Source organism: Sphaerisporangium krabiense (assembly GCF_014200435.1).
Taxonomy (GTDB): Bacteria; Actinomycetota; Actinomycetes; order Streptosporangiales; family Streptosporangiaceae; genus Sphaerisporangium; species Sphaerisporangium krabiense.
In genome coordinates, this window is record NZ_JACHBR010000001.1 from 4,444,059 (window position 1) to 4,501,729 (window position 57,671).

Sequence of the window (57,671 nt, forward strand, 5' to 3'; positions counted from 1 at the left end):
GGCGAGGTTCACCAGCAGGACGCCCGAGTCCTTCAGCACGCGCGCGACGTCGCCCATGTACTCGGCCGTCGCCAGGTCCAGCGGCATGGTCGCCCCGGTGAAGGCGTCCAGCACGAACAGGTCCGCCGAGGCGTCCCGCAGCCCCGCGGCGCCGGAGCGGCCGTCGGCGACGCGCACCTTCAGCGACGGCACCGACCTCAGCCGCAGGTGGTCCCGGACCAGCCGCACCAGCGCGGCGTCCGGCTCGATCACGATGTGCCGGGAGCCCGGCCGGGTCGCGGCCACGTACCGGGGCAGCGTGCAGGCGCCCGCGCCCACGTGGACGACGTCGAGCGGCCCCTCCTCGATCACGTCGATGACGTCGGCCATCAGCCGGACGTACTCGAACTCCAGGTACGTCGGGTCGTCCAGGTCCACGTACGACTGCGGCACGCCGCCCATGCTCAGCAGCCACCCGCTCGGCCGGTCGAGGTCGCGCAGCAGCTCGACCTCGCCGGAGTCCACCGCATGGCGGCCGGAGACGGGGCTCGGCTCGGACTTGCGCTTGCCCACACGGTCTCCCACGGGTTCTGGTATATCCGGATGTGCCATGCCCGGCACCCATGGGAGAACCGTATGCGCCGCCGAGGACTGCTCGCTCTCGTCGCGCTCTGCGCGGTGCTCCTGGTCGCCGGGGTCACCGCCGTCATCGCCGACGCCCGCCGCGTCACCGGGAGCCCCGAGGCGACCGGCAGGGCCTACCTCGACGCCTGGACCACCGGGAACCCGGTCGCGATGCGCGAGCTCGTCGCCTCCCCGCCCGCGGACTTCCTGGAGGCGCACCGGCGGTTCAGCACCGACCTCCAGGTCCTGTCGGTCAAGCTGACGCCCGGGGCCGTCGTGGCCCGCGGCGCGCAGGCCGCCGACCTGCCCTTCACGGGGGTGCGGCAGATCGGGGAGCTCGGCGAGTGGAGGTTCTCCTCGGTGCTGCACCTGGCGGTCAGGAACGGCGCCTGGAAGGTCCTCTGGACGCCCGCGACGCTCCTGCCCGGCGTCGCCGCCGACGAGCGCCTGCGCCTGGCGAGGATCTCCCTGCCGGGCACCGAGCTGCTGACCCGGCAGGGCAGGCCGCTGCCGCACGACAGCGGCGCCAAGGCGTACTTCGACGGCCTGGCGCACCGGGTGGACCTGGCCGAGGAGGACCCGGCGTCGGGCTGGGCCGTCGAGGCGGTCTCCACGCGGACCGGGACGTCCCGCAGCCTGGTGGTGTTCCGCCCGCCCATGGACCGCACCCTGCGCACGACCGTGGACTGGTGGACGCAGGCCGCGGCGGCCCGCGCCCTGGACGGCCTCGCCACCCCGGCCGCGATCGTCGCGGTGCGCCCGTCCACGGGCGAGGTGCTGGCCGTGGCCGACCGCCTGCCGGGCCTCGGCGCCTTCTACACGGCCTACCCCGCGACGTTCGCCCGTCTGGTGGTCGAGCGGCTCAAGGACGGCGGGCTGCGGCGCGCGGCGGCGGGCCTCGGGTTCGGCGGCGCCCTGACGTCCGGCTTCGGCGGGGTCTGCGGCACCGTGCGCGCGGCCGGGACCGCCGGCGCGCCGGCCGTGGACGCCGCCGGCCGCGACGCGGTGACCGCCACCCCCGTCTGCATGGCGCTGATGGCGGCGGCCGTGCGGAACGGCGCCTGGCGCCCGCCGCGGCTGATGTCCGAGCGCGCGGTCGGGCGGCTGGAGACGGCGCGCCGTCCCGCGCCGCGGCGGCTGCCCGCCAAGCCGGCGGCGTGGCTGCGGCGGATGATGGCGGCGGCCGGGACCGCGGCCGGCCTGCCCCCGGGCGTGGCGGGCGCCGCGGGCACGGCTCCGGCCGAGTCGGGCGCCGGCCACGCCTGGTGCGTGGGCTACCGGGGCGATCTGGCGTTCGCGGTGTTCGTCGAGAACGGCGGCACGGGCGCGGCGAGCGCCGTCCCCGCCGCCGTACGCTTCCTGGACGCCCTCTGAGGGCTCAGCCGGTCTCGGCCTCCCGCGAGAGGCGGCGCTCGGCCAGCTCGGCGTACAGGGCCGCGCCGTCGGCGAGCACGGCGTCGTCGAACGCCGCCTCGGGGGCGTGGTTGTAGGCGGCGCGTGCCGGGTCGATCCCGGTGGGGCAGGCGCCGAGGGCGACGAACGCCGACGGCACCTGGTCGCAGACGAACGAGAAGTCCTCCGCGCCGGTGAAGGGCTGCGGGGCCGTGACGTAGCGGTGCTCGTCGAAGACCTCGCGCACGGTGTCGCCGACGAAGGCCGCCTCGCCCCGGTCGTTGACGGTCACCGGGTAGCTGACGTCGTAGTGGGCGTCCACGGTGAGGCCGTGCGCGGCGCCGATGCCGTGCAGCAGCGTCAGGATGCGCTCCTGGACGCGGGTGTGCGCCTCGGCGGAGAACGAGCGCACCGTCGCCTCGAACCTGGCCTCCTCGGGGATGATGTTGTCGGCCGTCCCGGCGTGGAAGCTGCCCACCGTGACGACCACGGGGTCGAAGACGTCGAAGCCGCGGGTCACCATCGTCTGCAGCGCGGTGACCATCTCGCACGCGGCCGGGATGGGGTCGCTCGCGCGGTGCGGCGTGGAGCCGTGCCCGCCCGCGCCGCGCACGGTGACGAGGAGACGGTCGGCCGCGGCCATGATGGGGCCGGCGCGGCTGACGAACGTGCCCTGCGGGATCACCGAGCTGATGACGTGCAGCGCGTAGGCGGCGACGGGACGGCGCCCGGCGGCGTCCAGCACGCCCTCGTCGATCATGATCTTGGCGCCGCCCGCGCCCTCCTCGCCCGGCTGGAACATGAACACCACGTCTCCGGCGAGGCGGTCGCGCCGGGCGGCGAGCAGGTGGGCCGCGCCGGCGAGCATCGTGGTGTGCAGGTCGTGGCCGCAGGCGTGCATGCGCCCGTGGACCTCGGAGACCACGGGGGAGCCGCCGCGCTCGGTCACCGGCAGGGCGTCCATGTCCCCGCGCAGCAGGACCGCCGGACCCGGTCGCGCGCCGCGCAGCACGGCCGTGACCGAGCTGAGGCCCTTGCCCGTGGAGACGGTGAGGGGAAGACCCGCGAGCGCGGCGAGCACCTTCTCCTGCGTCCTCGGCAGGTTCAGCCCGAGCTCCGGCTCGCGGTGCAGCGCGTGGCGCAGGCGGACCAGCTCGTCGCCGATGTCGTGGGCGGCTTCGCGAAGTGACAACGCGTCTCCTCCTCGGGTCTTGTGCCAGACATGTCCCCGCATCGCCCCCGCGGGTAAACGATCCTCAAACGATATGCCGTTACTTGACGCGCGCCGAGGTGCTTTTGACCATCCCTTGGGCTGGTTTCGCCACCTTTCCGGATAGTACGGAAACGTGGTGATGGAGGGGAACATCTCCGGATTAGCGATATCGAACGATGCGCGTCCTTCTCACCATGGCCCAAGCCTGCGGGCGCTGTGACTGTGGTTCGAGGAGGACGAGATGCGTGACATCGGCGACCACACGGTCGTGGGGACGAGGGGCCGCCTCGCCTGGTGGATGCTCGTCGTGCGCGGGATCTGCGCGGTGGTGTTCGGCGTCCTGGCCATCATCTGGCCGTTGATCACGCTGCTGACGCTGGTGGTGCTCTTCGGCGCCTTCGCGGTCATCAGCGGCGCCCTCACCCTCGGTCACGCCTTCCGCGGCGACCATCCCCGCGAGTCGCGGACGTGGATGGTCGTCTCCGGCGTGCTCAGCATCCTCGCGGGCCTCATCGCCTGGTTCTGGCCCGCCATCACGGCGCTGGCGCTGCTCCTGCTGATCGCCGTCTACGCGGTCGTCATCGGCGTGGCCGAGATCGTCGCCGCGGTCCGGCGCCGCAGGGCGGGCGACGCCGAGTGGTCGTACCTGGCGAGCGGCGTGCTGGCGGTGATCTTCGGAATCCTGCTCTTCATCTGGCCCGCCACGGGCGCGCTGGCGGTGACCTGGCTGATCGGCCTGTTCGCGATCGTGTACGGCGTCGCGCTGCTGGTGCTCGCCTACCGGATCAGGGACGTCGGCCCCCGCGGGGCCGAGGGCAGCACGGCCGCTCACGCGATGTAGCTCACGCCGAAAATCTTTCTGAATTCATCGATTACGCCGGAAACTATTCACATATTCATGAACTCCTGCGGGAATAGTGGAATCACAGCCACCTTCGACCCAGGAGAGCACATGAGCGTCCTCGAACGTCTCTCGCGGCACCTGCTCATCGACGGCTATCGGCTGGAGCTGGATCTGGAGCGCAGCGGCGGGTCCTGGATCGTGGACGGCGGCACCGGCCGCCGGTACCTCGACTTCTACACCTTCTTCGCCTCGGCCCCGCTCGGCGTGAACCCGTTCGACGACGACCCCGCGTTCCTGGCCCTGCTCGGCAGGATCGCCTCCAACAAACCGGCCAACTCCGACCTCTACAGCGTCCACCTCGCCGACTTCGCCGAGACCTTCGCCCGCGTGCTCGGCGATCCCGACCTCCCCCACCTGTTCTTCGTCGAGGGCGGCGCGCTGGCCGTCGAGAACGCGCTCAAGTGCGCCTTCGACTGGAAGAGCCGCAGGAACGAGTCCCTCGGCCGTCCCCGCGAGCTCGGCGGCAAGGTGCTGCACCTCACCCGGGCCTTCCACGGCCGCAGCGGCTACACCCTCTCCCTCACCAACACCGAACCGGTCAAGACCGACCGCTTCCCCCTCTTCGATTGGCCGCGGATCGACGTGCCCGCCGTCCACTTCGGGGACGTCGAGGCGGCCGAGCGCAGGGCGCTGGACCAGGCCGGGGCCGCCTTCGAGGCGCACCCGCACGACATCGCCTGCTTCATCGCCGAGCCGATCCAGGGCGAGGGCGGCGACAACCACATGCGCCCGGAGTTCCTCCAGGCCATGCAGCGCCTCTGCCACGAGCACGACGCCCTGTTCGTCCTGGACGAGGTGCAGACCGGCGCGGGGCTCACCGGCACGCCGTGGGCCTACCAGCAGCTCGGCCTCGCGCCCGACGTCGTGGCCTTCGCCAAGAAGGTGCAGGTCGGCGGGATCATGGCGGGCCGCAGGGTGGACGAGGTGCCCGGCAACGTCTTCCTGACGAGCGGCCGCATCAACTCCACCTGGGGAGGCGGCCTCGTCGACATGGTGCGCTCCCGGCGCATGCTGGAGATCGTCGAGCGGGACGGGCTCATCCCGCGCGCCGGGGAGCTCGGTCAGCGCCTGCTGGCCGGCCTGCGCGACCTGGAGAAGGAGTTCCCCGAGCTGGTGAGCAACGCCAGGGGCAGGGGTCTCATGTGCGCGTTCGACGTCTCCACCGGCAGGGACCGCCTGGTGGCCGCGCTGCGCGAGGACCAAGGGGTGCTCGTCCTGCCGTGCGGCGAGCGCTCGGTGCGGCTCCGCCCGGCGCTGTCGGTGCGCGAGGAGGAGATCGACCTGGGCCTCGCGGCGTTCGGGCGCGCGCTGACGGCGGCCCGGGACGCCATGGCGGTGCCGGCCTGAGGCAGCCCGCCCCGGCCCGCCTGGCATCCGTCCGGCGCCCCTCGCGTCGTCACGACGTGCGGGGCGTCAGGTGCGGGACTGTCCCGGGGTCAGGCTCCGCCACAGGCCGATGGCCGTCACCCGGGAATCGGCGCCGAGCTTCGAGTAGATGCGATTGACGTGGTTCTTCACGGTCTTCTCGCTGAGGAAGAGCCGCTGTGCGATCTCCCCGTTCGAATGTCCGGTCGCGATCAGCTCCATCACCTCGGCCTCGCGTTTGCTCAACCCTGTGTGCGCGTGCTCGTTGTACGTGGCGTCATCGACACTCATCCGGCCTCCGGTGGCGCGAACATTGTCAGATCGCCGAGCCCCCCGCGCTGGCGGTGTAGCGGTTCTGTGCGAGCATAGCCCGCCGTCCCATTCTTTGGGCCCCTGCGGCGGGAGAAAGACTACTTTTGCCGGGAGAGGGTGGGGTTGTCCAGTAAAAGCGTGATGGCCGGTCCGTTTGGACCGGCCATCTTCCGCGGGTGAGTGATGGGACTTGAACCCACGACATCCAGGACCACAACCTGGCGCTCTGCCAACTGAGCTACACCCACCATGACCGCGATCGCGTCGCGGCACAGGAAAAGTGTAGCGGGCTTCCGGGGGTTCTCGCGCCCCGGCACGGTCAAGATCCGGTGATCGCCTCCGCGACCTCGCGCGCGGTCGCGGAATCGGGGCCGGGCTGGGGGACGAAAACGGCGGCGCGGTAGTACCGCATCTCCTGCACGCTCTCGGTGATGTCGGCCAGCGCGCGGTGCCCCCCCTGCTTGGCCGGGGAGGCGAAGTAGACCCGCGGGTACCAGCGGCGGACCAGCTCCTTGACCGAGGAGACGTCCACCATGCGGTAGTGCAGGTAGGCGTCGACCGCGGGCATGTCGCGCGCGATGAAGGAGCGGTCGGTGGAGATGGAGTTGCCGCAGAGCGGCGCCTTCTTGGGCTCGGAGACGTGCCGCCGGATGTACTCCAGGATCGTCGACTCGGCCTCGGCGAGGGTGACGCCCTCGCCGAGGGCGGAGAGCAGGCCCGAGGAGGTGTGCATCTGGCGCACGACCTCCGACATCTGCTCCAGAGCCTCCCGCGGGGGCTTGATGATGACGTCCACACCCTCGTCGAGCTGATTCAACTCGCCGTCGGTCACGACGCACGCGACCTCGACGAGCGCGTCACGGCCGAGGTCGAGCCCGGTCATCTCGCAGTCGATCCAGACCAGCAGGTCACTCATAATGCTCAGCGTAGTGCCCGGTCAGGAGGCTTTGAGAGAGTCCAGTACGCGATCTATCACCGCGGTGTCCAAATTGTCCGGAATCGAGGCGTACATCAGCGTAGGTCGCCGCCCCTGCCCCTGGTCGACCAGCAGGTAGAACGCCTGCTCCTTGCGGAACTTCCAGCCGCTCTTCTTGGCCGCTTCCGTGAAGTCCATCTCCAGCCGGATCAGCCACGCCTTCTTGCCGCTCACCTCCATGGCCGTCTCCTTGACGACCTTGCGCTTGTGCGGCGGCGCGTAGAAGACCCGGTCATATGTGATCATGACCTGGCCGACCGTGTTGCGCAGGTCGTCCGGGCCCGTGTACTCGAAGATCTCCGGGAGCGGCGCGGTCGACACCTGGCCCACCCAGTCGTGGTCCTCGCCGTCGTAGTTCTTCTGGGAGGTGATCTCATAGCCGCTGGTCCACTGCGGGAACCGTTTGTCGGCCGGCCCGCTGCCGTTCCATTCCTGCCAGCTCGGCACCCGCCAGTCGTCACCCGGGTAGGTGTACGACAGCCCGGTGCGCGGGTCGGAGATCACGCCGTCCTTGGGCGTGGGCAGGACGGTGGGGAAGTCGGTGGTGCTGGGACTCGGCTCAGGCGTGGGCGTCGTCTCCAGCGGAGGCGTGATCTGCGGGTCCGAGGGCTCGATCGTCTCGCTCGGGGCAGGGGTGTTCACGGCCACCGGGGTCTCGTCGCCCCGCCGGACGAGGGTGACGCCGATCACCAGGGCCACCACCAGGAGGATCACCAGCGCGCCGCCGCCGAGCACCCACGGCAGCGTGTTCTTCTTCGCGGGAGGCGGCGGGCCGCCGAACTCCGGCGCGGAGAACTGCGCGGTCGCGCCCGGGGCCTGCCCGCCCCACTGCTGCTGCCCCGGCCCGCCGTACGGCGCTCCCGGCCGGGCGAACTGGTCAGGCTGCGCGTACGGACCCGGCTGGCCCGGCTGTCCGGGTTGTCCGTACTGGCCGGTCCCGGGAGGGGGGAACTGCCCTGTTCCTGCCCCGGGAGGGGCGTACTGAGCGGTGCCCTGCGGGCCCTGGCCGTCCCCCGGTCCCTGCTGCCCCCCGTACGGCGACCCCTGCGGCAGGAACTGCGGCCCCGTCCCGCCCTGGGGCCCCGCGCCCTGCGGTCCCTGGCCGCCCGGCGGCGGCGGTGGAGGCGCCTGGTGCGGCCCCGTCTGGGGCTGCGGGCCTCCGGGCGGGGTCTGCGGCCCTGTGCCGGGTTGCCCCTGCGGCCCCGTGCCGGATTGTCCGGGCTGTCCGTGCGGCCCCGTGCCGGGCGAGCCCTGCGGTCCCGTGCCGGGACCTGGCTGGGGTGACGCGCCGGGTCCCGACTGTGCCGCCTGGCCCGGCTGCGCCCACTGGCCGGTGGACACCGGCCCGCTCTGCCCCGGGGAACTCTCCAGCGGGTGGGTGGCATCGGTCCACTGCGTGCCATCCCACCAACGCAGTTGGGGGGTTCCGTACGGGTCGGGGTACCAGCCGGCGGGGGTCTGCGTCATGCCCGCCAGAATAGTGACAAACGGAGTTATCGCGCATTTGCCTGCGCAAGGTGGTCCCCCCGGTCGCCCGGCAGGACCACCCGCTTCAGCACTTGTAGGTGAAGGACGCCTGGTCGCGCAGCGGGGTGCCCGACCCCGTCGGCGACAGGACGACCAGCCGCGCCGTGTACTTCTGGGTGCCCTCGCCCTTGACCCGCCAGGGGAAGTTCAGCTCGTAGGTCGTGGCGCCCGAGGGGACCGTGTCGGTCTGCTCGATGGGAGCCTTCCTGTCGCTGCGCCACCACTGGTACTTGATCTGCCCGGCCCCGCCGTTGGTGGTGACCTTGCCCACGATGTTCACCGTGACGTCGCAGCCCTTCGGCTTCGGCGCGGTGACCTCCACCGCCTCCACCGACAGCGGCGCGGCGCGCTGCGACCACAGGTACAGGGCCAAGGCCAGGATGGCGAGGAACAGCACGCCCGTGCCGAGCAGGCCGCCGCGCCGCCGCCGCTTGGGCGGCTTGGCGCCCAGCCGGTCCTTGGCCGCGACGGTGAGCTGCTGCTGCCCGGCCCGCCAGATCTGCGCGGCCGTCGTGTCCGAGGGCACGCCAGGGCCGAAGCGCATCTCGCCGCCGGTCGTGCCCGCGGCCCCGGCGGGCGTGGTGTCGGGAATCCCGGAGGCCGCCGCCGCCGCGCCGATCGCGGCCGCGTGACCCGGCAGACCCGGAGGCGGAGCCTGGCCCGACCCGGTGTCCCGGTAGAGCAGGGTCACGATCTCGCCCTCGTCGGCCTGCGGGCCGGTGGCGACCGGCGGCGCGGGCCTGCCGGTCGGGACGTCCGACGCCGACCACCACTGGAGCGTCCGCACCAGCCGCTCCCGGGTCGTGAACCCGGCGGGCAGCAGCTCGCGGCCGCTCAGCAGGGCGTCGCGCGCGGCGCTCAGCCCGCGCGACTCCGCCGTGGCCGCCGCGTGCTCCAGCAGGCGGACCGCGTCGGCGGAACCCGCGGCCCAGCCGGACGCGAGGCCCCTGGCCAGGGCCGCCCACGCCGCGACGTCCCGCTCCGGCGAGGCGTCGCCGCCGTACAGGGCCGTGGCGAGGCCGCGCTCGGCCAGCAGGGCCGTGCCGTCCTCGCCGACCACCACCGTGCCGGCGTGCAGGGCGCCGTGCGCGAGGCCCGCCGCGTGCACGGCGAGCAGCGTCTGCGCGGTCTCGACCAGGACGGTGGCCGCGCTGCCCGCGTCGGGCGCGTCCCCGGGCGGGCGTCCCCGCGCGAGGTCGTCCAGCGACGGGATGGCCGGGCGCGCGGTCAGCACCCACACCTCGCCGCCCGCGGCCACCAGGTCGGAGACCGGCAGCAGGCCGGTGACGCCGTTCTGGGTGAGGTGGCGGTCGGCGACGACCGCCGCCACCACCCGGTCCCGGGCCCCCGGCCCCGACAGCGCGCGCGGATCGAGCCGCAGCGCGCCGCTGCGGGCGCCGTCGGGGGCCACGGCGTCCACCCAGACGCCCACATCGGAGGCGCGCGAACGGTCGGCGAGCCGATAACCCGCGATGTTGCCGCCCTCTGGCATCTACCGCCGCCTCCGGTGCCGTCCCGCCATCCGCTTCCTCACGAACAGTGTGGCGGGAACGGCGCCCGTCGTCACCAGGCCGACGGCGAGAAGACCGGCCGGCACGTCGTCACCGCGGCCGGGCGGCGGGTCCGTGGGGCCGGTGCCCTCGCCGGACTCGCCCCGTGGCGTCTCGCCGCCGTCGCTCGGGGTCTCGCCCGTCCCCTCGCCGTCGCCGCCCGACCTGGTGGGGGTGGGCGTGGGGGTCGGTGTGGGAGTGGGGCGGGTGCGGGTCGGCTCCGGCGACGGGGGAGCGGAGGTGGGGGTCGGCGTCGGGGTCGGCTTGGGCCTCGGGGTGGGCTTGGTGCTCACCTTGGGGTCCTGCGGCTCGTCCTCGGTCGCCGACGGCTTCGGCTTGGGCTTGCCGGTCGGCGAGGCGGGCGCCCCCGGCTTGTCCGGCTTCTTGCTCGGCGAGGGGGCCTTCGCGGTGGGAGACGGAGCCCCGGTGGGGGCGGCGGCCGTCTGCCGCGGCGTGGTCGGCTGCGGAGAGGCCTCCTCGGACGGCTCCTGCGTGGGCTCCTCGGAGGGGACCTCGGTGGGGGAGTCGTCGATGGCGGGCTCGGGGCTGCCGTCGGAGGTGACGGTCTCGGCGGGCGCGGGCGTCGGAGTGAGCACGGAGGTCTGCGCCTGCAGCGAGGTGTCGCCGAGCGAACCGACCAGCACCGCGGTGACGGCGGACACGACCGCCAGCCCGAGCGCGCCGACCGCGATCTTGACGCTGAGCTTCTTCAGACCGCGCCGGGCGCCGAGGTCGGACTCGGCCAGCGCGGCCCCGCCCTGCGGCGCCGCCTCGCCGAGCGGGAACAGCAGAACGAGCAGGCCGGCGAGCGCGGCGAGGCGGCGGCGCCCGCGCTCCTCCCAGTCCTGGCCGTACGCCTCGACGGCCACGGCCTCCAGCTCGGCGAGGAACTCGGCGGCGGAGGCGGGCCGGTCGGCGGGGTGCTTGGCCATGCCCCGCTCCACCAGCCCGCGCAGCGGCGCGGGAACCTGCTCGGTCGGCGGCGGCATCGTCTGGTGCTGACGCGCCAGCACCAGCGCGTTCTGCGACTGGAACGGCCGGGTGCCGGTGAGGCACTCGAAGAAGACGACGGTCGCCGCGTAGACGTCCGTGCTCGGCCCCGCCGGGGCCCCGGCCCACTGCTCGGGCGCCATGTACGGCGGGGTGCCCGCGCCGCTCACGCCGTCGCCGACGCGCACCGCGATGCCGAAGTCGACCAGCTTGCTGTGCCCCGCGCCGTCGATGACGACGTTCTCGGGCTTGAAGTCGCGGTGGACCAGCCCATTGGCGTGCGCGGCGCCGAGGCCGAGCAGCGACCCCTTGAGCAGGACGAGCGCCGCCTCGGCGCCCGTCGGCCCCTCCGAGCGCAGCATCGCGCGCAGGGAGACGCCGTTGACGAGCTCCATGACGATGGCCGCGCCGCCGTCGCTCTCGACGTACTCGTAGAACCTCGCGGCGTGCGGGCTGTCCAGCAGCTCCAGCAGCCGCGCCTCGTGCCGGAACCTGATGAGGAAACCGGGGTCGGAGATGAGGTCGCCGGACAGGTATTTGATCGCGACCGTCGTTCCGTCGGCCTCGTGGCGTGCCATCACGACACGTCCAGAGCCCCCCGAGCCGAGATCTCGGATCTCGGTGTATCCGGGGACTTGCCAGGCCCCCATGTGGCCGTCCAATTCGATCTCCTTATGTGGCCGGGCCCCCACCCTTGACGCGAGAACGAAGCTTAACGACGACCTGGCGGCTTGAGGTGCCTAAGTCGATATTTGGCATGTTGTCGATGCGATTGTCAGTTATTGCGCGAGATTGCTGGTGACCGGCGGTGATTGCGAGGACACGACGGCCGTCACCCGGCGCCGCCGGGATCGGGGCGGCCGGAGATGTGCGGGGGTACCGGAATCCCCTCTCGCAGCGCCGGATCCGGCACGGGCTCGCCCCAGGTCGTCCGCAGCGGCAGCACGCCCGCCCACACCGGCAGCGCGTAGTCCTCCTCCTCGTCGCCCGGCGGCCCCTGGCGCATCTTCACCGACGCCTCGTCGAGCGGCACGGCGAGCACCGTCGTGGCGGCGAGGTCCTTGCGCGACGGCCCGCGCACCGCGTCCCACTGGCCGGGCGCGAGCTGCTCGGTGATCGCCCGCAGCGACGCCAGCCGCTCGTCGTCGTCCTCGACCACGCGCGCGGCGCCGAAGATCATCGCGGAACGGTAGTTCATCGAGTGGTGGAAGACCGAGCGGGCCAGCACGAGGCCGTCCACGAGCGTCACCGTGACGCAGACGTCCCCCGGCCCGGCGGCCGCGCGCAGCGAGGCGGCGCCGGTGGACCCGTGCACGTAGAGGGTGTCGCCGATCCTGCCGTACCCGGTCGGGATCACGCGGGGCGAGCCGTCCACCACGACCCCGAGGTGGCAGATCAGCCCGGCGTCGAGGACGGCGTACAGCTCGGCGCGGTCGGTGCGGCCCCGGTCCTTGGCCCTGGTGAGCGTCGTGCGAGTGGTCGTCGAGAGCATGCCGCTACCGTAGGACGGAAGTGGATGGTTGTGGACGTCCACTGACGACCACTTCTGAGAGACCACTTTCCCCGAGTCCGCCCCCGAGCCTCCCGGAGACCACCGTGCGCGGGTCCGTCGACCTCCCCCTCGCCCTGGACCGCGCGGCCCCGGTCCCGCTCGCCGTGCAGCTCACCGGACAGCTCCGCGAAGGCGTGCGCACCGGCATGCTCCGCTCCGGCGAGCGCCTGCCCTCCAGCCGGGCCCTGGCGCGGCTGCTCGGCGTCAGCCGCACGGTCGTGACCGAGGCGTTCCAGCAGCTCTACGCCGAGGGGTGGCTGGAGGGCCACCACGGCTCGGGTACCTATGTCGCGCACCTGTCCGGCTCCGCGGACCGGGACGGGGCGCCCGCCGCCCGCCGGGAACCGCCGGCGGAGCTCGACCCGTGGGGCGACGCCGAGCGGCCGCCCGCCGGGGTGATCGACCTGCGGCCCGGACGGCCGTGGGTGCTCGGGTACGACGAGGGCGCCTGGCGGCGTGCCTGGCGCCTGGCCGGGCTGCGCGCGCCCGCCGCGTACGTCGACCCTTACGGTCATCCCCGCCTGCGCGCGCTGCTGGCCGGGCACCTGCGCAGGGCCAGGGCCATCCCCGTCGGGCCCGAGAACGTGATGGTCACCCGCGGCACCGGCAACGGCCTCGACCTGGTGGCCGCCGCCCTGCTGCGGCCGGGCGACGGCGCGGGCGTGGAGGAGCCGGGCTACCGCACCGCCCGCCACGTGCTGGCCGCGCGCGGCGGACGGGTCACGCCGTGCCCGGTGGACGAGCAGGGCGTCGTCGTGGACGGGCTCCCCGAGGACCTGTGCGTCCTCTACACCACCCCCGCCCACCAGTACCCCCTCGGCGGCAGGCTGCCGATCGCCCGCAGGGAACGGCTGCTCGCCTGGGCCCGGCGCACCGGCGCCACCGTGCTGGAGGACGACTACGACGGCGAGTTCCGCTACGACGTGGCGCCGCTCCCCGCGCTGTACGGGCTCGACCCCGAGCGGGTCGTCCTGCTCGGCACGCTGTCGAAGTCGTTGGCGCCGGACGTCGGCATCGGCTGGCTCGTCGCCGCGCCCGCGCTGCTGCGGAAGATCGCCGCCATCCGGCGCGTGCTCGGCGACCGCACCCCGGGCCCGGTGCAGGAGGCGGTCTCCATCCTGCTGGAGCGCGGCGACCTGGACCGGCACCTGCGGCGCATGCGGCTGGAGTACGCGCGCCGCCGCGCCGCCATCGTCGACTCCCTCGGCTCCCGCGCGCGGGGCGACTCGGCCGGCCTGCACGTCTTCCTCGGCCTGCCCGCGGAGACGGTGGGCCCGCTGGTCGCCGAGGCCGCCGCGCGCGGCGTGCTCCTCGACACGACCGAACGCCACCACCACGGCCCGGTGGCCGCCCACGGCCTGGTGATCGGCTACGGCTCGGCGTCCCTCGCCGACGTCAGGAAGGCGTGCGAGATCATCCGCGACCTGCTCGGCGAGACCTCCGGCTGACCCCGGCTCAGGCCGCCCGGGTCAGGAGGTGGTCGCCCGGCGGAGGCGGGGCCGGGCGCAGCGACTCCACGACGGGCAGCGCCCGCGCCGCGTACAGCGGGTCCACGGGCAGGACGTGCCGCGCCCACCACAGCGCGACCTCCGGTTCGGGCGACGGCTCGACGAACGCCTCGGCGTAGATGTCGTACGGCGGGTCGTACAGGTAGCCGGTGGGGACGCCGCGCCGCGCCAGCGCGGCGATCGCCAGGTCGCGGTCCGCCACCAGCAGCGGCACCCGGAACAGCGGCTGGTCGGCGTGCGCCCGCACGCCTCCCGCCACGGTGGGCAGCTCGGCCAGCCGCGCGACCCCGGCCAGCCTGCGCTCGCGCTCGCGGGGCAGGCGGGCGAGGCGGCGGCCCTGGTACCAGCGGGCGAGGCCGCCCCGGGCGCGGCGGTAGTCGTGCAGGTCGGCGCGCACCCACGGGTCCAGCGGGGGCAGGCCGTCGTCCCGGCTGCGGGCGAGGGCCTCGCGCAGCGCGCCCGGCCGCAGGGCGATGCGGTACCCCTCGCGCGGCTCGTCCAGCCCTAACACGCGGGCGGCCCGCATCGCCGGCCGTGCCATGTCCATCCTCAGGGCGAGGTGGCGGGCCGCCGAGGTGGCGACGGAGAGTAAGTCCTTGCGCAGGGCGCCCGGCTGCAGCAGCAGGTCGCGCCCGCGCTCCAGCACGCGGCGGTCGGCGGCGCCGTCCACCACCAGCACGCCCCCCGATCCGGCCCCGGCGTGCTTGGACAGGCTGAACACCCCGGCCACGCCGAACGTGCCGAGCGGGCGGCCGTCGACGGAGGTCTCGGCCGCGTGCGCGACGTCCTCGATCACCACCATGCCCGCCATGGCGCGCAGATCGTCCGGCAGGCCGTACAGGTTCGTGGTGAGCACCGCGTCCACCGTGCCGAGCAGCGCGCGGACGGCGTCGATGTTGCCGTCCAGGACGGAGATCGGGGCGATCACCGGGATCAGCCCGGCGGCGAGCACGAGGAAAAGGATCTCGTCGGCCGAGATGGGCGACATGAGCAGGCGCTGCCCCGGGGTGCACCAGTGGCGCAGGGCGAGGTACAACCCGAGCCGGTTGGAGGGGAGGTACACGCTTTCACGGCCCGTGCGCGCCGTGAGGATCTTCTCGGGGCTCACCGCTCCCTCTTCCGTCGCACCGCCGCGGTCCGCCACCGCCCCGACGGTCAGAGCAGAAAGGTAGCGCATGCGATGGCCGGGGGACGCGCGTCGGCGTGAAGCCGTCCGCCGCCGGTCACCTCGCCCGGCGGGCGCGTGTCAGGACGCCAGGGAGGTGCGGATGCGCCCGTAGGTCTTGAGCGCCAGATCGGCGGTGTCGCGCAGCACCGAGTTGGCGAGGACCGTTCCACGTGCCTTGCGCATGGGGACGCGCACGAGCCAGTGGACCCCCGCGGCCGGCGTCGGCCGGGCGATCCTGCCCTCGGTCACCCACAGCTCGCCGGTCTTCAGCTTCTCCTTGTACTCCTTCTCCCCCCGCCCCATGTCGATCAGGCGGATGCCGGCCTCGGCGGCGCGCTCGGCCATCGCCAGGTGGTGGATCAGGCCGGGGGAGTACTTGGCGAACGCCGGATCGTAGGCGGGGAACCACCCGGCGAGCGTGGTCTTGGTGCGCAGCCCGAAGTGGCCCGCGACCGGCCGGCCGTCGACGTAGATCATGTCGAGCGCGCCGGCGAAGTGCTCGGTGTCGACGTCCAGCAGGTTCTCGACCAGGCGCGTGATCCACGGCCGCGAGAACCGGTCGGCGCGGCCGGTCCTGCGGTACTGGTCGGTCTTCCAGTCGGTGAGCGTGCGCAGCACGGCGTGGTCGCCGATCGCGAAGTCGTGGCGCAGCTCGCCGAAGTCGCGCCCGAGCTTGCGGCTCTTGTACGCGGTGCTCTTGTAGGTCTTGCCCGAGACCTTCTTCAGCGTCTCGACGTACGCCTCGTAGCCGTCGGACAGGTCGATCACGGGGGACGGGTGGCGCGAGTGCCGTTCAGGGACCAGCGGCTGCCCGGCCAGCAGGTGGTCGAACTCGAAGACCCCGAGCCCGCACGCCTTCATCAGCTCGGGCACGGAGAACTCGATGTCCTTGGCGTGCACCATGCCCTGCGCGTCGGTGAGCCCCGCCGCGACCGGCCTGCCGATGCCGAGCGGGTGACGCTCGAACGGGAAGAAGCCCACGATGTCGGCGCCGTCGGTCAGCACGGCCACGCGGGCCTGCTCGCGTACCCGGCCCGTCTCCATCGTGAACTCCGGCGACAGGAACGGGCTGTCCAATGACGGGTCGGCGCTCTGGAGAGCACGCCACCGTGCCGTCTCGGAAGGCCCGAGCTCGCGGGGATGTACGACGGAGATGCGCATGAGCTCCTACTGGGGTACCTAGCGACGCGGGCCAGGCTCGCGCCTTTACCCAGCTTGACGCCTAGGATGTAATAGTAGGATAAAGATCAGATCACGACGCCCGTGGGGCCGTTGATCGATTTCTCCGCCGCGCATCCCTCGGGCATATCGCGGGCTTCCCTGTCCGCACGGTCCGCATGGTCCGCACGGTCGCCGCGCGGGCGCGGCACGTCGAGGTTCGGCGCGGGTCCGCCGACGATGCGGTGGACGTCGATGGGGCCGGGGTCTCCTTCCGAGGTGCCGGGCACCTGAGAGTTGCCGAAGTGGCCGCCCCTCGCCCACAGCCGCCGGCTGCGCTGCGCGGCCAGCGAGTGCGGATAGGGCAGCGGGGGCCCGGCGGGCCAGTGCCGCGGCACCTCCCAGGAATCCAGCCAGGCCAGGATGTCGTCCAGCCCGTCGAGCTTGCTCTCGGTGAACGGCTCCTCCACCGAGCCCAGCACGCGGATCTGCACGCACACCCTGCCCTGCCTGTTGAGATCTCCGGGCAGGCCGTTTGCCGCGCGTGTGGGGGGCAGAGACTGGACGATCTGCCCCGAGACGGGGTTCCAGACGAGATGGGCGGGCTGTTTGATCTGCACGAGCCGCTGGGCGATGGATTTGGCGGAGACCCGCTGGGGATCGGTCGGCCATATGAACCAGACCACGCGGGGCGCGCCTCCGGCCATGGGGCCGGCGTCCGATGGAGCGGGAATTCGACTGGCGACGGGCAGCCATGCTCGGGCCACTGTGCCCCCTCAAATCCTCGGTCGCCGGATTCATACCGCTTTCATGCAAGGTCCACACCTTAAGATGCTTGATTATTAGTTCGGCGCTTCATCGGCAGACTTGAGTGGTTAAAGCGATTATCGGATGGTCCAGTGACGGACCACGACCCCCGGCGCGACGGCGTGCCGCGCGCATGCCGCCAGGGGGACGGTCGCGCCATGACGGCGGCACGACACCGGCACGACGCCCGCGCGGCGGCGGCGGGCCGGGCGCGGGACATCAGGGGGACATCAGGGGGACGGCGCCGGGGTCACCGCCCGTAGTGGGAGCATTTCAAGGGTCTTGCAAGCGTGAGCGGATACGGTGACGAAGTGTTGGAGAACAGTGGCCGGCATGCTCGGCGTCGCTACATCCCCCGCGGGCCCGCGGCCATCGGGGCAGGCCTGATCGCGCTCGCCCTGGTGGCGGGGCTCCTGGCGGTCGCCGCCCGGCGCGGGCCCGAGCGATCCGAGGGCGTGGCGGCCACCATCGTCGCCACCCCGCAGCCGCCGCCCACGCTCGAACCCCCGCCCGTGGTGGAAAGCTGGCCGCGCTGGGGCGTCACGCACACCCAGTACAGCGCCGACAACGAGACCCCCGAGGTCAGGAACAGGGTCGGCGACCTGTTCAGCCGGGTGCCCACCCTGCAGAACCAGCACATCATGGGCTGGGGCGCGGGCAACCCCGAGCCCTCGCCGGGAAAGTACGACTTCCGCGACCTGGACCGCCGCGTCAAGCTGATGGCCGCCACCAAGGCCCAGCCGGTCCTCACCCTGTGCTGCGCGCCCGACTGGATGAAGGGCGGCGCGGAGGGCCGCACGAACTGGGGCAAGATCGAGGTGGCACCCCGGCGGGAGCACTTCGACGACTTCGCCGCGCTGGCCGCCACCGTCGCCAAGCGCTACCCCACCGTCACCCATTACATGGTCTGGAACGAGTTCAAAGGCTTCTGGGACGAGGCGCACAACAACTGGGACGTCGAGGCGTACACCGACCTGTACAACCGCGTCTACGACGCGCTCAAGGCCGTGAACCCGAAGATCCAGGTGGGCGGGCCGTACATCCCGGTGGACAGCCACGTCTCCAGCGCCAACTCCTCCACGGTCAAGGGGCCGTGGGGCTCCATCGACAGCAGGCCGCTGGAAGCCGTCCAGTACTGGCTGGAGAACAAGAAGGGCGCCGACTTCATCGTCGTCGACGCCTCCTCCGCCACCAACGACCGCGGCCTGGTCCCTGACGAGTTCACCGCGCTCAAGAAGTTCTCCGCCGTGACCGCGTGGCTGAGGGAGAAGAGCGGCGACCTGCCCGTCTGGTGGGCCGAGTGGTACATCTCACCCGACAACATCGACTGGGACGAGCAGCACCGCACGGCCGTGCAGGCCGCGGCCATGATGGAGTTCGCCAGGAGCGGCGCGGCCACCGCCCTCTACTGGAACCCGCAGCGCCGCCAGGGGGACGACTGCCCCGGCTGCCTCTGGTCGCCCGCGCGCGGGGACGAGATGCCGATGGCGGGCCTGATCAGCGGGTTCACGCGCTGGTTCCCCGCGGGCGCCGAGCTCGTGGACGTCCAGGTCTCCGACCCGCGCGTCCAGGTGCTCGCGGTGGACAAGCAGATGATCATGGTGAACACGGCCGGCGCGGCCCTGAAGGTCCAGGTCGACGGCCGCCCCTTCGAGCTCCAGCCGTACGCGGTCCAGTGGAGCGACCGGGGACAGTGACCGGCCGGCCGCCGGGCGGGCAGGACTCCTTCGACAGGAGGCCCCGCCCGCCGAAAGGGCGGCCCGGCGCCAGGACTCCTCGTCCGGTCAGGGCGAGGTCAGCGTCAGGAAGCGCTCCACGATCACGGCCAGCGCCGCCGCCGTCATGAGCAGGCCGACGATCATCAGCTTGCGGCGGCCCCGTGGCGCCCGCTCCGCGCCGCGAAGCCGCGCCAGCTCGGCCGCGAACAACGTCGCCACCGCCAGCGCCAGCGCCGCCAGCCCCAGCGGCGTCCACGGCGTGGACCGGTCGCCGACCAGCGTCATCGCCGTCGGCGGCGGGATCTCCGAACCCCGCGGGTACGAGCGCAGCGTGTAGATCGCCGCGTCCGCGTTGGCGAACACCCGCTTCAGGCTCGTGGAGGAGTCCAGCGTGGCGCGGAACCGCTTGCCCCAGTCCGCGGGGAAGCCGTGGTTCAGCTCCAGGTACGCCGCCTGTCCGCGACTGATGATCAGGAACGTGTTGGCCGCCTTGCCGCGCAGCGCCGTCAGCACGCCGGACAGGTCCTTCGGGTCCTTGGTGACCAGCGCCTGGTCGTACTCCACCAGGTCGATGTCCCGCTCGCGCCACGGGATCGTCGGCGTGACCTCCTCGCCGAGCACCGGCACCAGGTACAGCAGCCGCGCGCTCGGCCGGTCGTGGGCGTAGACGTAGTGCATCGCCGCGGCCTCGCCCGTCGTGACCCGCTCGAACTTCTCGTTGCCGTAGCGCGCCACCAGGAACGCCACCGACAACGCCAGCGCCGTCCCCGCCGCCAGCACCGCCGAGATCTTCCGCGTCGTGCCGGGGGACGGGCGGAACCTGCGGCGCCGCGTGGGGACCGTCTCGCCCTCCCGCGCGTCGGCCGTGTTCGCCGGCAGGTTCGGGAAGAACGCGTACGCGCCGAGGATGCACGCCGCGGGCAGCGCGAACATGTAGACGCGCAGGCCGATCTCGCCGCCGTAACTCTGCAGGCCGAGCGCCAGCACGGGCACGCACAGCAGCACCAGCGCGCTGCGGTCGGCGACGCCCCGCCGCAGGCGCCGCAGCAGGCCCACCCCGGCGAACATCAGGATCACGCCGCAGATGGCCAGGCGCACCTGCAGCACGATGGCGTGCTGCGGGTCGGTGCCCTCCAGGCGGTCGCCGGTGTTCTCCTGCAGGTTGGCGAAGATCTTGCCGATGCCGCCGAACAGCTCGTTGATCCGGCCGCTCCAGAACGGCGTCGCCTGGTAGTTGATCCACGCGATCACGATCAGGCCGAGGAACACCGGCAGCGCCAGCGACAGCGTGCTGCGCCGTAGCAGGATCAGCCCCGTCAGCGCGCCCAGCATCATGAAGGGCGTGATCTGGTGGGTCGCCGTCGTCGCCACGAACAGGCCGACCAGCAGCGTCAGCAGCACCACCCGGTCGGTCACCGTCGTCGGCCGCGCCGGCAGCTCGCCGGGCGCCAGCCGGTCCAGCCGGGCGAGCAGCCGGCGCAGGGGTCCCTTGGCGGGCAGCGGCGCGGTCCGCGGCTCGGCGCGGCCGAACCAGCGCATCAGGATCGCCACGAACACCAGGTACAGCGCGAAGGTGAAGCCCTGCGGCGAGAAGTAGTCCTGGCCGATCCATTGGACGAGGACGAACAGCAGCGCGGCGAACCAGCGCGCCCGGGTGGTGGCGACGATCTGGCGCAGGATCAGCACGAACGGCAGCAGGTACAGCACGTTGGACAGGAACGGCGTCCACTGCAGCACCATCGAAGGATCGTCGATGCCCGCGGCGCGCAGCACGAATCCGAACAGCGCGAAGAAGCCCGGCCAGGCGAACCGGGCGTCCAGGCCGGGCAGGGCCTCGCCCGCGCGGCCGATGTACTCGGCGAAGCCCGCGTGGACCCAGGCGGTGTGGAAGCGGGGTTCCGGCTCGATCAGCGCCGCCGCGCCGTGCAGGGCGAAGGTGATCGCGCCGAGCTGGGACAGCAGCAGGCCCTTGCGGTCGGTGTTCTGCGTCAGGGTCACGAAGAACGACACGATGAGCAGCGCGATCGCGGCGAAGGCCGTCACGGGGAGCACCGAGATCAGGCCCAGACCGTCGATCTTGTCCAGGTCGACCCCGCGCATGGGGCCGTGCGGCACCCGCATGGCCAGCACGTACATGACCAGGCCCTCGATGGTGAGCAGCGGCGGCAGCCAGAACGCCGCCCTCCCCGCCACCCGCCCCGCGAGCACCCCGCCCGCCCGCACCCGAGCCGCCTGGTCCCGCCGCACCGCCTGGTTGCGCCGCGCGGCCTGATCGCCCCGCGCGGCCTGGTCCGGCTGCGCGGCCTGGTCCCGCCGCGCCGCTTTCTCCGTCCGAGCGGATCGCCGGGCGCGAGCCGTCCCGTCCGCGTGCGCCGTCCCGTCGGCCCCGAATGTCTCGTCCGCCTGAGACGTCCTGTCTGTCTGGGCCGTCTTGTCCGCCCGAGCGGTCCCGGCCGCCTTGTTCGTCTCAGCCGGCCGGTCCGCGCGCGTCGTATCGTGCGTGCGAGAGGTCTCGCCGGTCCGCGCCGGCTCCGCCGCCAGGGCCGCCTCGCGGGCCGCCTTCCTCGCCCGCGCCTCTCTCTCCCTGCGCTTTCGCGCCGCCTTCTCCGTCCACGTCCGCGCCGGGCTCTCGCGCTTGCCCGTGGCGGGGCCGGCGGCCTCCGCGGGGGCCTGCGCGGACCTCTGGGCGGCGCTCGCCTGGTCCGTGGTCGCCGAGGGGGGTTCGACCGGCTCGCGGGTGGCGAGCATCTCCCGGACGTACCTGCGGGGCGGCGTGTTCGCCGGGTCCACGTACAGGGGCATCACGACCGGGCCCGGGGTTTCCGCGACGCGGGGGGACGCCGGGCTACGGAAGTCCGCCGTCTCGTCGGCCGTGTACTCCTCCGGGCCGGATCGCTCGGCCGCGGCGTTCTCCGGGCCGGGCTCCTCCGGATCGGGGTCGTCCCCAGGTGAGTCCTGGTCAGGCCGGGCCGGCGGTGTGGCAGGGGAGGGCTTGGACGGTCGGTGCCGGCGGACGGGGACGTCCGGCGCGGCGGGAGGCTGCACGGCGGGGGCGACCTCCGCCGTGTCCGGTCCCGAGGACGAGGTCAGCGCCTGGACGAGGTCGTCCCCCGGCGACACGGGGATCACCTGGGTGTCCTCGGCATCAGGGACGACCGGCGCCGCCTTCCGCCCGCCCGCCGGGTTCTTCCCACCGCCTCGCGAGGAGCCTTGGTCCGCGCCGGTGTCGTCATGCTCTGTGGGCGAGGAGTCCTGGTGCGCGCCCGTGGTGTCGTCCTCCGGGGGCGAGGGCTCCTGGTGCGCGCCCGTGGTGTCGTCGTTCGTGGGCGAGGAGTCCTGACCCGTGCCGGTGGTGTCGTTCTCCGCAGGCGAGTCGTCCGGGGTCGCGTCCGTCGTGGCCTGGTCCGTACGGGGGGAGTCCTCGGGGGAGTCCTGGTCCGGTGGCGGGGAGTTCGGGTCCGGGCGCGGGGCGTCCTCGTCCGGGCCGGAATCGCGCTGGTTCACCGAGTCCGGCTCCGGGGCGGAGTTCCCCTCGTCGGGGCGTGGAGCGCCGGGGGGTGGGGTGGGGGGTGGCCTGTGGTCGGTGTCCTCGGCTCGCTCGGCCGTCTCGTGCTTCGCCGCTTCACCCGTCCCTTGCCTCACGTTGACCATGATGCGGCCTCTGGCGTGTCCCGCGCGCCAGACGAATGCGGCGTTTCTGTGGTTTTGAGAATTTTACGTAGTCCGCCGAAGATCAGAGCGGCCACCAGCAGCTCGCTGAACAGCAGTCCGTACCCCACCGAGGTGATGCCCGTCACCGGCAGCAGGATGACCGACGAGGACAGCACGAGCACCGCCAGCCCGATCTGGACGAGGGCGAGCATGCGGGCCCGGCTGGTGGCTCGCAACGCGCTCAGGTAGATCTCGATGAGCACGCGCGGCAGCACCGCGAGGGCCATCAGCCGCAGCAGCGGCGTGCCGTGCTCGGAGAACCCCGGCCCGAACACCGAAAGGATCAGCGGAGCCGCCACGAACGTCACCACCGCGACCGGTCCGATGATCAGGTACGCCCGGCGCAGCGCCTGCCGGCAGTTGGCGGCCAGCCGTGACCCGTCCGCCGACCCCTCGATGGTCAGCGAGGTGGCCATGTTGATGGCCAGCAGCTCGATCATCGCCCCCAGCGTCTGCGCCATCGCGAAGTAGCCGAACAGCTCCCCGCTCACCCGCGAGGCGACGTACACCGGCAGGAAGTAGACGATGGCCAGGACCGAGAACGCCCCCGGGTAGTCGCCGGCCAGGAAGCGGCCGATCTCGCGGAGGCCGGGCGGGCGCGTCCCCTCGGGCGCGCCGCGGGCGTGCCGGGGCACCAGCACGCCGAAGATGAAGAGGTTCACCGGGATCAGCGCCAGCGCCGTCGGGATGATCCACGACACGAACACGCCGTCGTCGGGCAGCGCGCCCGACAGGGCCACGAGCAGCCCCATCTTCACGACGCCGAAGCACACGCTGTTCACCGGCACCCAGACGGCCTGCCGCATCCCGGCGAGCGCCACGTCCTGCAGCGTGAACACCGACCAGATCGCCACCGAGGCGAGGAAGAACACCCCCGGCCCCAGCCCGGCCAGCCGGGCGTAGTTCTCCCCCCAGAACGGCAGCGTGAGCAGGAACCCCACGGCCGCGACCACCGCCGTCACCGTGGCGATGAGGTAGCCCCGCCCGATGAGCCCCCCGGTGCGCTTGCCAGCCACCGGGATGAACCGGGCGAGCGCGCCGGTCAGGCCGAGCGCCGTGAGCCCCGCGAACAACCGCATCGCGTTGATCAGCGCCTGGCTGCGCCCGAAGTCCTCGGGGGAGTACAGCCGGGCGGCGAGCAGCCAGTAGCCCATGCCGAGCACCGCCGTGACGGCCGTGTTGGCCATCAGGGCGTACCCGTTGAGGAAGAGCGGGTTGCGCAGGTCGCGCATGAGCCGCCGGCGCAGCCCGGCGAGCCCCCGGTCCCGTCCGTTCTCCTTTCGATCCCTCGGTCCGCCTGCCACGGTGGTGGTCATGGCGGTCTCACCCCCCTCGTCGACGCCTGGCGTCGCCCGCGGTCGCGTCACACGCGCCCGACCACGTGGCGCAGGCCGTACCGCGTCCGGCGCACCACCGCGTACCCCTTGGTCAGGGCGTGTTCCTTCAGATAGATCATGGGGACGCCGCGCCCCTCGACCGCGCGCCGGAAGCGGTCCATGCCGGTGGACCGGCCGACGGTGAGCCGGGAGAGCGCCATGACGTCGCCGGACTCGTCCGCGAGCGCGTTGGCGACCGCGCACGCCGCCCAGTAGCCCGCCTTGCGCACCTCTTTGCGCACCCGGGCGCTGGAGTAGCCGTACGGGTAGGCCATCGTGGCGACGGGCCACCCCACCTTGTCCTCCAGCAGGGCCTTGTTGCGGCGCAGCTCCACGCGCAGCGCGGCGTCGGATAACTGGTCGAGCTGGGGGTGGCTGTGGCTGTGCCCGGCGATCTCGATGCCGCACGAGGCGGCCTCGCGGGCCTGGCTCCAGGTCAGCATGCGGTCCAGCGGCCGGCCCGCGGCGTCGGGCCCGGCGTCCTCGACCCACCCGCTGGTGAGGAAGACGGTCGCGGGGAAGCCGAGGCCGTCCAGGACGGGCAGCGCGTTCTCGTGGAAGTCGGCGTAGCCGTCGTCGAACGTCACGACCACGGGACGCTCGGGCGCCGGGGCGCCGCCCGTGCCGTACAGCGAGGCGACGAGGTCGGCGAGCGTGAGCGGCGTGAACCCCCGGTCCTTGAGGTAGGCCATCTGCGCCTCGAACACCGAGGGCCGCACCGCCAAGGGCCGTGTGGCGCTGTTCGGACGGTCGGTGACCGAGTGGTACATCAGGATGGGCACACGCATGAACTCACCGTTCGTGTCGGTTGGTCTCGGCTCGGTCGCCGCGCAGGCGCAGCCGGGCGGACCCGACCGCGTACCCCCAGGAGGTCCAGGCCAGGCCGGCGACGATCGCCCCCGCCCTGGCGAGCCCCGCCGGGTCGCCGCGCAGCGCGTCCCGCACGCCGCGCAGCGCTCCGAGCGGGAGCACCTTCAGGGCGTGGGAGCGTTCGCTGGACAGGCCGTCGCCCGCGCCTACGCTGCGCGCGACCAGGGCCTTGGACAGCCCCTCGGCGTAGCAGCGCGCGCGGAAGTAGCGGAACGTGGCCCGGGAGGCGGGGACGCGGTGGCCGATGACGGCCTCGGGCTCGAACATGATGACCGACCCCGGCCTGCGCTGGGCGAGCCGGATGCAGAACTCGGTCTCCTCGCAGCCGAGCGGCCTGCTCTTGCGTCCCTGCACGCTGCGCCCGATGCCGGAGTGGAACCCGCCGACCTCGCCCACGACGTGGCCGCGGAAGGCGGCGTTGCCGCCCATCACGTTGCGGATGGCCTTGCGCTCGGCCGGCAGGCCGCGGTAGGTGCACCCGACGGTCCAGTCGAACTCCTCGGGGAACCACCGCGGCCGGCGGCCGTTCGCCCACAGGGGGTGGGTCAGCCCGCCGACCCCGACGACGGCGGGGTCGGCGGCCATGGCCCGCGCGAACGCCGCGAGCCACCCGGCCTCCGCCACCGCGTCGTCGTCCAGGAACGCCACCACGTCGCCGGAGGCGGTGGCCACCCCGGTGTTCTTGCCGCCGGAAAGCCCTTGTTCGTGGGTGTTCTCCACGACGATCGCGTCGGCGTACTCCCGCTTCAGCCTGAGGTGAAGGTCGGGGTTGTGGTCGACGACGAGGATCAGCTCGTGCGGCGGGAACGTCTGGGCGCGCACCGATCCGACGGCGGCTTGGATGTCGTCCCACCGGTCTTCCGTGTAGACACAGATGACGACGGAGATCTTCATCCCGCTATGCCGCGCCCTGGTCCGCGGCGCGCTGCGCGGAGGACGGGGCCGGAGCGACCTCGACCGGCGGGCGCCGCCACTCGCGCATGATCGTCCTGAGCACGCGCCAGCCGTCCCTGACGACGCGCAGGTTGCTCTCGCCGTGGATGCGGCACCGCTCGTGGCTCGGCACCTCGTGGACGCGCAGGCCTGCCTTGGCCGCGCGGATGTTGAGCACGGTCTCGACCTCGAACCCCTCGCAGTCGAGGTCGAGGACGTCCAGGTGACGCGTCCAGAACGCGTTGTAGCCGTAGCACAGGTCGGTGTACCGGGTGCCGTAGATCCGGTTCACCATGCCGCGCAGGACGCTGTTGCCGAGGCGGCGGCTGAAGGTGAGGTCGTCGCTGCCCCCGCCGCTCGCGTACCGGGACCCCTTGACGAAGTCCGCCCCGGTCAGCAGGGCCCCGACGAAGTAGATGATCTCGCGGCCGTCGGTGGAGCCGTCGGCGTCGATCATGACGATGATGTCGCCCGTGCACGCCGCGAACCCCGTGCGAAGGGCGTCGCCCTTGCCCTTCCCGCGTTGCTGGACGACACGCAGGTTCGGGCGCAGGCGGCGGGCGACCGCCACGGTGTCGTCGGTGGAGTTGCCGTCCACCAGAATGATCTCGTGGATCCAGTGCGGCAGGGTGGCGAAGACGTGAGGGAGGTTCTCCGCCTCGTTCATCGCGGGGATGACGACGCTGACGGTCGGGGATATGGCCAGATGCGGGGTCACCGGCGTGAAGCGCTCCACGCCCGGCAATGGCCGCAGCGCGTGGATCTGGGGCTTCCCGCTGTGCTTGGTGATCTCGGGACTCATTTGAGGGAATGTCCTTCCGGGCGGTCTGACATCGGCGGCGACTGCCAATAGGACCGGCGCGACTGGACGGAGAGGGGATTCTCCGTCCCGGTCATAACTTGAGGTGTGCTGTGTCGTGCGAGGGGACGCGCCTTTCAGCGCGCCCCCGAGGGTTCCTTCTCGACGGTTGCGGGCTGGAGGGATGTGCGGACCCGTCCGAAGCCCTTCAGCAGGCGGTCTGCCAGCCGGTAGAGCGACGGACGGTCAACCACGATGTTGCGCGCCTTGTTCACGGGCGTCCGGCCCATCCAATGGACCGCCGCCGTCGCCGACGGCCGGGAGACCCGGCCCTCGGTGACGTGGGTGGTGCCGTTCTTCAACCAGCCCTTGTACTCCCTGCCCCCCTTGCCCATGTCGACATGGCCCAGGCCGTGAGAGGCGGCCTGCTCCGCCATGTGCAAGTGGTGCATGATCCCGGGGGAGTACCGGGCGAACTCGGGGTCGTAGGCCGGGAACCATCCGACCAGGGTCTTCTCGGTGCGCAGGCCGAAGTGCCCCGCCACGGGGGTGTCTCCGGCGTAGAGCATCGTCAGCACGCCCGCGAACGAGGGCGAGTCGCTGGCGTGCATCTCCTCCAGCAGCTCGACGATCCACGGCTGGGCGAAGCGGTCGACCCGCCCGGTGCGGCGGTACTGGTCGGACTTCCAGCCGGTGAGGACGCGCATGGCGTCCGGGCCGGCGGCGCCCCAGTCGAGGTGGACCACGCCGTGCTCGCGGGCGAGCTTGCGCTCCTTGTAGCGCACCGTCTTGTAGTTCTTCGGGGAACTGGCCCGGACGTGCCCGATGTAGGCGTCGTAGCCGCCGGTGAGGTCCATCATCGGCACGGGCCGCACCGCGGACTCGTGCGGCTCCCACGTGGTCTGCCCCGCGACCATGTGGTCGAAGGCGAAGACCGACAGGCCGCAGGCGCGGAGCAGGTGGCGGGCGGGGATGTCGAGGTCGGGGAGGGCGATGAGGCCGTGGCAGGTGGTGAGCCAGCTGCCGAGGGGCTTGCCGATGCCGAACGCGTGCCGCTCGAACGGGAGGAAGCCGACGACCTTGCCGTGGTCCTCGATCACCGCGACGCGGACGTAGGAACGCAGCCGGCCGAGGGCCAGCGCGAACTCCACGGACAGGAAGGGGTTGTCCAGCGACGGCGTGGCGATCTGGAGCTCGCGCCATCGCGCGACCTCTGCCTGACCGAGATCCCCGGGCCGGATGACCGTCACTTTCATCTTGACCCGGCCCCCTGTTCTACGTGCGCGCTGCCGTTCCCTCGGTACAGCGACCGAAGCACCCACATGAACCCGGCGAGTACGGCGACGGTGGCCACGCCCGCGCGCGGAGACCATGCGTCGAATAGCAGCATGGCTTCGGCTAAGAGAACGTTTATAACGAGACTTGCCGCGGCACCAACCGTTAGTGCGGCGAGAGGGTCACGATCACGCAACAGTCCGACGACCGACGCCCCCGGCACCACCAAAAGGAACAAAGCGGTAAGAATCGGGCGTGCGGGGGTCTGGATGTCGGCCAGCGCGACGACCGCTCCCGCGGCACACGCCAGTACCAGAACCCAAAACAGCACCGCCCTATTGATACGCATTTCTCCTGGCTCCGCTGGTCAAGACCGACTGAAGAGGTGGTTGATCGCTGCTCTCATGGGACCAACGGCGCCGCGCGGCAGTCAATGCCGACGCCCGAACCCGGCCACCGGTTTACAGCGACGGCGGCGAGAACAGTGTGTGATCGACCACGTCACCTCCACCTTCCATGGGTCCCGCTGGGGCCTCAGGGGCTCACGGGACAGGGGGTGTTTACAAAGGTACCGTCGGTCAAGCCTAAAGGAGCAGTCAGGGTCGGGTCAGGAGGCGCCCCCGGTGGGCGCGCCGGACGGCGTGTCGGTCGCCGACGGCTCCGAGGTCGGGGGGTCGTCCCGGGGCGGATCGGAGGCGGGAGGCATGTCCTGCCCCTCCCACGACACCGCGCACGACGCGCCGCCCGCGCCCGAGCTCAGCACCACGTTCGCCTGTCCTGCCTGCGCGGGGTCGGCCGCCGCGACCGACAGCCGCGCCTTGGCGCCGGACTCCAGCACGCCGTTCGCCGGCGTCACGGTGAGGCCCTTGCCCGCGGACGCCCGCCAGGACAGGCCGCCGTCGCGCGCTGAGATGAGGATCACACCGGCGGCCTCGTCCCCGAGCTCTTTCGGACAGGACACGACAAGCCGGGCGGAAGGGACGGGCGGGCGCCGGGAGGGCGTGCGCGAGGCGGACGGCTTCGGGGCGGCGGTCGAGGCCGCGGGCGCCTCGGCGGCGCGGGCCCGGGTCCGCGTGGCGCTCGGCCGCGGCGCCGGGGAGGACGGCTCGGGCGCGACGGCGTCGGCCGGCTCGGGGGCGTAGCTGATCTGCAGTTCGCCGGGGGTACGGCTCGGGAAGCGCAGGGTCGTGGTGGACCCGTCGCGGTGGCCGGAGTCCTGGCCGGTGACCACGATCATCGCGCCGGTCGTGAGCAGTACGCAGGCCAGCGCGGCGAAGATCGGGGCGGCCTTGCGGCCCGGCCTGCCCCCCGGCCGGCGACGCACGGCCCGGGAGCGCCCGCGGCCGCCGGTCGCCTCCACCGCGGGGTACCTCGCGGTGACGGCGTGCCCGCGCTCCGGCGTGTCCTCGCTCTTGAACCCGTGCCTGGGGGTGTCGCCGGAGGCGGAGGACCCCTTCGCGCGGCGGTCCGGGCCCACGGGCGGGAAGCCGTTCTTGTCCAGGACGCCCGGGGCGGGCATGATCGCGGTCTTGGCCGCGTCGCGCTCCGACCTGCCGCAGGTCTCGGCGACCCGGCGGCGCAGCGACAGCGGCGGGAATCCCACGGGGAGGGTGTCGAGCAGGCGTTCCGCCGACACGCGGCGGTGGCGCCCCTCGGTGCACACCTCGCAGCCCGCGATGTGCCGGACCAGGCGCCGGCGCAGCGGCTGCGGCAGCGGGCCGTCGATGGAGTCCAGCAGCGCGGACAGGTCCGGGCAGTGGGCGCGGCCCGTCCTGGCGAGGATCACCGCGGCGGCGGCGTTCTCCAGGTGGTCGCGGGCCCGGGCGAGCCGCGTGCCGGTCTGGCGCGAGGTCAGCCCGACGACGGCGCCCACCTCCGCGGCGGTCAGGCCGTGCCGCACCCCCAGCAGCAGCACCTCGCGGTCCTTCTGCCCGAGCTCGCCCAGTGCCTCGCGGACGATCGCCGCGAGCTCCGGGTCCTCCTGGTTCTCGTCCGGGAGCGCGGTGCCGTGGACCGGCGTGCGCCCCTGGCGCGAAAGGCACTGATAGCGCGTCAGCGCGTACAGCCAGGCCCGCAGGCGGGCCGGCTCGCGCAGGGCGCCCGCCCGGCCATGGGCGGTGACGAACGCGTCGTGCACGGCGTCGGCCGCGGCGTCGGGGTCGTCGAGCAGTGAACAGGCATAGTCGTTGAGTCGGTCGGCGTAGTGGTCGTAGAGACCGTCCGCCGCGCGACCTTCCGCGCGGCGCAGGGCCTCCACCAGACGCTGGTCGTCAGCGCGGCCGGCGCTCGGCCATCCGGGCACGAATGTTCCTCCCCGCAGGACGGGAATCTGGTCGTTCGAAGCACTTGCTCACGAGAATTTCTCCTGCCCGCACCAGTCCCCACACGTACAGGACGTCCATTCTCCTCAAGCGGTTCACTCCGGATTGATTAATAATCAGCCGGTATGACCTGGGAAAATAGGGCCTTCTGGGGCCAGTGAAACCCGTGTGACAAAGCCTTGTCAATGAGAGTGCGGACCGTGACGTCGGACCGCCCGGCGGTGACGCGCAGCGATCTGTGGACCGTACGGAAGGCCGGTTCCGGTGACGCCCGTGTCTCCGGAACACGACAGGACGCCCGGCCCGGCGGGAACCGGGACCGGGCGTCATGGGGAGCGCCGAGGAGGGACGGGTCCCTACTGCCCGCTCCCGCCGCAGTTGGGCGCGCACAGGCGGCGCGAGATGCCTTCGAGGAAGACCTTGCGGATCTCCAGCGCGTTGCGGGGGAAGAACGCCTGGCCCTGCGTCGCCTGGGCGATGGCCCGCATCTGCCGGCGCCCGGCGGCGTCGTCGGCGCCGAGCGCCACGATGATCACGCTGATCGGCTGGGTACGGTCGAACTCGTCGCGCAGCTTCTTCAGGATCTCGCTGTTGGTGATGCCGCCCTCGGGGTCGTCGTTGCCGACGCCGTCGGTGAAGACGAGGATCGTGTTGATCTTGTCGGCCTCGTACTCGGCCTTCATCTTGTCGTAGGCGGCGGCCAGCGTGTCGTTGAGCCCGGTGTCGCCGGTCGCCTTCGCCCTCAGCCGTGACAGGGACCGGGTGATGACCTCCCGGCGCGGCACGCCGTTGAGTTTCTGGCCGATGGGGCCGACCGGCACCGTCTCGCGGTAGTCGACGCCCTGGCCGTTCAGGTTGGTGGAGAAGATCCAGGTGCCGGCCTCGGTCTTGTCCGGGAACAGCTTCAGCCCCTCGATCGCGGTCTGCGCGATGAGCCGCATGCGGTCGCCGGGGGCGCCGACGGCGGGCAGCGCCATCGTGCCCGAGATGTCCAGCAGGGCCAGCAGGCGGCCGCCGAGCTTGAGACGCGACCACGCCTGGGAGAGCCGGGTCACCTGGGCCGCATCGGGCATCTTGATGGCGCGCGGGGTCGCCGGGTCCAGGCCGTTCTCGCGGCCGAGCGCGGCCCCGCCCTTGCCGTCGGGGGTGCGGAAGCCGTGGTCGCGGACGGTCTTGCCGGCGTCCGCGCCGGTCAGCGCGGTGGCGAACTTCTTCGCCGCCTCGCGGGCCGCCTGCTCCTTGGCCGTGACGACGATCGGGTAGTCCAGGCTGATCGTCCCCTCGGCGGGGTAGAGCGCCACGATCGTGCCCGGCTTGGTCTTGTCGTTGTACGCCCACACGCCCTGCTCGGAGACGATGCCGATCGGCGCGCGCGAGGACTGCTTGGTCATGGTGGCGAACATGTTGGCGGGGGTGCTCACGGCGCTCTCGGAGAGCTGCCGCAGCACGCCCACGAGCTGCTCCTCGCCCGTCCCCGAGCCCTTCAGCACGCTCGCGCCCGCGAGGATCGCGCTCAGCCCGGCCGCGTTCACCGTCGGGTCCAGGGGCAGGACGCGGATGTTGCGGCCGATGCCGTCGGGGGTGGCGGCGTTGGCGGCCGACATCAGGCCGCTCCAGCTCGGCTCGCCGAAGGCGCCGCGCAGCTTCTCCACGACGCTCTTGGGCGCCGCGAGCACCACGGGGGAGCGTGCGGCCGAGCCGCTCGGCTCCGGCAGGCCCGCGCCCTTGTGCGAGGCGCGCAGCTTGGAGACCCACAGGCTGGAGTCCGGGATCCACAGGTCGGCGTCGAACTTCCCGCTGGTCGCGCCGGAGCCCGCGATGGCGTTGGTGACGCTCGCGGAGTCGCCGCTCTTCACCGCGACCGTGACGCACCCGTCTCCCTGCGGCGTGGCGGCGCCGTTGTACGCCGCGGCGATCTTGGCGATGGCGGGCTCGATGTCGGGGGAGGCGACGACGTTCAGGGCGACCTTGGCCACGCCGGCCTGGCCGCAGGTCCTGTCCCGGCTCACGATCACGTACGCGGCGACGCCGAGCAGCACCGCGAGCGCGACGGCGCCCGCGAGCGGTACCAGGACCTTGCCCCGGCTCGCCCGGCGGCGGCCCGCGGGCTCGTGATAAGGGTTGTAGCCGCCATCAAGGTCGTCAGTGCGGTGACGTCCGCCCACGTTGTCCTCTTCGGGTATTCGATCTCGTCCGGTTTCGGCGCGCTAGCAGCGACCATATAGCGAGATCCCGTGTAATGCTTACGGAACCCTAGCGTTCAGGACTAAATGGGTAAAACCAACCACATCCTGCCCTGATTACGGTATGTAGCGGCAAGCCGCGACTATCTGGACATAAGGCGATACATCTTGACTTGCCCCGAACGCGATGTAACGTGACCAGTGGATCACGGGAGCGGCGGCCGGGGGACGGCGGCCCGGCAGGGGGGTAGGGCTCGTGTCACCGGCGATCGAAGCCCACAGGGTCACATCGGATCACGCCATGGTCGCCTGGGCGGCCGGCGAGATGGCGCCGCGCGCCGTCGTGCCGGCCCACGGCCGGCCCGACCTGCTGGTCCTGCGCCTGGCCGGCCCCCGCTGCCCCGACGAGGTGCGCAGAGCCCTGCGCGGCTGCGAGTTCGTCCGCGAGGTCGTCGTGTCCGGCCACGTCTGCCGGGCCGTGGCCGATCCCGGCAGCGGGCCGCGCGTGGCCGCCGCCCTGCGCGCCGAGGGCCTGCCGGTGGCCGTGGTGATCCTTCAGTGGGGGCAGGAACGGCCCCGCCAGGCGTTGCCGCCCTCGCGCACCGCGACCGCCGCCAGCGTCAGCGCCACCGCCGGGTCGAACCACCACTACCCGAACGACGTCGCCACCAGACCGGCCGACACCCCGCCCGCCACCACGGCGCACAGTAGGTTCTGGGTGCCCTCGCCCGCGGTCGCCGCCGAGCCCAGCCGGGCGCCGAGCCGCCGCTTGGCGAGCCCGAGCGCCGGCATGCTGACCAGGCTGATCGTCGTGACCACGATGCCGAGCGCGGTCGGCGCGGCGCGCTGACCCGCCGCCAGGTCGTGGCACACGTGCAGGACCAGGTACGGGGCGAGGATCCAGAAGCTCACCGCCACGGCCCTGCGCGCCCGGTGCTCGGCGACGGGGGAGTGTAACCGCGCGCCGGTGAAGCGCCAGACGACGATGAGGCCGGCCAGGGCCTCGGCCAGGGACGACCACGCCCAGCCGATCAGCGCCACCGAGTGCGCCGAGACGCCCGCCGTCAGCCCGAGCGCGCTCTCGGCGCCGAGCCAGGCCAGCGTCACCACGGCGAGCGTGCGCGCCCGGCGCGCGTCGCGCAGCCAGGACGCCGCGGGGGCCGCGAGGCGCGTGCCCGGGTCCGGATCTGGCACCATGGCCCCCGATCATTGAGAAGCCGCCGCATCGACGGTCCGTAGCCTATCGGCTACCGAACGTGCCGGTCGGCGCCCGCGTGAGGCTGTGGACGAGCCGCGGGTCCCGCAAGCGAGGAGAGTCGCCCGTGCCGTTCACCCCGAGCCACGTCGCCGCGGTGATCCCTCTCATCTCCACCGCGCGGGTGCGCAAGGTGCTGGACCCGTGGGCGCTCGGCATCGGCTCCATGGTCCCCGACCTGCCGATGTTCCTGCCCTACCTCGACGCCTACAGCCGCTGGCACTCGCCGCTCGGCGTGGTCACCAACGACGTGCTCGCGACGGCCGTCCTGCTCGCCCTCTTCGCGCTGGTGTTCCGCGACCCGCTCACCGCGCTGCTCCCCGCCCCCGTCGCCGCCCGGGTCGCCGCGCTCCCCGGCCCGGCGTGGCGCGCCCCCCACACGATCGCGCTCGGCGCCGCCGCGGGCGCGGCCACCCACGTGCTCTGGGACTCCTTCACCCACGACTGGGGGGCCGAGTTCTGGGGGTGGAGCTGGATGAGCGCCTCCGTGTTCGGCTGGGTCCCCGGCTACCGGCTGATGCAGTACGCCTGCTCGGCCCTCGGCCTGGCCGCCGTCGCCTGGTGGGTCACGCGGGCGCTGCGCTCGCCTGGAACGATCCCGGCGCCGGTCCCGCCGCGCCTCGCGATGCCCGAGAAGCTGCGCCGGGCAGTGCTCGCCTGCACCGCCGCCGGCGCGTGCTGCACGGCCGCCGTCTGGCCTCTCGTCGACCCCCCGAATCCGGCCTTCGGCTGGGCACACGTCGTCACCAGAACCGGCGTCGGCCTGATCGTCGGCTTCTGCGTCGTCCTGACGACGTACACCCTCCTCTGGCACCTCACCCGATCGGTCCGAGCGCTCCGCCCATGACCCCACCCGCCCGATATCCCGTCGTTACGGGCGGCGGGCTCGGGTAGGGTGGCGGCGTGCATTTGTACTTCCTCTGAGGACGACGATCTCGGCCGCCTGTCCCGCCCCTGATGACCGGGGCCTCTGGGCGCGGCCGAGCGCAGCCATCGTCGTCGCCCATCTCAGTTTCCCGTCTCCACGTGTCGTGCCGAGGCGCGCGGGAGCCTGCTCTCGGAGGAAGCATGTCCAGCCCCCTTTCCCTACCGGCTCGCGCGCGGGCTCACCTCAACGCCACCGATCTCCATCTCGCCCGTGGCGGCCGGCCGGTCCTGACCGGCGTGGACCTGACGGTCTCTCCCGGCGACCGCCTCGGCGTGGTCGGTGAGAACGGCCGCGGGAAGACCACGCTGCTGCAGGTGCTCGCCGGAACCCTCGAACCCGACTCGGGCACGGTGCGCCGAACCGGCTCGATCGGCGTGGCCGACCAGGAGATCCCGATCGCCCTCGACCGTACGGTGGGCGATCTCATCGACGTCGAGCTCGTCCAGGTACGCGCCGTCCTCGCGGCTTTCGAGCAGGCGAGCCTCGCGCTCGTCGAGGAGCGTCCCGGTGCCGAGCAGGCCTACACCACCGCGCTGGAGGCGGCGGACTCCCTCGACGCGTGGGACGCCGACCGCCGCGTCGACCTGTCGCTCGCCGCCCTGGGCGCGGTGCACGACCGCGGCCGCCCGCTGGGCGATCTGTCCGTGGGGCAGCGCTACCGGATCAGGCTGGCCTGCCTGCTCGGCGCCGGGCACGATCTGCTGCTGCTGGACGAGCCCACCAACCACCTCGACGCCGACGGCCTGGACCATCTGACCGCCGAGCTGCGCGCGCATCCCGGCGGAGTGGTGCTGGTCAGCCACGACCGCGCGTTGCTGGCCGACGTCGTCACCACGGTGCTGGACCTCGACCCGACCAGTGACGGGCGTCCCCGTGTCTACGGAGGCGGGTACGCCGGCTACCGGGAAGGCGGACGCGCCGAACGGGAACGCTGGGAGAACACCTACCGAGACCAGCAGAGCGAACGGCAGCGGCTCGCGCAGGACCTGTCCGCGGCGCGGAACCGGCTGTCCAGCGGGTGGCGCCCGGAGAAGGGCACCGGCAAGCACACGCGCGCCACCCGGGCACCGTCGCTGGTCCGTGCGGTGCACCGCCGGCAGGAGGAACTCGAGGCGCACGTCGTCGACGTGCCCGAGCCGCCGGCGCGGTTCCGGTTCCCGCACCTGGAGGCGCCCCAGGGGGTGACGCTCCTGCGGGCCGACGAGGTGACGGTACGCGGCCGGCTCGATACGCCGCGGTCGGTGCACCTGCGTGCCGGTGACCGCCTGGTGATCACCGGTCCCAACGGCTCCGGCAAGTCGAGCCTGCTGTCCGTGCTCGCGGGAACGCTGACGCCTGACAGGGGGAGCGTCCAGCGCAAGCACGGCGCGCGGCTCGGCCTGCTCGCGCAGGAGTCGCCGGTGACGTCGCGACGGCGGGCCCTCGAGGTGTACGACGCCGTCGTCAGCCGGCTCGTCAGCTCAGGCGAGCTCGACGAGAACGCCGTCATCGGGTTCACCCAGCTCGGGCTGCTGCCCTCCGGCGCCGCGCACAAGCCGGTGGCCGAGCTGTCGGTCGGCCAGCAACGGCGGCTCGACCTGGCGATGCTGCTGGCCACCCGGCCACAGGTGATGCTGCTCGACGAGCCGACCAACCACCTGTCGATGACCCTGGTAGAGGAGCTGACACAGGCGCTGGCCACGACTGGGGCGGCCGTCGTGCTGGCCACCCACGACCGGCAACTCCTGCGCGACACGGCGGACTGGCCCCGGCTCGGCCTCTGAGACGGTCTCGCGCAACCCGACGGGGGCGGATGATCGGGCGCACCGAGCCGGCTCACCGGCTCGGTGTGGCCCCGCCCGACCAGGGCCCGTGCGCGCGGCTTGCGGGATTCCGGTGGGTCATACGCTTGTCGCATGCCTGAGCTCATCGAGGTGGAGGACCCTGAGGATCCTCGGTTGCGGGACTATGTGCGGTTGCGGGACGTCGAGCTGCGGAAGAGTCTGGAGGGCGGCCGGGGACTGTTCATCGCCGAGGGGGAGAAGGTCATACGGCGGGCCGTCGCCACCGGGTATCCGGTCAGGTCGGTGCTCACCACTCCTCGCTGGCTCCCCGGGCTCGCGGACGTTCTCGGTGGCGCGCGCGTCTACCTCGTCTCCGATGAGGTGATGGCGGGCATCGCGGGGTTCGCCGTTCACCGCGGCGCCCTCGCGTCCATGGGCCGGGTCGAGCTTCCCACGGTGAAGGCGCTGCTCACAGCAGAGCGCGCGGGCGGCGCGCGGGACGTGGCGGAGGGTTCGGGCCATGGGGCCTTCGCCGGGACACCTCGGCGGGTTCTGGTGCTGGAGGATCTGGTCGATCACGGCAACGTCGGCGCGATCTTCCGGTGTGCCGCCGCGCTCGGGGTCGAGGCGGTGATCCTGTCGCCCCGGTGCGCCGACCCGCTGTACCGCAGGTCGGTGAAGGTGTCCATGGGCGCGGTGTTCGCCGTCCCGTACGCGCGCATGACGAACTGGCACGCCGGGCTGGACGAACTGCGCGAGCTGGGGTTCCGTACGCTGGCGCTCACCCCCGACCAGACCGCGACGCCGATCGACGAGGCGGTCATGGGCCCCCGCGTGGCCCTGCTCCTCGGCTCGGAGGGCGACGGCCTGTCGTCCCGCTGGCTGCGCGAGGCCGACGAGGCCGTCCGCATCCCGATGAGCCCCCAGGCGATGAGCCTCGGCGTCGACTCCCTGAACGTGGTCGCCGCCGCCGCCATCGCCTGCCACGGCCTCATGCGCGGCGCCCCGGCCGGCGGCTGACGCCGGACGAGTCCCCGGCCGGCCGGACGAACGCTAGGCGGCCGCCGCGGCGGCGGTGGCCGCGTCGAGGAGGGAGCGGGCGGTGCGGTAGCGGGCGGCGTCGGTGCGCTCGCCGAGGATCACGCCGATGTAGGTGCGGCCGTCCCGGGCCGCGGCGAACATCAGGCAGTAGCCCGCCGGGCGGGTGTAGCCGGTCTTCAGCCCCTGGGCGTCGTCGGGCAGCAGCCTGTTGGTGTTCTTCCACACGTGGCCGCGGTGCAGCGGCGTCTTGGCCACCGCGTGCCGTTTCGTACCGGCCACCTGCGCCACGATCGGGTCGGCGAGGACGGTTTTGGCCAGCGTGACCTGGTCGAACGCGGTCGAATGGTCACCGCCGGGCTGCGGCATGCCGTCGGGGTTGGTGTAGAAGGTGTCCCGCATGCCGAGCGAGCGCGCGGCGGCGTTCATCTTGCCCACGAACCGCCGCACGCCGGGCCCGTACGTGCGGGCCAGCGCGCCCGCGGCGTCCGCGCCCGAGGGCAGCAGCAGCGCGTACAGCAGGTCGCGCACGGACAGCCGCTCGCCGGCCTTCAGGCCGGCGCGCGCGGCGCCGTTCGCGGCGGCGTGCCGCACGTCGGCCTTGGTGATGGTCACCACCGCGTCCAGGGAGGCGGACCTGCGCACGACGTACGCCGTCATGATCTTGGTGAGGCTCGCCACGGGGACACGCCGGGTCTCCCGCCGCGCGAACTGCGGAGTCCCGGTCGCCGCGTCGATCAGGTAGACCTCCTTGGCGGTGACGCGCGGGGCGGTGGTGCGGGCGTGGGCCGGGCCGGCCAGGCCCGCCACGGCCAGCAGCGCGGCCATGACGGCGACGGTCAGCATGCGCATCCGCATATGATCGCACGGCCACTCCGGCGATTCGCCCTTCGACGCGGCATCCGTCCCTGTTCTGGGAGTTTCCGGCCCTACTGCGCACTGCAAGTAGACGGCAAGTAGGGAGCAACCATCTAGGCGTACACCTTTGAATGAGCGAAAGGGGAGGATCATGAGGACGCGGAGGGGCCTGGCCCCGGGGCTGGTGCCGATCGTGGTGAGTGGCACGGCCACCGTGTTCAAACTGATCGTCGCCTGCCTGACCGTCGCCGGCGCCTACTTCGGCGCGGTGGCGATGGGCCCTGACCAGGGCACGGCGGAGGGAACGGCCGCGGGCCGGCCCGCCATCAGGACCGTCACCCTCTCCGCGCGCGCCCTGCCCGCCGAGGACGCCCGCGTCCCCCGGCCGGGCACCGTCGCCGCGGCCCTCGCCGACGCCGGGCCGTCCTGCCGCCGCGTCTACCACGTCCAGAGCGTGATCGACCCCGCCGGCGAGCCGATCGTCTACGAGTGGCGCCTGGCCCGCTGGAGCGCCTCCGCCCACGCCTGGCGGACCTACCTCGTCTCCGCGACCGCCGGGTTCATGGGCGGGCAGCGCACGGTCGAGTGGTACCCGCGCGTCGTCGGCAACCCCGGCTGGTACCGGGCCGAGCTGTCGATCAGGGGCGAGGCGGACGCCGGCCCGCGCCGGACGGTGACCGGCGAGAGGTTCCAGATCAGCTGCTGACCGGGTTCCCCGGGTCCAGCGCCTTGCGCGCCGCGGCCACCCACCGGGGGACGCGCACCCGCTCGGCCACCGCGAGCGCCTTGCGGTAGTGCCGCTCGGCCTCGGCGGGCTGCCCGATGCGCACCGCCAGGTCGCCCAGCGTCTGGGCCACCGGCCACAGGGCCACGACCCCGGTGCCCGCTCCGGCGATCCGGTCGGAGAACGGCCCGAGCGTGGAGTAGGCGTCCTGCATCCGGTCGCGGTCGCCGAGCAGCATGCCCGCCAGCGCCCGCCACGTCATGGCCAGCTCGTACAGGAAGTCGGGACGCACGGGCGTCCGCGTCGCGGCCACCGCGCGGGCGTCCTTCAGGTGGCCCGCCGAGGCGAGCGCGACGGCGTAGGCGTCCAGGGTCCACTTGGCGCCGCGCCGGTGCGCCTCCTCCAGCGGCTCCACCATGTCCTCGGCCTTGCCGTCGACCAGGTGCAGGCAGAACGCGGTGATCAGCGGCAGGTCCTGGCGGCCCTCCAGCATGCCGGCCCGCGCCGTGAGGCTGGCCGCCCTGCGGTAGGCGCGCTCGGCCCCGGCGTAGTCGCCGGTGATCATCATGCGCATGCCCGCGTACCAGGCCCCGACGGCCGGGGGCGCGGGCAGGTCGTACCGCTTGGCCAGCCGCTCGGCCGCGCCGACCTGCGCGTCCGCCTCGGCGAAGTCGCCGCGCGCCGCCGCGCACTCCATCAGCACCAGGTGGGCCAGCGCCTGCACCGCGATCTGCCCGGAGGCCGCGCCGACCTCCAGCAGCTCGCGGCCGATGGCCTCGCGCTCGTCGACGACCGTGATGACGTACGACTGGCGCAGCCGCCCGCTCAGCGCGACGGCCAGCAGCGCCGGGTCGCCGCTCTGCCGGGCCAGTTCCTCGGCCTCCAGGGACGCCTCGTACCCGCGGCCGGTCGCCGAGCCCTCCAGCTCCAGCGCCAGCGTGGCCAGCAGGCTCGCCCGCAGGGACTGCTCGCCGGGCGGCAGCTCGATCAGCGCGCGCTCGGTGACGTCGACGATCTCCCACGCCGTGCGGGTCAGGTCGCGGGCGATGCCCTTGTGCGGCACGGCCACCGAGGCGGCGATCCGCGCGGTCAGCTCCAGGTCGCCGAGCGGCAGCGCCGCGTCCATCGCCTCGCGGCGCCGCGCGCGTGCGGCCGTCATGTCCCCGGCCAGCGCCAGCGCCTTGATCAGCCGGAGCTGCAGCAGCAGGCGCTCCTTGGACGGCGGCCCGCCCGGGCGGGCGCGGTCGAAGGCGGCGATGGCCCGCTCCCACAGCGTCGCCGCCTCGCGGTGGGCGAACCGGCGCTCGGCCTGCTCGGCGGCCAGGCCCGCGTAGTGGACGGCCTTCGCGGCGGTCTCGGCGGTGCCCGCGGCGTCGTAGTGGTGGGCCAGCGCGGCGACGTCGGACGGCGAGCGGCTCTCGATCACCGAGGCGACCGCGGCGTGCAGGCGCGACCTGCGCAGCCGGGAGGCGTCCGAGTACAGGGTGTCGCGGACCAGGTCGTGGTCGAAGCGCAGCATGCCGGGGCCCGGCTCGGTGACCAGCCCGGCCAGCAGGGCGGCCTCGACCGCGTCGACCACGGCCTCCTCGTCGCCGGAGACGTCCACCAGCACGTCGATGTCGACGTCCCTGCCGATCACCGCCGCCTGCAACAGGATCTGCTGGGCCGTCACCGGCAGCCGGGTGATACGGCGGCGCAGCACGTCCCGCACGCCGGAGGGCACCTCGGAGATCACCTCGGCCGCGGTGGCCCGGCCGCCGCCGCCCTCGGAGTCCAGCAGGCGGACGGTCTCGCGGACGAAGAACGGGTTGCCGCCCGTGCGCTCGACGATCGTGCCGACGGCGTCCTCGTCCACCTCGCGCACGCAGGTGGCGCGGACCAGCTCGGCCACGGCGTCCCCGTCCAGCCCTTCCAGGCCGACCCGGACGGGCCCGAGCCGGGCGAGCGCCGCGAGCACGTCGGACTGCTGGTCGTTCAGCTCGCCGTCGCGGCAGGTCACCACGAGCAGCACGCGGCTGGCCGCCAGCAGGCTGGGCAGGGCGCGCAGCAGCGCGATCGTCTGGTCGTCCGCCCAGTGCAGGTCCTCAAGGACGATCAGCACGGGGGCCTCGCGGGCGATGGCCGCGATGTAGCCGCCGACCGCGCGGTGCAGGCGGAAACCGCCGGACGCCTGGTCGTCGTCGTCGCCGGGCGCGGCGTCGTCCAGCAGCGGCGCGAGCAGCGTGCCGTACTCGCCGGTGCCGCGCGCGGCGACCAGCGTGCGCAGGACCTCCACCCACGCCCAGCCGGGGGGCGTGGCGCTGCTGTCGGGGCAGCCGCCCGAGGCGGTGATCCACCGCTGGGCGCCGAGCGTGAGCCCGAGCTGGCGCACCAGCGTCGTCTTGCCCGCGCCGGGGTCGCCGCTGACCACGGCGGCGGTGAACCGCCCGGCCATGGCGTGCGGGGCCGCGCCGGTGAGCCGGTCCAGCTCGGCGTCCCGGCCGACGAACGGCTCGGCCGCCAGGGGCGGCAGGTCGCCGGTCGGGCTCTCCGGGCGCGGCGGCCAGGTGCCGGCCGGCTCGGCGAAGCGCGGGCGCTGGGGGAGGACCAGCTCCAGGGACGGATCCTGGGAGAGGATGTCCGACTCCATCTTGCGCAGCGCGGGACCGGGGTCGATGCCGAGCTCGTCGGCCAGCGTCGTGCGGGCACGGCGCAGCGCCGCCAGCGCGTCGCCCTGCCGGCCGCAGCGGTACAGGCCGAGGGCGAGCAGCCGCCAGCCCTCCTCGCGCAGGGGGTGCTCGGTGGTCAGCGCCTCCAGGTCGGGGACGGTCTCGGCGTGCAGGCCGAGGCGCAGCCCGGCGTCGGCGTGCCGCTCGCGGGCGACGAGCCGCAGCTCCGCCAGCCTGCTGACCTCCGCCTCCGCCCAGTGGTGCTCGGCGAAGTCGGCGTAGGGCGTGCCGCGCCACAGGCCGAGCGAGGTCTCCAGGCTCGCGCGGGCCGGCTCCGGGTCGTCGTTGTCGAGGTACTTGCCCGCCGCGCGGACCATGCCCTCGAAGCTCAGCGCGTCGACCTGGTCGGGCGTGGTGCGCAGGGCGTACCCGGACGCGACGGTGACCAGCAGGCGGTTGGGCCCGCCGCGCGGGCGTCCCGGCTCCAGGACGCGGCGCAGCCGGGAGATGTAGACCTGGAGCCCGGACTGCGCGCCTTTGGCCCCTTCGTCGGTCCACAGGTCGAACAGCAGCGTGTCGACGGGCACGACCTGGCCACGGGCGACGAGCAACCGGGCGAGGACGGCACGCTGGCGCAGCCCGCCGAGGTCGACCTCGCGCTCGTCGTCGTACGCCTCGACCGGGCCGAGCACGCGGAACGTCACCATCTCAGCCACGCCGTCAGCCACGTCAGCACCCTGCCAGTCATGTCAGCCGCAACGCTATGCGCGCCCGTGAAGCACGCACAAGCCGTTCGCCAAGGCCCGCCCTTCTCCTGGTATCCGCCCGTTATAGAGCGCTACGGTGCGATCACCCGGAAATGAGGCTACAGGTTCCCGCGCGGCCGGAGCGCACCGAGCGGGTCAGGCGCGGGTCGCGGGCTCCGGTGAGCGCCGGTCGCGGTCCTTGGCGTCGCGCCTGCGCAGCAGCGACCAGCCCCCGAGGGCGAGGCCGCCCCAGGGGATCTCGATCGTGTAGGTCCAGAAGCCGAACAGGATGGCCGCGGCGAGCGCCGAGCCCGACGGCTCGCCGAAGGCGATCAGCAGCGAGGCCGTGCCGCCCTCCATGATGCCCGCGCCGCTCGGGGTGATCAGCGCGCTGGTCAGCACCCGGCTCACCGCGAACACCGCGACGGTCTCCGCCGGGCCGGGGTAGGCGCCGGTGGCGACCAGGCAGGCCGTCATGATCAGGCACTGGAACCCCAGGAAGCCGACCATGCCGAGCGACAGCCCGAGCGAGCCCTTGCGGACGATCTCGGCGGTGTCGGTGCGCAGGCGCTGGATCGCGCCGGACGCGGCGTGCTCGGCGGGGCGGATCCTGCGGGGCAGCGCCCCGAGCACCCGGTCGAGGACGCGGCCGAGCACGGCCGCCGCCCGCTCCCAGTACAGGGCCGAGGCCATCACGGCCACCAGGATCAGGATCGAGACCGCCCCGCCCCAGGCGGCGCTGACGACGCGCTCGTCGGGGATGCGCCCGGCGACGAGCAGGGCGATGATGCCGATCGCGGGCAGGATGAACCGGAACAGCGTGTTCCACACGCCGGTGACCACGGCGTACACCACGACGGGCCGGGTGGCGAACCCCCAGCCCTTGGTCATGCCGAAGGTCAGCGCGAGGCCCGCGGCCCCGCCGAACGGCAGCAGGTTGCTGACCGCGCTGCCCGCGGCGTTCAGCGTCAGCGCCTGCAGGTGGGTCAGGCCCGGCAGCGCGGAGGTCATCACGAACGTGTAGGCGTACAGGCTGGCCAGCCACAGCACGGTCATCAGCAGGACCATCGGAACGCTCATGGCGGCGAACTGCGCGCCGATCTCGCCCCAGCTCACGGTCGCGCCGGTGAGGCCGTGGACGATCTGCGGCAGGAACACCACGAGCAGGACCGCCAGGGCCAGCGAGGCCGTCGACAGGCCCGCCTTGACCCATTTGCCGCTCATCAGGGTGCTCCCATCAATGTGCCGTGATCTGTGCCGTGATCTATGTCGGGATCTGTGCCGGGATCTGCACGCGTCCCCGCCCGGTGACCCCGCCCCAGCGGGGGGCCCTCGCAACGAGGCTACCCGCGGCCTCCGGGCGGCGACGCGCTCTCCAGTCTGGGGCGGCCCGCCCGGCCCGGTCTCATCCTTGAGGACGAACTCGCCCCGGCCCGGTCTCCTCCGGTGGCAGGTCGTCGAAGGGGTGGGTGCGGCGGCTGCCCGGCGGCAGCTCCCGGCGGACGTACCACTCGGTGCCGAACACCAGGCGGTACAGCGGGCCGGGGAATTTCAGCATGACGCCGAGCGTGCGCGCGCCGTCCCCGCCGGAGGCCTGGCTGGTGTGCGCGGCCATGCTGGCGCGCTTGGCCTTGGCGTACCTGCGGACGTTCACCCGGTGGGTGATCACCTCGCCGGGGGAGTAGGCCCGCTCGAACGAGCGAACGTCGAACTCGGGCGGGAAGCGGTAGAACCGCTGGGCCAGCCGCAGCGCCCTGAGCAGCGGGTCGCGGTTGACGGTGGCCTCCAGCAGGATCGGGGTGCCCGCGATGTCCGCCGCGCGCTGCCCGACCCGGTAGACCTGCACGTGGTCGGGGTGCCCGTACCCGCCCGCCGGGTCGTAGATCGTCAGCAGGTCGGCGTTCTCCTCCTTGAGCACGGCGGCCACGCGCTGGGCGGCGTCCTCGATGTCGGCGTCGATGAAGGCGTTCGGCGGGCGGTCGTCGCCCACGCCCGCGTTCTCGTCGACGCCCCGGTCGCGCAGGGAGGTGGTGTCCAGGCCGGAGTCGCCGTACCCGAGCAGCACCACGCGCGCCACGCCGAGCACGGCCGCCGAGGCGTACAGCTCGCCGGTGCGGGCCTCCGCGAGCGCCTCGCCGTGGGGCAGCTCGGCCAGGCCGCGCTCGCCGGCGGTCGCCACGATCAGGACGACCCGATGGCCCTCGGCCGCCAGCATCGCCATGGTCCCGGCCGTCAGAAGAGCCTCGTCGTCGGGGTGCGCGTGGAAGAAGACCGCGGTACGTGCCACGCCGCCATGATTCCACGGCCCCGCCGCCCGCGTGCGAGCCGCCTCCCCGTTGACCGGCCGCGAGACCCTCCCGGGCGCCCTCGGGACCGGCCGGTGCGGGACCCCCGCGCGCCGGGGCGCGTTTGAAGCGGCCTGCGGGCTCTGCGAGGCTGGCCCGGTGCGGATCCTTCACGTCAGCGACTGTTACCTGCCGCGGCTCGGGGGCATCGAGGTGCAGGTGGCCGACCTGGTACGGGCACAGGCCGCCGCCGGCCACGAGGTCGAGGTCGCGACCGCGACCCCCGGCGAGCCGCTCCCCGGCGTGCACCGCGTGGTCGCCCCCATGCCGTTCGGCCTGCCCGTCCACCCGCGGGGCACGCGCCACCTGCTGCGCCTCATGGCCGCCCGCCGCCCGGACGTCGTGCACGTCCACACCGGCGCGGTCTCGCCGTTCGCGTGGATGGGCGTGCGGGCGGCCGTGCGGGCGCGGCTGCCCGTCGTGGTGACCGTGCACAGCATGTGGGATCCGGTGACGCGCGCCCTCTACCAGGGGCTGGACGCGATCTGGGGGTGGAGCCGCTGGCGGGTGGTCTCCACGGCGGTGAGCAACGCCGCCGCCCGCCCGATCCGCGCGGTGGTGGGCGGGCGGGTGCCGGTGGCGGTCGTCTCCAACGGGCTGGACGTCTCCGCCTGGCGGCCCCAGGGCGACCCGCCGCCCCGCGAGCACGAGGGCGTGCACGTCGTCGCCGTGGGCCGGCTGGCGCCGCGCAAGCAGCCCGTCCGCCTGCTCAAGCTCCTGCTGCGGGCGCGCCGCCTGGTGCCGAGGGACGTCCCGATGCGGGCCACGCTCGTGGGCGACGGCCCGGCGCGGGGCTCGATGGAGCGGTACGTCCGCGCCCACGGCATGGGGGACTGGGTGTCGCTGCCGGGCCGGTACTCGCGCGAGCAGATCCGCGCGCTGCTGGCCTCGGCGGACGTGTTCGTCGCGCCCGCGCCCCGCGAGTCGTTCGGCATCGCCGCGCTGGAGGCGCGGGCCGCCGGCGTTCCTGTTGTGGCCAGGGCGCAGAGCGGCGTCGCCGACTTCGTCCGGCCCGGCAAGGAGGGGTTACTCGGGCGCAGCTTCGACGAGCTGGTGCGCTCGGTGGCGCTGCTGGCCCGCGACGGCGGCCTGCGCGCGTCGATCGCGCTGCACAACCGGGAGACCGAGCTGACGCGCTGCCTCTGGCCGTCGGTCCTGGAAGGCTTCGAACAGGCCTACGCGCTGGCGGCGCGGCGGCGCGACGCGGCCGGGCGGGGCCGATGACGGTCCGCGGCGGCGCGGACACCCGCTCGTGCGGACGACCGGAAACCGGCGGCCGCCCCGGGTGGGATCGGGAAAGGCCGGTGACCGGGGAAAGGGATTAGAAGGGGAGCACGCGGCCGGACGGGCTGCGGAGGTCCAGCGGGGCGGGGAGTCGTGGGGGCCGGGGCCGGGGCGTGGTGAGAATCCGCTTCATGTCCATCTCCTTCGGTACGGGCTCAACACTTCCCTCGTCACTCGTCGGCGGACAGGTCCTTTTCCTCGCTGCGGAATTCCACGACCGGGAGGTTCGTGGACCCGACCTCACCTCCTCTTTACCCTTTCCAGGGCCGCCGCAGACGCTTTCCACCCTAGTTTCTTCGACCGTCATTTGCTGCGGAACCCCTAGCCGTCCCCTGTCACCGTGTCGTGGCCCGGCGGCGACCCGGCCCGCTGACCTCGGATATCGCCGGCGTAAAAACCCCGTGTTTCCAATCGGGTTCTGAATTGCCGCGGCCGTGCGCCCCGCCGGCCCGTCCCCGGGAGCCGCACGGCGCGGCGCGGCGAAACCGCGGGGAATCACCCGCCCGCGCGAGCCGCTTCGTTTCCCCGGCGCGTCCCGTCCGAAACCTCGGCGCCGCGCGCGAAAGCGAATCGAAATACATCCGTCACATTCGGATGGGTTCGGGACCGCATATCGGGTGTTTAAGATTCACTCACCCAACCTCCAGGAGGTCCGGTGGCGGCGCGGCAGGCGGGCCCGGACCGGCCCGGGGCACGGCAGGCGGGACGAACGGGGCCCTGGGCCGAGTTCGGCGCGCGGATGCGCGGGTGGCGGGGCCGCGCCGGGTTCACCCAGGCCCAGGTGGGGGCGCTGGTCGGCTACGACCACAGCGCCATCAGCAAGCTGGAGAGCGGCGCCAGGCAACCGTCCGACCGGCTGGCCCGCCGCCTGGACGAGGTGCTCGGAGCCGGCGGCGCGCTGCTCGCCGCCTACCGTGCCGTGACCGCCGAGCGGGGACGTCAGGACGGCACGGGACGCGCGGACCCCCTGCCCGGCGGCGCCCCCGGGCCGCTCGTGCCGGACGGCCTCGTGCTGCCGTCCCTGCTGCCCAGCTACGGCATCGCCTGCCCGCTGCACCCGGCGGCCCGCTGCGAGGTCCCCCCGCCCACCGAGGCCCTTAGCCCCGGCGCCCCGGACGGCGGGGCCGCCGGCGCCGACACCGTCCACCTGCTGTGCGCGCTGCTGGCGGCCTGCTGGCGCGCGGGCGACGAGCGGCCGGCCGGCGGGACGGCGGCGGCCGTGGAGCGGGCCCTGCACCTGATCGCCGGCTGGACCGGGGAGGCCACCGGACGGACGCGCCAGGCCCTGGTACGGCTCGCCGGGGCGTACGCGCTGCTGGCGGGGGAGCTGCGCGCGTCCCGCGGCCAGAACGGCATGGCCATGGCCTGGCTGCACAAATGCCGGTACTGGGCGGCGATGTCCGACGACGCGGCCGCCCACGTCGCGGCGCTGTGCGACATGGCGACCATCGCCCGGCTCGAACACGACGCGCCGTCCGCGATCACCTACGCGGGCGCCGTGCGGGAGGCGTACCCCGGGCGCCGCTGGGCGGCCGTCATGGCCGGCCTGTGCGAGGCCAGGGCCCACGCGCTCATCGGGGACGCCCGCGAATGCCGCCGCGGCCTCGACGGCGCGCGCGACCTCCTCCACGGGGTCGGCGCGCGCGACCTCGCCGAGGCGCCGTGGCTGGCGGAGGCGTCCGGCCAGGTGTACGTGGAGTCGGCCGCCGCCGGGGCCCTGCGCGACCTGGCCGCGATGACGGCCGACCGGTCGCTCGCCCGCCTGGCGATCGACGCGGCCGGCCGGTCGCTGGCGTGTCTGGGGCCCGGCCGGCGCGCGGCGCGGGTGCTGTTCACCCTGCGCCTGGCCGACGGCCACGCCTGCGCCGGTGACCTGGACGCCGCCGTCGCCATCGCCGAACCCCTCCTCGCCGAGCTGCCCGCGCTTCCCACCCCGCTGATCGGACAGGAGCTGTACGGGCTGCGCGGTCGTCTCGTCGCGCGCTGGGGCAACCGGCCCGGCACGCGCGATTTCGCCGTCCACCTCGGCGCCGCCTGGCAGGGCCCTCTGTAGGCGTCCGCGACCCTCCGGGGGCGTCCGCGGCCCTGCGCGCACCCTCTGGCGCGGACCTCCGCAGGTCCTCCGAGCCACTTGACAGGTCCTTGCCGCTTCGCCTCATCCCGGTCACCCGTTGTGGAGGGCGCCGCCACGTCCGGTGACGTCCGGACCCCTGGCTTGACGGCCGTTTGCGGCCTGCCGCGCGCCCATTGAACCCCGCCGCGGCCGCTGGGACGGTTCACCTCGCACCACCCGCGGCCCGGACCGTCCCCCAGGCCGCGGCCACCCCCCGTATCGCGACAGCGAGGACGCATGAGAGGTCTACTCAGGACGCTGACCCTGGTCGGCGTCGCATCGATCATGGCCGCCACCCCGGTGGCCACCCTGCCGGCCTGGGCCGGCCCCACCCCACGCCCGTCGTCTCCGCAGGCCGTCAAGGAGCGCGCCGACCAGGCCGTCGAGGGGCACCGCGCCGCGATCCGTGGCGCCGAACCCGACGAGTACGAGGTGTTCCGGGTGAAAGTCGACCCGGGCGGCGCCGCGCACGTCCGCTACAACCGGACATACCGGGGCCTGCGGGTGCGCGGGGGCGACTTCGTCGTCCACCTCAAGCCGGACGGCGGCTTCGCCGACGCCTCCGTCGGCCTCACCGCGCCGCTGAACGTCGGCACCTGGCCCGCCGTCCCGGCCGCGACCGCGGCCCAGCGGGCCAAGGAGCGGTTCGCCGGCCGGATCACCCAGGTCGGCACGCCCGAGCTGTTCGTGGACGCCTCTTCCGGGCAGGGCCGCCTGGCCTGGGACGTCCTGGTCAGCGGCTGGGCGAAGGACGGGCAGACGCCCTCCCGGCTGCACGTGACCGTCGACGCCGCCACCGGAGCCGTCATCGACTCCTCCGACGAGATCAAGATGGCGAGCGAAGTGGAGGGGACCGGCAACTCGCTGTACTCGGGCACCGTCAAGATCTCCACGACGCAGTCCGGCTCCTCCTACAGCATGGTGGACCCCGACCACGGCAACGGCCGTACCTGCGACATGAACAACGCGACGAGCGGCGCCTGCACGACGTTCACCGACGCCGACGACACCTGGGGCACCGGCACGAACGCCAGCCGCCAGTCGGCCGCCGTGGACGCGCACTACGGCGCCGCCGAGACCTTCGAGTACTTCAAGCGGGTCCACGCCCGCGACGGCGTCTTCGGCGACGGCCGGGGAGTGCCGAGCCGGGTGCACTACGGCGACAACTACGTCAACGCCTTCTGGGACGGCGCCCAGATGACCTACGGCGACGGCTCCGGCAACGGCAGGCCGCTGGTCGCCCTGGACGTGGCCGGGCACGAGATGAGCCACGGCGTGACCGAGAACTCGGTGCCGGGCGGGCTGACGTACTCGGGCGAGTCCGGCGGCCTCAACGAGGCGACCAGCGACATCTTCGGCAGCATGATGGAGTTCCACTCCGGCTCGGCCGCCGACCCGGGTGACTACGACATCGGCGAGAAGATCAACATCAGCGGCAACGGCCGTCCGCTGCGCTACATGTACAACCCGGGCCTCGACGGCCGGTCGCACGGCTGCTGGTCGTCGAGCACCCAGAGCGTGGACGTCCACTACTCCTCAGGCGTCGGCAACCACTTCTACTTCGACCTGGCCGAGGGCACCGGCGCCACGCCGTACGGCACCTCGCCGGTGTGCGGCTCGGCCGCCGCGGTGACCGGCATCGGCCGGGCGAAGGCCGAGAAGATCTGGTACCGCGCGCTGGACACCTACTTCACCTCCAGCACCCGCTACGTCAGCTCCTCCAACCCGGCCAACACCGCGCGCGCCTACACCCTGCGCGCCGCCACCGACCTGTTCGGCTCCTGCTCCACCGAGTACCGCACGGTCCAGGCCGCCTGGACGGCGGTCAACGTCGCGGGCAACGACGCGCCCTGCCCGGCCGGGGACGACTTCTCCCTCGCCGTCTCGCCGTCCTCCGGCTCGGTGGACCCGGGCGGCGCGCTGGAGGCCACGGTGAGCACCGCGGTCACCGGCGGCTCCGCGCAGGCCGTCCGCCTGTCGGCGGGGACGCCGCCGCCCGGGGTGACCATCGCGTTCGACCCTGACCAGGTCACCGCGGGCGGCTCCGCCAAGCTGACCCTCACCACCTCGGCCACCACCCCGGCCGGGACCTACGCCGTGACCGTGACCGGCGCCGGCACGGGCGCCACCCGTTCGGCCACGTACGCGCTCCGGGTGAACGGCTCGGGCGGGGACGGGGCGCCGGACATCCCGCTGGCCGCCGTCAAGGGACACCTGGCGCAGTTGCAGTCGATCGCGAGCGCCAACGGCGGCAACCGCGCCCATGGCCGGCCCGGCTTCCGCGCCTCGATCGACTACGTGAAGGGCAAGCTGGACGCGGCCGGGTACACCACCGCGCTGCAGTCCTTCACCTATGGCGGGGCCACCGGCTACAACCTCGTCGCGGACTGGCCCGGCGGCGACCCGGCCGACGTGCTCATGGTGGGCGCCCACCTGGACAGCGTCACCGCGGGTCCCGGCATCAACGACAACGGGTCCGGCTCGGCGGCGATTCTCGAGACGGCTCTGGAGGTGTCGCGCTCCGCGCTCACCCCGCAGAAGCACCTGCGCTTCGCCTGGTGGGGGGCCGAGGAACTGGGGCTGGTCGGCGCCAACCACTACGTGACCAACCTCCCCGCCGCCGAGCGGTCGAAGATCAAGGCGTACTACAACTTCGACATGGTCGGCTCGCCCAACCCCGGCTACTTCATCTACGACGGCGACAACTCCGACGGCACCGGCTCCGGCCCCGGCCCGGCGGGCTCCGACCGGCTGGAGCGGGTCCTGCAGGACTACTTCACCTCGATCAACGTGCCCACGCGGGGCACCGACTTCGACGGGCGCAGCGACTACGGCCCGTTCATCCGCTACGGCATCGCCTCCGGCGGCACGTTCACCGGCGCCGAGGGCGTCAAGAGCGCCGCTCAGGCCCAGCTCTGGGGCGGCACGGCCGGCGTCGCCTTCGACCGCTGCTACCACAGCGCCTGCGACACGACCAGCAACATCAGCGACGCCGCGCTCGACCGCAACAGCGACGCCATCGCCTACGCGGTGTGGACGGTCGGCGGCGCGGGGCGGCAGCCGGGCGACGACTTCTCGATGGCGGTGCAGCCCGCGTCGGGCTCGGTGGACCCGGGCGGTTCGCTGAACGCGACCGTGTCGACGGCGATCACCCGTGGCGCGGCCCAGCGGATCACGCTGTCGGCCTCCGGCCTGCCCTCCGGGGCGAGCGCGGCCTTCACCCCGCAGGTGGTCGACGCGGGCGCCTCCTCGGCGATGGCCGTCACCACCTCGGCCACCACCCCGCCGGGCACCTACACCATCACGATCACCGGCACCGGAACCGGCGCCACCCGTACGGCGACCTACACACTGACGGTCAACGGCGCCCCCGGCGCCTGCCCCGGCTACGAGAACACCAAGACCGGCACGCTGAGCAGCGGCCAGAGCTTCTACCAGAACGTGTCGGCCACCGCGACCGGTACCTTCCGGGCGTGCCTGACCGGACCGTCCGGGTCCGACTACGACCTGTACCTGCAGAAGCTGAGCGGCTCGGTGTGGACGGTGGTGGCCCAGAGCACCTCACCGGGCGCCGATGAGTCCCTGACCTACACCGGCGCCCCCGGCACCTACCGCTACCGGGTCCACTCCTACAGCGGTACGGGCGCCTACACCTTCGGTTACGACGTCCCGTAACAGCCCCTGATCACCGGCTCCGGGCCGGGGCCCAAGGACGTGTCCCGGCCCGGAGCCGGCACCATCCATCGGAAAGGAGATGAACCGACCGTGGGACTCACCAGAGCCCTGCTCGCCGGCCTTCTGCTGGCCGGCGCCGCTCTGTCCGGGGCGTCACCGGCCGGGGCGTCCGCCGAGACCTCCTATCTCGTGGTGCTGAAGAAGGACGGTCGTGCGTTCGACGGCGATCGCGCCGCCTCGCTGGGGGGCCGGTACGGCGCGCGCGTCGGCCGTGTCTACGAGCACGCGCTGCGCGGCTTCGAGGCGCGCATGACCAAGGACGCCGCGCGCAGGCTCGCCGCCGACCCGGCGGTCGCTTATGTGGAGCCCGACCGCGTCGTCACCATCGCGAGCCCGGCCCCTTCCTGGGGCCTGGACCGTATCGACCAGCGGGCGCTCCCGCTGGACGGCGAGTACCGCTATCCGGGGCTGGCGTCACCGGTGCGGATCTACATCCTCGACACCGGTATCCGCTTCAGCCACCGGGATTTCGGTGGTCGTGCCGTGTCCGGGCCCGACTTCGTGGACTCCGACAACGACTCCGGCGACTGCCAGGGGCATGGGACCTTCGTGGCCGGCGTGGCGGGCGGCACCGCGTACGGCGTGGCGAAGAACGCCTCGCTGGTGGGCGTCCGGGTGATGAACTGCTACGGCTCCGGGCGGTGGGCCAACGTGATCGCGGCGCTGGACTGGGTGGTGGGCGACCACCGGCCGGGCGTGCCCGCGGTGCTGAACCTGAGCCTGTCCAGCGGGAAAGTGCAGGCCGCCAACGACGCGGTGGCGGCGGCCGTCGCCGACGGCGTGGTCGTCGCCGCGGCGGCGGGGAACGACAACGGCCAGGACGCCTGCCTCCGTTCGCCCGCGAGCACGCCCGAGGCGATAAGCGTCGGCGCCACCCAGCGGGACGACTCCCGGTCGGGGTTCTCCAACATCGGCCCCTGCCTGGACGTCTTCGCCCCCGGCGGCGCGATCGTCTCCGACTGGCACACCGACGACACCGCGCGCACGGGCGGCAGCGGCACCTCCTACGCCTCCCCGCACGTCGCGGGCGCGGCGGCCCTGTACCTGGCCGCCAACCCCACGGCGACCCCGGGACAGGTCCAGGACGCGATCGTCAGGAACGCCACTCCCGGCGTCGTGACCAACGCCGGCGCGGGCTCGCCCAACCGGCTGCTGTACGTCGCCGCCGAGGGCGGGCCCGTCACCGACGACTTCTCGATGACGACGCGGCCGGGCTCGGCGACCGTCGACCCGGGCGGCTCGGTGAGCGCCACCGTGTCCACCGCGGTGACCCGCGGCGCGGCGCAACGGGTGGCGCTGTCGGCCACCGGCCCGGCGGGCACGGCGATCACCTTCGCCCCGCCCGAGGTCCAGGCGGGCGGCGAGTCGGTGATGACCATCGCGACCTCGGCCACCACGCGGCCGGGCACGCACACCGTGACCGTCACCGGCACCGGAACCGCCAACTCCCGGTCGGCGACGTTCTCCCTCACCGTCACCGGGTCGGCCTGTCCCGGGTACGAGACCACCAGGACCGGCACCCTGACCACGGGCCAGAGCGTCAACGAGAGCGTCCCGGCGAGCGCGGCCGGCACGCACCGCGCGTGCCTGGCCGGTCCTCCCGGGTCCGACTACGACCTGTACCTGCAGAAGCTGAGCGGCTCCACGTGGACCACCGTCGCGGAGAGCACCTCGCCCGGCGCGGAGGAGGCACTGACCTACACCGGCGCCGCGGCGACCTACCGGTACCAGGTCCGCTCCTACAGCGGCACGGGACCCTACACCCTCGGCTTCACCGACCCCGGCTGATGACCGGGCCGGGGGCGCGCCCGCACGGCCCGCGGGCGGGCGCGTCCCCGGGACTCAGGAGGTGAGCGCGCAGCGGCCCCGGTCCTTCTTGACCGGGCCCTCCGCGTTCGGGCGGACGTCGAAGTCGAAGATCGCGGTCGGGATGTAGAGGGAGCAGCAGGCGTTGGGCGCGTCCACCACCTCGCTGATGCGGCCCTCGATCGGGGCGGCGCCGAGCAGCAGGTACGCCTGCTCGCCCGAGTAGCCCCACTTCTTCAGGTACTCGATCGCGTTCAGGCACGCCCGGCGGTAGGCGACCGTCGCGTCCAGGTAGTGGTTGGTGCCGGACTCGTCGACCGAGATGCCGACGAAGGACAGGAACTCCGAGTACCGCGGCTCGACGTTGCCCGGCAGGAAGACCGGGTTGGTGGTCACGCCGTACTTCTCCATGCCGCCCTTGATGAGGTCGACGTGGAAGTCGATGAACCCGCCCATCTCGATCGCGCCGCAGAAGGTGATCTCTCCCTCTCCCTGGCTGTAGTGCAGGTCGCCCACCGACAGGTTGGCGCCGTCCACGAACACCGGGCAGAAGACCCGCGCGCCGCGGGAGAAGTTCTTGATGTCCTGGTTGCCGCCGTGCTCGCGGGGCGGCACCGTGCGGGCCCCCTCGGCGAGCACGCGCTCGGCCGCGTCGCCGCTCGCCGTCCCGGCCAGGCCCCCGTGCGGCTGCGGCGGCCAGGCCAGCGGCGGGACGCGTCCGGGGTCGGTGTCGATGAGCGCGCGCTCCCGCCGGTTCCAGGTGGCGAGCAGGTCCGCCGAGGGGGCCGTGCCGAACAGGCCCGGGTGGGTGATGCCCGCGAACTTGACCCCGGGCAGGTGGCGGGAGGTCGCGTAGACGCCGTGGAAGTCCCAGACCGCCTTGGACGCGCCGGGGAAGTGCTCGGTGAGGAAGCTGCCGCCGTTCTCCCTGGCGAAGACGCCGGTGTACCCCCAGCCCTGGCCCGCGACGGCGCCCGACTGCTGCGGGATCGGGCCGATGTCGAGGATGTCGACGATCAGCAGGTCGCCGGGTTCGGCGCCCTCGATCGCGACGGGCCCGCTCAGCATGTGCGGGACGGTCAGGTCGGCGTCGCGCACGTCGTCGGCGGAGTCGTTGTCGCCGATCTGGGCGTCGGTCCAGTCCCGGCACTCCACCCGGAACTCCGCGCCCGCCCGCACCGTGACGACGGCGGGGATGTCGGGGTGCCAGCGGTTGTGGCCGGGCACTTCCTGGTCCCGCATGGAGCGCGTCTGGTCCACGCTGAACACGACCTCGGGCATGGCTGCCTCCTGGGTGGGTCTCGGTCAGAAGGGCCGCCGCCCCGGTGGCACGCCGGAGACGACCTCGGGCGCGTCACGGCTGCGCTCCTCCCGCGCGAACGCCTCGGCCACCGCCGGGTCCAGACGGCCGAGGTGCGGCGCGCAGAACACCCGCCGCGCGGCGCACCGGCATTCCGGGCAGGTGTGGCGGGTGGACGCCGTCCCCATGGGCAGCGCCACCTCGAACGGCCCGCATTCTGGACAAAGAAATTGATATGTCGCCATAGCATTCCTTTGACCCGCGTTTCGGGCATTTAGCCCATATTCCCCTTTACGCCTTTCTCATCCCCTGTGTCAAGGGCGGGCGCCGCCCGGCGGCCCGCATCCCCGGCGGGGGCGGGCTCAGAGGAACTGATCGGCGACGATCGCGATCACCGTGCAGCCGACCGCGGCGCCGAGCAGCCAGAAGCCCCACCGGATGAAGACGTATTTGCGGTGCGCGATACGGCTCAGCGTGCGGAGCTGGTCGGAGACCTGCCGCAGGTCCGGGCGTGCCCCGCCGAGCAGGGCGGCGGCCAGCGACCGCACCGACTCGAAGCGCGCGATGTCCCCGTAGTACGCCGCGATCGAGGGCTTCGCCGCGCGCCGCGCGCCGGTCCTCGGGTAGACCGCCCCGGACAGGCAGGCCAGCGCGCCGAGCGCGGCGGCCACCCCGGTCCACCACAGCCACTCCACGGCGTTCGACAGGTCGTACGGCGACCAGTCCCCCGCGAACAGCCCCCCGGCGACCGCGCCCAGCCCGACCCCGGCGACGCCGAGCAGCACCTGCGCCTTGGCGTCCGCCCTGTTGATCTCGTCGCGGACCTCCGCCATCAGCCTGCCCGCGTGGGCGAGGGCGGCCGACTCCGCCTCCCCGCGCGCGGCCGCCGCCTCGCGGCCGGCGCCCGCGTTCCTCAGGCGACGTAGCACGTTCAGGCTCCACTCCTCCGGACGGCCGCCGCCGACCGGCGGCAGGCATATTGTGAACCGCACGTAACGCGGGCGAGCATGCCATGGAGCGGCGACGGCCGTACAGGAGGATCGGCGCACCCGGCCCGGTTCGCCGCGGGCGTGCGGAGGCGCGGGAGGGCGCATGCCGATGGATCTGACCGCCGTGATCGGCGGGATCGCACTGGTAGATCACCATGTACACGGCGCGCTGCGGGAGACCGTCGGGCGGCCGGAGTTCGAGGGCATGCTCACCGAGTCGGACCGGCCGGTTCCGCCGTGGATGACGCAGATGGACTCCCAGCTCGGGTTCGCGCTCCGCCGCCACTGCGCTCCGCTGCTCGGGCTGGAGCCGTCCGCGAGCGCCGGCGACTACTGGGCGGCCAGGTCCGCGCGGGACCCTGAGGAGCTGGCCCGCCTGTTCCTGCGGGCGAGCGGCACCGGCCACTGGCTGGTGGAGACCGGGTACAAGGGCGACATGCTCCTCGGGCCCGCCGGAATGGCGGCGGCCGGGGGAGCCGAGGCCCGCGAGATCGTCCGGCTGGAGTCCCTGCTGGAGGAGGTCGCGCCCGGGGCCACGGCGGCCGGGCTGCGGGACGCCTTCCGCGCCGCGCTGCGCGCCCGGTGCGCGGAGCCCGGCGTGGCGGGGCTGAAGAGCGTCGTGGCCTACCGGCACGGCTTCGGCTTCGACCCCGCCCCGCCCAGCCACGCCGAGGTCGCCGGCGCGGCGGGACGCTGGCTGCGGCGGATCGCCGCCGGCGCCGCGCCGCGCGTCACCGCCCCGGCGCTGTTGCGCATGGCGCTGTGGGAGGCCGTGGAGACCGGGCTGCCCCTGCAACTGCACGCCGGGTACGGCGACCCGGACATCGAGCTGCACCGCTGCGACCCGCTGCTGCTCACCGGCTGGCTGCGCGCCGTCGAGCCGACCGGCACGGCGGTCCTGCTGCTGCACTGCTACCCGTACCACCGCGGCGCGGGCTACCTGGCCCAGGCGTTCCCGCACGTGTACTTCGACGCGGGCCTGGCGATCAACCACACGGGCGCCCGCTCGGCCGCCGTCGTCGCCGAGACGCTGGAGCTGGCCCCCTTCGCCAAGATCCTCTACTCGTCCGACGCCTGGGGCCCGCCCGAACTCCACTATCTCGGCGCACTGCTGTGGCGCCGGGGCATGACGCGCGCCCTGACGGCCTGGGTGGAGGAGGGCGAGTGGACGGCGGCCGACGCGGCCCGCGTCGCCACCATGATCGGCCGCGACAACGCCGCCCGCGTCTACGGCCTCGACCCCGCCGGCTGAGCGCCCCGCCGCGCGGGTTCGACCGCCCGGGCGCGGGCCGCGTCCGCGGGTCACATGCCGAGCGAGCGTTTGAGGAAGTCGAGCTCCAGGTGCAGCAGGTTCTCGGCGACGGCGTCCTGGGAGACCATGTGGGTGACGCCCGTCAGCGGCAGCACGGTGTGCGGGCGGCCCGCGGCGGTGAGCGCGGCCGAGAGCCGCAGCGTGTGCGCGGCCACCACGTTGTCGTCGGCGAGGCCCTGGATCAGCATGAGCGGCCGGGTCAGGTTCGGCGCGTCGTCGATGAGCGAGGTGCGCCGGTAGACGTCGGGATGCACGTCCGGGTGGCCGAGGAAGCGCTCCTTCCAGTAGGTGTCGTAGAGCGACTGGTCGGTGGGCGGGGCCCCGGCCACCGCGGCGTGGAAGACGTCCGGGCGCCGCAGCACGGCCAGCGCGGCGAGGAAGCCGCCGAACGACCAGCCGCGGATGCCGACCCGGCTCAGGTCCAGGTCGGGGTGGCGTTCGGCCGCGGAGTGCAGCGCCGCGACCTGGTCCTCCAGCACCGGGGTCGCGAGGTCGCCCCAGACCGTCCGCTCCCAGGCCGGCCCGCGGTTCGGCGTGCCCCGGCCGTCGGCGACGACCACGGCGAAACCCTGCTCGGCGAACCACTGCGCGACGAGCGTCCACCAGGTCCGCGCGG

The 57,671-nt window shown here is 73.3% G+C and carries 42 protein-coding genes and 1 tRNA gene (2 of these 43 cut by a window edge); 14 read left to right on the forward strand and 29 right to left on the reverse strand.

The annotated features are described in order from the left end of the window. Window positions 1–552, reverse strand: the 5' portion of a protein-coding gene (locus tag BJ981_RS19725; RefSeq protein WP_372437027.1) for a spermidine synthase. 300 nt of this gene lie to the left of the window's left edge; only the first 552 of its 852 coding nucleotides appear in the window; it begins with the start codon at window positions 550–552; the stop codon falls past the left edge of the window. 63 nt (window positions 553–615) lie between these two features. Between BJ981_RS19725 and BJ981_RS19730 the strand changes: the two genes are divergently transcribed. Next, window positions 616–1,977 carry an NTF2-like N-terminal transpeptidase domain-containing protein gene (locus BJ981_RS19730; protein ID WP_184612784.1) on the forward strand — a complete coding sequence of 454 codons (1,362 nt, stop codon included), beginning with the start codon at window positions 616–618 and terminating at the stop codon, window positions 1,975–1,977. A gap of 4 nt (window positions 1,978–1,981) precedes the next feature. Here the strand turns inward: BJ981_RS19730 and BJ981_RS19735 are convergent, their stop codons facing one another. Continuing rightward, entirely contained in the window at window positions 1,982–3,187 is a 1,206-nt protein-coding gene (locus BJ981_RS19735; protein ID WP_239139678.1) for a M20 metallopeptidase family protein, read from the reverse strand. Window positions 3,188–3,449: 262 nt separating this feature from the next. Between BJ981_RS19735 and BJ981_RS19740 the strand changes: the two genes are divergently transcribed. Both BJ981_RS19740 and lat read left to right on the forward strand, forming a co-directional pair. After that, window positions 3,450–4,049 (forward strand): HdeD family acid-resistance protein, encoded by a 600-nt coding sequence (locus tag BJ981_RS19740; protein WP_184612786.1) that lies wholly within the window; start codon window positions 3,450–3,452, stop codon window positions 4,047–4,049. 111 nt (window positions 4,050–4,160) lie between these two features. Then, a complete protein-coding gene (gene lat / locus BJ981_RS19745; protein WP_184612787.1) occupies window positions 4,161–5,459 on the forward strand; it encodes an L-lysine 6-transaminase in 1,299 nt (432 codons plus the stop codon). 66 nt (window positions 5,460–5,525) lie between these two features. Here lat and BJ981_RS19750 read toward each other — a convergent pair whose 3' ends face one another. The 7 genes from BJ981_RS19750 to BJ981_RS19780 form a co-directional block, all read right to left on the reverse strand. Then, on the reverse strand, window positions 5,526–5,768 hold the full coding sequence (locus BJ981_RS19750) for a helix-turn-helix domain-containing protein (protein WP_184612788.1): 243 nt from the start codon (window positions 5,766–5,768) through the stop codon (window positions 5,526–5,528). A gap of 196 nt (window positions 5,769–5,964) precedes the next feature. Next, window positions 5,965–6,037: transfer RNA gene (locus BJ981_RS19755), tRNA-His, on the reverse strand. Between the two features lie 71 nt (window positions 6,038–6,108). Then, a complete protein-coding gene (orn, locus tag BJ981_RS19760) occupies window positions 6,109–6,705 on the reverse strand; it encodes an oligoribonuclease (RefSeq protein WP_184612789.1) in 597 nt (198 codons plus the stop codon). 21 nt (window positions 6,706–6,726) lie between these two features. After that, window positions 6,727–8,232, reverse strand: a complete 1,506-nt coding sequence (locus BJ981_RS19765) for a DUF2510 domain-containing protein (RefSeq protein ID WP_184612790.1) — start codon at window positions 8,230–8,232, stop codon at window positions 6,727–6,729. 85 nt (window positions 8,233–8,317) lie between these two features. After that, on the reverse strand, window positions 8,318–9,784 hold the full coding sequence (locus BJ981_RS19770; RefSeq protein ID WP_184612791.1) for a protein kinase family protein: 1,467 nt from the start codon (window positions 9,782–9,784) through the stop codon (window positions 8,318–8,320). After that, entirely contained in the window at window positions 9,785–11,482 is a 1,698-nt protein-coding gene (locus BJ981_RS19775) for a serine/threonine-protein kinase (RefSeq protein ID WP_184616250.1), read from the reverse strand. A 182-nt stretch (window positions 11,483–11,664) separates the two neighbouring features. Continuing rightward, window positions 11,665–12,324, reverse strand: coding sequence for a pyridoxamine 5'-phosphate oxidase family protein (locus BJ981_RS19780; protein ID WP_184612792.1), 660 nt, complete (start codon window positions 12,322–12,324; stop codon window positions 11,665–11,667). A gap of 104 nt (window positions 12,325–12,428) precedes the next feature. Between BJ981_RS19780 and pdxR the strand changes: the two genes are divergently transcribed. Next, entirely contained in the window at window positions 12,429–13,832 is a 1,404-nt protein-coding gene (gene pdxR / locus BJ981_RS19785) for a MocR-like pyridoxine biosynthesis transcription factor PdxR (RefSeq protein ID WP_184612793.1), read from the forward strand. A gap of 7 nt (window positions 13,833–13,839) precedes the next feature. Here the strand turns inward: pdxR and BJ981_RS19790 are convergent, their stop codons facing one another. The 3 genes from BJ981_RS19790 to BJ981_RS19800 form a co-directional block, all read right to left on the reverse strand. Then, a complete protein-coding gene (locus BJ981_RS19790) occupies window positions 13,840–15,000 on the reverse strand; it encodes a DegT/DnrJ/EryC1/StrS family aminotransferase (RefSeq protein ID WP_204070670.1) in 1,161 nt (386 codons plus the stop codon). 138 nt (window positions 15,001–15,138) lie between these two features. Then, window positions 15,139–16,221: a GNAT family N-acetyltransferase gene (locus BJ981_RS19795; protein WP_184612795.1), complete on the reverse strand. Its 1,083-nt coding sequence runs from the start codon at window positions 16,219–16,221 to the stop codon at window positions 15,139–15,141. Between the two features lie 86 nt (window positions 16,222–16,307). After that, window positions 16,308–16,904 carry a hypothetical protein gene (locus tag BJ981_RS19800; RefSeq protein ID WP_184612796.1) on the reverse strand — a complete coding sequence of 199 codons (597 nt, stop codon included), beginning with the start codon at window positions 16,902–16,904 and terminating at the stop codon, window positions 16,308–16,310. Window positions 16,905–17,336: 432 nt separating this feature from the next. Between BJ981_RS19800 and BJ981_RS19805 the strand changes: the two genes are divergently transcribed. Further along, window positions 17,337–18,722: a GH39 family glycosyl hydrolase gene (locus BJ981_RS19805; RefSeq protein ID WP_239139680.1), complete on the forward strand. Its 1,386-nt coding sequence runs from the start codon at window positions 17,337–17,339 to the stop codon at window positions 18,720–18,722. Between the two features lie 87 nt (window positions 18,723–18,809). Here the strand turns inward: BJ981_RS19805 and BJ981_RS19810 are convergent, their stop codons facing one another. From BJ981_RS19810 to BJ981_RS19850, 9 genes are all read right to left on the reverse strand, one after another. Next, entirely contained in the window at window positions 18,810–22,385 is a 3,576-nt protein-coding gene (locus BJ981_RS19810; protein WP_184612797.1) for a hypothetical protein, read from the reverse strand. Beyond that, entirely contained in the window at window positions 22,382–23,770 is a 1,389-nt protein-coding gene (locus BJ981_RS19815; protein WP_184612798.1) for a lipopolysaccharide biosynthesis protein, read from the reverse strand. The genes BJ981_RS19810 and BJ981_RS19815 overlap by 4 nt, the downstream gene beginning before the upstream one ends. 47 nt (window positions 23,771–23,817) lie before the next feature. Further along, on the reverse strand, window positions 23,818–24,618 hold the full coding sequence (locus tag BJ981_RS19820; protein WP_184612799.1) for a polysaccharide deacetylase family protein: 801 nt from the start codon (window positions 24,616–24,618) through the stop codon (window positions 23,818–23,820). Window positions 24,619–24,622: 4 nt separating this feature from the next. Continuing rightward, a complete protein-coding gene (locus BJ981_RS19825) occupies window positions 24,623–25,594 on the reverse strand; it encodes a glycosyltransferase family 2 protein (RefSeq protein WP_184612800.1) in 972 nt (323 codons plus the stop codon). Between the two features lie 4 nt (window positions 25,595–25,598). After that, window positions 25,599–26,435, reverse strand: coding sequence for a glycosyltransferase family 2 protein (locus tag BJ981_RS19830; protein ID WP_184612801.1), 837 nt, complete (start codon window positions 26,433–26,435; stop codon window positions 25,599–25,601). A 134-nt stretch (window positions 26,436–26,569) separates the two neighbouring features. Then, entirely contained in the window at window positions 26,570–27,688 is a 1,119-nt protein-coding gene (locus BJ981_RS19835; RefSeq protein ID WP_184612802.1) for a GNAT family N-acetyltransferase, read from the reverse strand. 626 nt (window positions 27,689–28,314) lie between these two features. After that, window positions 28,315–30,009 carry an RNA polymerase sigma factor gene (locus BJ981_RS19840; RefSeq protein WP_184612803.1) on the reverse strand — a complete coding sequence of 565 codons (1,695 nt, stop codon included), beginning with the start codon at window positions 30,007–30,009 and terminating at the stop codon, window positions 28,315–28,317. A gap of 375 nt (window positions 30,010–30,384) precedes the next feature. Continuing rightward, window positions 30,385–32,193, reverse strand: a complete 1,809-nt coding sequence (locus BJ981_RS19845) for a substrate-binding and VWA domain-containing protein (protein ID WP_184612804.1) — start codon at window positions 32,191–32,193, stop codon at window positions 30,385–30,387. A gap of 666 nt (window positions 32,194–32,859) precedes the next feature. Then, entirely contained in the window at window positions 32,860–33,408 is a 549-nt protein-coding gene (locus BJ981_RS19850; RefSeq protein ID WP_239139681.1) for a cation diffusion facilitator family transporter, read from the reverse strand. Between the two features lie 125 nt (window positions 33,409–33,533). On the opposite strand from BJ981_RS19850, the gene BJ981_RS19855 reads away from it, so the two are divergent. The 3 genes from BJ981_RS19855 to BJ981_RS19865 all read left to right on the forward strand — a co-directional run bounded on the left by BJ981_RS19855 (window position 33,534) and on the right by BJ981_RS19865 (window position 37,177). Then, window positions 33,534–34,313 (forward strand): DUF4184 family protein, encoded by a 780-nt coding sequence (locus tag BJ981_RS19855; RefSeq protein WP_184612805.1) that lies wholly within the window; start codon window positions 33,534–33,536, stop codon window positions 34,311–34,313. A gap of 221 nt (window positions 34,314–34,534) precedes the next feature. Then, window positions 34,535–36,157: an ABC-F family ATP-binding cassette domain-containing protein gene (locus BJ981_RS19860; RefSeq protein ID WP_184612806.1), complete on the forward strand. Its 1,623-nt coding sequence runs from the start codon at window positions 34,535–34,537 to the stop codon at window positions 36,155–36,157. Window positions 36,158–36,289: 132 nt separating this feature from the next. After that, window positions 36,290–37,177: a TrmH family RNA methyltransferase gene (locus BJ981_RS19865; RefSeq protein WP_184612807.1), complete on the forward strand. Its 888-nt coding sequence runs from the start codon at window positions 36,290–36,292 to the stop codon at window positions 37,175–37,177. A gap of 33 nt (window positions 37,178–37,210) precedes the next feature. On the opposite strand, the gene BJ981_RS19870 is transcribed toward BJ981_RS19865, so the two are convergent. Beyond that, window positions 37,211–38,047: a D-alanyl-D-alanine carboxypeptidase family protein gene (locus tag BJ981_RS19870; protein ID WP_239139682.1), complete on the reverse strand. Its 837-nt coding sequence runs from the start codon at window positions 38,045–38,047 to the stop codon at window positions 37,211–37,213. A gap of 157 nt (window positions 38,048–38,204) precedes the next feature. Here BJ981_RS19870 and BJ981_RS19875 point away from each other — a divergent pair, with 157 nt between their 5' ends. Beyond that, window positions 38,205–38,759, forward strand: coding sequence for a hypothetical protein (locus BJ981_RS19875; protein WP_184612809.1), 555 nt, complete (start codon window positions 38,205–38,207; stop codon window positions 38,757–38,759). Here BJ981_RS19875 and BJ981_RS19880 read toward each other — a convergent pair. The 3 genes from BJ981_RS19880 to BJ981_RS19890 all read right to left on the reverse strand — a co-directional run bounded on the left by BJ981_RS19880 (window position 38,749) and on the right by BJ981_RS19890 (window position 44,458). After that, entirely contained in the window at window positions 38,749–42,153 is a 3,405-nt protein-coding gene (locus tag BJ981_RS19880; RefSeq protein WP_239139683.1) for an ATP-binding protein, read from the reverse strand. The genes BJ981_RS19875 and BJ981_RS19880 overlap by 11 nt on opposite strands. Before the next feature lie 174 nt (window positions 42,154–42,327). Then, window positions 42,328–43,395 carry a lysylphosphatidylglycerol synthase domain-containing protein gene (locus tag BJ981_RS19885; protein ID WP_184612810.1) on the reverse strand — a complete coding sequence of 356 codons (1,068 nt, stop codon included), beginning with the start codon at window positions 43,393–43,395 and terminating at the stop codon, window positions 42,328–42,330. 181 nt (window positions 43,396–43,576) lie between these two features. Then, window positions 43,577–44,458: a PIG-L deacetylase family protein gene (locus BJ981_RS19890; protein ID WP_184612811.1), complete on the reverse strand. Its 882-nt coding sequence runs from the start codon at window positions 44,456–44,458 to the stop codon at window positions 43,577–43,579. 157 nt (window positions 44,459–44,615) lie between these two features. Between BJ981_RS19890 and BJ981_RS19895 the strand changes: the two genes are divergently transcribed. The 4 genes from BJ981_RS19895 to BJ981_RS19910 all read left to right on the forward strand — a co-directional run bounded on the left by BJ981_RS19895 (window position 44,616) and on the right by BJ981_RS19910 (window position 53,436). Further along, the gene (locus tag BJ981_RS19895; protein ID WP_184612812.1) at window positions 44,616–45,740 is read left to right on the forward strand and encodes a glycosyltransferase family 4 protein; all 1,125 of its coding nucleotides are present in this window, start codon (window positions 44,616–44,618) and stop codon (window positions 45,738–45,740) included. Between the two features lie 715 nt (window positions 45,741–46,455). Beyond that, window positions 46,456–47,853: a helix-turn-helix domain-containing protein gene (locus tag BJ981_RS19900; protein ID WP_184612813.1), complete on the forward strand. Its 1,398-nt coding sequence runs from the start codon at window positions 46,456–46,458 to the stop codon at window positions 47,851–47,853. A gap of 297 nt (window positions 47,854–48,150) precedes the next feature. Beyond that, window positions 48,151–51,588, forward strand: coding sequence for a M28 family peptidase (locus tag BJ981_RS19905; RefSeq protein ID WP_204070672.1), 3,438 nt, complete (start codon window positions 48,151–48,153; stop codon window positions 51,586–51,588). A 90-nt stretch (window positions 51,589–51,678) separates the two neighbouring features. Next, window positions 51,679–53,436 carry a S8 family peptidase gene (locus tag BJ981_RS19910; RefSeq protein WP_204070673.1) on the forward strand — a complete coding sequence of 586 codons (1,758 nt, stop codon included), beginning with the start codon at window positions 51,679–51,681 and terminating at the stop codon, window positions 53,434–53,436. A gap of 54 nt (window positions 53,437–53,490) precedes the next feature. Here the strand turns inward: BJ981_RS19910 and fmdA are convergent, their stop codons facing one another. The 3 genes from fmdA to BJ981_RS19925 form a co-directional block, all read right to left on the reverse strand. After that, the gene (fmdA, locus tag BJ981_RS19915) at window positions 53,491–54,735 is read right to left on the reverse strand and encodes a formamidase (RefSeq protein ID WP_184612814.1); all 1,245 of its coding nucleotides are present in this window, start codon (window positions 54,733–54,735) and stop codon (window positions 53,491–53,493) included. A 24-nt stretch (window positions 54,736–54,759) separates the two neighbouring features. Next, window positions 54,760–54,999, reverse strand: coding sequence for a zinc ribbon domain-containing protein (locus tag BJ981_RS19920; protein WP_184612815.1), 240 nt, complete (start codon window positions 54,997–54,999; stop codon window positions 54,760–54,762). A 117-nt stretch (window positions 55,000–55,116) separates the two neighbouring features. Continuing rightward, entirely contained in the window at window positions 55,117–55,683 is a 567-nt protein-coding gene (locus BJ981_RS19925) for a Pycsar system effector family protein (RefSeq protein ID WP_184612816.1), read from the reverse strand. A gap of 163 nt (window positions 55,684–55,846) precedes the next feature. Here BJ981_RS19925 and BJ981_RS19930 point away from each other — a divergent pair, with 163 nt between their 5' ends. Then, window positions 55,847–56,995, forward strand: coding sequence for an amidohydrolase family protein (locus tag BJ981_RS19930; RefSeq protein ID WP_184612817.1), 1,149 nt, complete (start codon window positions 55,847–55,849; stop codon window positions 56,993–56,995). A gap of 50 nt (window positions 56,996–57,045) precedes the next feature. Here the strand turns inward: BJ981_RS19930 and BJ981_RS19935 are convergent, their stop codons facing one another. Then, a protein-coding gene (locus BJ981_RS19935; protein ID WP_184612818.1) for a S9 family peptidase crosses the window boundary here: on the reverse strand, window positions 57,046–57,671 show its 3' portion. Its footprint extends 1,456 nt past the window's final position; the window shows 626 of its 2,082 coding nt (coding positions 1,457–2,082); the start codon falls outside the window, past its right edge — the gene reads right to left on this strand; its stop codon occupies window positions 57,046–57,048.

What these genes read in the sequence shown, in the direction of transcription:
- BJ981_RS19730 (WP_184612784.1), top strand. Translation starts at nt 616, where the DNA reads ATGCGCCGCCGAGGACTGCTCGCTCTCGTCGCGCTCTGCGCGGTGCTC.
- BJ981_RS19740 (WP_184612786.1), top strand. Translation starts at nt 3,450, where the DNA reads ATGCGTGACATCGGCGACCACACGGTCGTGGGGACGAGGGGCCGCCTC.
- lat (WP_184612787.1), top strand. Translation starts at nt 4,161, where the DNA reads ATGAGCGTCCTCGAACGTCTCTCGCGGCACCTGCTCATCGACGGCTAT.
- BJ981_RS19750 (WP_184612788.1), bottom strand. Translation starts at nt 5,768, where the DNA reads ATGAGTGTCGATGACGCCACGTACAACGAGCACGCGCACACAGGGTTG.
- orn (WP_184612789.1), bottom strand. Translation starts at nt 6,705, where the DNA reads ATGAGTGACCTGCTGGTCTGGATCGACTGCGAGATGACCGGGCTCGAC.
- BJ981_RS19765 (WP_184612790.1), bottom strand. Translation starts at nt 8,232, where the DNA reads ATGACGCAGACCCCCGCCGGCTGGTACCCCGACCCGTACGGAACCCCC.
- BJ981_RS19770 (WP_184612791.1), bottom strand. Translation starts at nt 9,784, where the DNA reads ATGCCAGAGGGCGGCAACATCGCGGGTTATCGGCTCGCCGACCGTTCG.
- BJ981_RS19775 (WP_184616250.1), bottom strand. Translation starts at nt 11,482, where the DNA reads ATGGGGGCCTGGCAAGTCCCCGGATACACCGAGATCCGAGATCTCGGC.
- BJ981_RS19780 (WP_184612792.1), bottom strand. Translation starts at nt 12,324, where the DNA reads ATGCTCTCGACGACCACTCGCACGACGCTCACCAGGGCCAAGGACCGG.
- BJ981_RS19795 (WP_184612795.1), bottom strand. Translation starts at nt 16,221, where the DNA reads ATGCGCATCTCCGTCGTACATCCCCGCGAGCTCGGGCCTTCCGAGACG.
- BJ981_RS19815 (WP_184612798.1), bottom strand. Translation starts at nt 23,770, where the DNA reads ATGACCACCACCGTGGCAGGCGGACCGAGGGATCGAAAGGAGAACGGA.
- BJ981_RS19820 (WP_184612799.1), bottom strand. Translation starts at nt 24,618, where the DNA reads ATGCGTGTGCCCATCCTGATGTACCACTCGGTCACCGACCGTCCGAAC.
- BJ981_RS19825 (WP_184612800.1), bottom strand. Translation starts at nt 25,594, where the DNA reads ATGAAGATCTCCGTCGTCATCTGTGTCTACACGGAAGACCGGTGGGAC.
- BJ981_RS19830 (WP_184612801.1), bottom strand. Translation starts at nt 26,435, where the DNA reads ATGAGTCCCGAGATCACCAAGCACAGCGGGAAGCCCCAGATCCACGCG.
- BJ981_RS19835 (WP_184612802.1), bottom strand. Translation starts at nt 27,688, where the DNA reads ATGAAAGTGACGGTCATCCGGCCCGGGGATCTCGGTCAGGCAGAGGTC.
- BJ981_RS19850 (WP_239139681.1), bottom strand. Translation starts at nt 33,408, where the DNA reads ATGGTGCCAGATCCGGACCCGGGCACGCGCCTCGCGGCCCCCGCGGCG.
- BJ981_RS19860 (WP_184612806.1), top strand. Translation starts at nt 34,535, where the DNA reads ATGTCCAGCCCCCTTTCCCTACCGGCTCGCGCGCGGGCTCACCTCAAC.
- BJ981_RS19865 (WP_184612807.1), top strand. Translation starts at nt 36,290, where the DNA reads ATGCCTGAGCTCATCGAGGTGGAGGACCCTGAGGATCCTCGGTTGCGG.
- BJ981_RS19870 (WP_239139682.1), bottom strand. Translation starts at nt 38,047, where the DNA reads ATGCGCATGCTGACCGTCGCCGTCATGGCCGCGCTGCTGGCCGTGGCG.
- BJ981_RS19875 (WP_184612809.1), top strand. Translation starts at nt 38,205, where the DNA reads ATGAGGACGCGGAGGGGCCTGGCCCCGGGGCTGGTGCCGATCGTGGTG.
- BJ981_RS19885 (WP_184612810.1), bottom strand. Translation starts at nt 43,395, where the DNA reads ATGAGCGGCAAATGGGTCAAGGCGGGCCTGTCGACGGCCTCGCTGGCC.
- BJ981_RS19905 (WP_204070672.1), top strand. Translation starts at nt 48,151, where the DNA reads ATGAGAGGTCTACTCAGGACGCTGACCCTGGTCGGCGTCGCATCGATC.
- fmdA (WP_184612814.1), bottom strand. Translation starts at nt 54,735, where the DNA reads ATGCCCGAGGTCGTGTTCAGCGTGGACCAGACGCGCTCCATGCGGGAC.
- BJ981_RS19920 (WP_184612815.1), bottom strand. Translation starts at nt 54,999, where the DNA reads ATGGCGACATATCAATTTCTTTGTCCAGAATGCGGGCCGTTCGAGGTG.
- BJ981_RS19930 (WP_184612817.1), top strand. Translation starts at nt 55,847, where the DNA reads ATGCCGATGGATCTGACCGCCGTGATCGGCGGGATCGCACTGGTAGAT.